Below are 56,189 nucleotides of genomic sequence, written 5' to 3' on the forward strand. Positions count from 1 at the left end.
GAAACTCGACCCGATCGAGGTCAGCAGCCCGATCGGCAGAATCTCGGTGGTGACGATCGAGAAGATCCCCAGCATCACCGACATCACGGCCGTCCAGGAAGCTGCGGACGAACGCTCGGGCGGTGCAGGGGATCGGACAGAAGCGGTGGTCGACGTGGACATCGAATCCCCTCGTGAGGTGAACGTCGCATGCGGAGCGTGACCACCAGTCCAGCAGGAACGGGCACCGAGCTCTGGCGGATTCCCGACGTCGACGATCAGCGGCCGGCCCCGCGCACCTCCGGCGGGTACGGACGCCGCCGACGGACGAAGAGGGCCCGGAAACGGTCAGTCCGAGACGCGGACGGCGCGTGCCGGGCGGATGGCGGCGGCTCGGCGGGCCGGGCCCACGGTGGCCAGGAGCGAGGCGATGAAGGTGGCCGCCGCGAGGCCGCAGATGCTGGTCCACTCGATGGGGAAGCCGCCTTCGAGGCCCGTGAACGCCGCGCTGTTGCGGTACATGAGCCAGGTCGTGAGCACACCGAGGAGGGAGCCGAGCACGATGCCCTCCAGGGCGACGAACGCGCTCTCCCACAGGAAGGACCTCCGGACGGTGCGCGCGCGGAAGCCGAGGGCCCGCAGGATGCCGATCGTGCGCCGGCGTTCGCGCACGGCGCGGACCATGACGACTCCGAGGCCGGTGACGCCCACGCCGAGACCCAGGGCGAGGAAGCCCTGCATGAGGTGGAAGAACGCGGTGCTGGAGTCGAACTGGTGGCGGATCTCGGAGGCGATGGGCGTGGCCACCAGGCTGGCCGGCAACCGCTCGCCCTGCAGCCGGGTCGCCAGCGCGTCGGGAGAGGTGCCGGGGCGCGTGCTGACCAGGGCCGAGGCGTTCTGGGCCTGGTCGCCGAAGAGCTGGCGCATGGTCCGGTCGCCCATGACGACGGGGTACGTCGTGGAGGACGCGCCGGTGCCCGGGTAGAAGACCATCCCGTTGCTGAGCACGCCCGCGATGACCTTCTGCTGGCTGAGGCCCGTCCGCGGGTCGGTGAGCGTGAGGGTGTCGCCGGGGTCGTAGAAATCGCCGGCCGGGCCGCCGGTGCTCCCGAAGAAGCCGTCGATGACGACGAGACGGGAGTCGGTCGCCAGCGCGTGCCACACCGCGGGGTCGTCCGGCAGCCCGGGCAGCCGTTCGCGGAAGGTGATGCCGCTGATCGCGCCGTTCGGCACTCCCACGGCCGCCACGTCCAGCGGCCGGGTGCTGCGGTGGCCCGGATCGCTGGCCCGGCCGGTGGCGTTGAGCAGCGGAGTGACGGCGGAGATCCCGTCGGCGGGCGGGCCGCCCCGCAGGTCGGAGACCAGCCGGTCGCCCGCGACCTGGGGGTTGTAGTCGAGCCGCAGGGAATAGCCGGCCGTGGCGTCGGCGACCACGCCGTCGACGCCGGCGCGCAGGATGCCGGAGATCTCGGTCAGCAGGACGAGCACCAGCACGATCAGCGTGTACATCACGAGCGTGGCGCCCGTACGGAACCGCTTCGCCAGCGGGTAGGCGACCGCGAGCCGCGCCGCCAGGCCCGACTCCGACGGCCGTTCGAGGAGCCGCCGTACCGGACGGAGCAGCGTCTTCTGGTTGTCGCTGACGAGGACCACCGCGGAGAAGGCGGCGAGGGCTCCCTGGACGACGTACGCGGACATGGAGGGCGCGTCGAAGATCCGGGGACGCAGGACCGGCGCGAGCAGGGTCCAGGCGAGCACGGTGCCCGCGACGAGCGTCGTCGCGGCGTGCCGGGACATCGCGCGCATCAGGGCGGGGGTGGCGAAGGCGATGGCGAGCGCCGGCAGCAGGTAGGTCGCGTCGGCCTGGCTGCGGGCCACGGCAGGGACGGCGGCGAGCGCGAAGAGCACGGACAGGGCGCCGCACACGACGAGCAGCCGGCGCCGCGGGCGGCTCCCGGACGCCGAGGGGATGTCCCGGATGGCGGCGATGATGTTGAACCTGCTGATGCGGACGCTGGTCGCGAGGATCGCGGCGAACGCGATGAGCAGGCCCATGGCCGCGCCGTTGAGGATGCTGGTGGGGGTGACGGCGAAGGTGATCCGCAGGCTGCTTCCGCCGACCGACCAGCCCTGGAAGATCTCCGCGGCGACCACGGCGACCCCCCAGCCGACGGCGACGCCGATGGCCACGGCCGGCAGGGCGGACAGCAGCGCGTACGCCGCGCCTTCGAGGGTGAAGGAGCCGACCAGGCGCGAGCGCTTCATCCCGATCGCCCGCACCATGCCCATCTGGGACTTCCGTTCCTCGCCCAGCATGACGAAGATGTTCACGAGCAGCAGGGCGCCGGCGATGATGCTGAAGCTGCCGATCATCAGGAACAGCGCGCCGAGCGAGTCCCCGGCCTGCCGGGCGTCCCGCAGCACGGTGTGCTTCGGGGTGTCGACCGTCGCCTGGGCGGACAGGGGGCCCACGGCCTCGTGGATGTCCGCGGTCACCTTCGCGGTCAGGGCGTCACCGCTCTCGACGCCGCCGCGATTGGAGACGAAGGTGACCGAACGCGGCTCCGTCCCGGCGGCCCGGGCGGCCGCGTCCAGGGTGCCCGGCGCCAGGAAGGCATCGCGGTTCAGCCTGCCGCCCAGGCCGACTCCGGCCAGGCCCCGCTCCGGTACCACGCGGTCCACCCGGAAGGTGTGCGGGACGCCGAACAGGTAGAGGGTGACCGGCTCGCCCGCACCTGCCCGCAGGGAACGCGCCAGCGGCGCGTTGAGCACGACCCGGCCGGGCTTCGGGGCCGGTCCCGCGAGACCGGAGCCGCCGTTCCGGGCACCGAATCGGGACGCGTCGTCGAAGTTCATCTGCCAGGCCAGGACGCGTGGTTCGGCGACCGGCCGGCCGCCGCTGCGACCGACGGCCGACGCCTGGCTGACCCGGGCGGTCAGCACACCGTCGACATCGGGGTCGCGCGTCAGGGCGGCGAGCCGCCCGGTGATCGCGTGTCCGGCCGGACCGGACGGGGCGACGACGCGCTCGTCCACCGGGCCCAGCGTCCGGTACGCCTCCTGGCGCACCGAGAAGTTCAGGGTGTCACCGACGACCAGGGCCCCGATGACGATGGCCGTTCCGAGGACCGATCCGCCGATCACCAGCGCGGCCTCGGTGGGCCTTCGGGCGAGCTGGCGGAAGGCGAGACGGCGTGAGACGGGTTGCCGTACGGCGACCACCACGAGCAGCGCCAGCGCCAGCGCGAGTGCGATGAGCAGCGGGGCCAGGAGGTTCGGATACATCATCGGCCCCGGGGCGTTCCGGTGACCGGGGCCGGGGCCGGGGGCGCGGCCGGGGCCGGGGCCGGGGGCGCGGCCGGGAGGTGCTGCGGGACGTCGTCGACCAGCCGCCCGTCGCGCATCCGGATCAGCCGGGGGACGCGGGCGCCGATGGCACCGTCATGGGTGACCAGGACGATCGTCTGGCCCTCGTCCCGGTTGAGGTCGTACAACAGGTCCATGACCTGGCCGGCCATCGCGCTGTCGAGGTTTCCCGTCGGTTCGTCCGCCCACACGACCGCCGGCCGCCCGGCGAGGGCGCGGGCGATGGTGACCCGCTGCTGCTCGCCGCCGGACAGTTCGTTCGGCCGGTGCTCCACGCGGTGCGCGAGGCCCACCCGGTCGAGCATCGCCAGCGCCGTGCGCCGCGCCTCGCGCGGCCGGGTGCCCACGAGCAGCAGGGGGAGTTCGACGTTCTCCACCGCGGAGAAGACCGGGATGAGGTTGAACGACTGGAAGACGAAGCCCATCGCGCGGGCCCGGTGCTCGGTGCGCGCGGCGTCCGACATGGCGAAGAGATCGTGACCGTCGATCTCCACCCGGCCGTCGTCGATGTCGTCGAGACCCGACAGACAGTTCAGCAGGGTCGTCTTCCCGGACCCGGACGGGCCCATGACCCCGACGAGCTCGCCGTGACGCACGACGAGATCCAGGCCGTCCAGAGCGGTGACCGCGACGGAGCCCGCCCGGTAGATCTTGCGGACCCCCGTGGCGATCAGGAGGGGCCGGTCGCTGCTCATGTCTTCCATACGAACCCCGCAGGGCGCGTACGGCTACGGCCGTTCGGGCTCGTGCCGGGGGACAACCGGCCCCATCCGGAGCCGGCCGGCCGGGCCGGGCACGACGCGGCGCCCCCTTCAGCAGGTCCGGCCCCGCTCGCTGCCGACGAGCCCGGCCACGAGTTCCGCCACGTGCCGGTGCCAGTCGCCGGCTCCGCGCAGCATCGCGTGACCGCCGGCGGGCATCCGGATCCCCGTGGCATCGGCCCCGACGGCGCGGGCGCGGTCGACGAAGTCCCAGGACTCCCGGGCAGAGGTGACACGGTCGGCCTCGTCGTGGAGGAGGAAGACCCGTCGGCCGGCGAGGTGATCGACCGGATCACCGGGCGGGCACCACGGGGCGAGGGCGACCACGCCCCGCACCGCCGGATCTCCCGCGGCCCACAGGGCGGCCCGACCACCCATGGAGTGACCGATCAGAACGACCGGGACGCCGCCCGTACGTTCCCGGAGCTCCGCCAGGGCGGTCCGGGCATCCCTGGCCGCGTCGGCCTGTTCTCCGTTCCAGCCCCTGCGCCGGTACCTCACGCGGCCGACACTCACGGGTGCCGGCACCGCGCGACGCACGGCGGAACCGAAGGGCCTCATGCGGAGGGCGGCGAGGTCGAGGCGTGAGGGTGAGCGAAGTCCTTCGGCACGTCCTCCCGGAAGCAGGAGCACCGCGGCGACCGGCGCGGAAGGCGCCCGGTCCAGGATCAGGCACGCTCCCGCCCGCCCGCTGTTCCGGTCGGACGCGGACACGGTCACCACGCGCGGGGCCGCGTCGGGCGGACCGGCCGCCGCGGCGGGCGGGGGAGGAAGCCGCTCGTCCTCGCACGGTAGTCCGCGTATCCGGGGCGTCGGGCCATGTGGTTCTCCAGGAGTCTCTTGCCGCTTCCGAAGACGAGCAGGCCGCTCATCACCAGAGGCGAGACCAGGGTGAGCGCGGCAGTCTGCCACGACGCGCATGCCGTGAGGTAGAGGCCCCACCAGACGAGGAAGTCGCCGAAGTAGTTGGGGTGCCGGGTCCAGCTCCACAGGCCCTGGTCCATGATGCGGCCCCTGTTCGCCGGGTCGGCCTTGAACCGGGCCAGCTGGTGGTCCCCCGCCGCCTCGAAGAACAGCCCTGTCCCCCACAGTACGAGTCCGGCGACCGCCACGTCGTCGAGCGGCTCGGGCACGAGCACGGCGACCTGCACCGGCAGGGACACCAGCCAGACCAGGGCGCCCTGGAGGAGGTAGACGGTGCGCAGGGCGTAGAGGCTCGGATTGCCCCGGGCACGGGCCAGCATCCGCGCGTACCTCGGGTCCTCGCCCGCTCCGCGGCCGCGCCGGTGGATGTGGACGGCGAGCCGGAGGCCCCACACGACGGTGGCGAGCGTGACGGCGGCCCTGCGGCCGCCGTCACCGTACCCGTCGGAGAGGAACCAGGAGACCACGGCCACGGCGGCGAAGGCGACGCCCCAGGCGACGTCGACGACGCGGTGGATTCCCCGGGCGCTGCCGATCGCGAACGTGATCAGCATGACCGTCAGCGCCGCGCCGGCCGAGGCCGCGAGGACGAGCACGAGGGCGCCCGTGTCGACGGCTGTCATCTCCGGCGCCCCCGCTCCTGTCCTGTGGCCTCGGTGAGGACGAGCTGGCGGACGTCGAGGTAGCCGGCGCGGAACCCGGCCTCCGCATAGCCGAGGTAGAACTCCCACATGCGGCGGAAGACACGGTCGAAGCCGAGGTCTTCGACGGCCTCCCTCTCGCCTAGGAACTTCTCGCGCCACAGCCGGAGCGTCTCGGCGTAGTGCTCGCCGTAACCGGCGTCGTGGACGACGCCGAGTCCGGCGGCGCAGCCGTGCCGGGCGATCGCCTCCCGCGACGGGATGAGTCCCCCGGGGAAGACGTACTTGCTGATCCAGGTGTGGGTGCGGGCGGTGTCGAGCATCCTGTCGTGCGGCATGGTGATCGCCTGGAGTACGGCGCGTCCGCCGGGCGCCAGGAGTCCGCGCAGGGCCCCGAAGTAGTCGGGCCAGTACTCGGGGCCGACGGCCTCGATCATCTCCACGCTGACCACGGCGTCGTAACGGCCGCTCGCTTGGCGGTAGTCGAGGAGTTCGACGTCGACCCGGTCGGCGTATCCGGCCGCCCGGATCCGCTCCTGCGCCAGGGCCCGCTGCTCGTCGGAGAGCGTGATCGTGCGGACACGGGCCCCGCGGGCGGCGGCGCGCAGGGCGAGTTCGCCCCAGCCCGTTCCGATCTCCAGAAGCCTCGTGCCGGGGCCGACGCGCGCCAGGTCGAGGAGCCGGTCGATCTTCCGGTGCTGGGCGGCGGTGAGATCGGCGAAGGAGGCCGGCAAGGAGTCGAAGACGGCGGACGAATAGGTCAGGCCGGGGTCGAGGAACAGGGCGAAGAGCTCGTTGGAGAGGTCGTAGTGGCGGTGGATGTTGCGCCGGGCCCCTTCGAGCGAGTTGCGGTCGTCCCGGGGCCTGCCGTGCACCCAGGCGCCGCGCAGCCGGCGCAGCGGTGCCGGGGCGAGGTCGTCGACGTGACGGGCGAGGACCGTGAGCAGTCCGACGAGGTCGTCGCTGTCCCATTCGCCGGCCATGTAGGACTCGCCGAAGCCGATGAGGCCGTCCGCGCCGATCCTCCGGTAGAAGGCCTGGGGCTCGTGGAGTGTCAGCGTCGGCAGGCCGACGGGGGTGTCCGCCGGGGCCGCCGGGGAACGGTCGCCTCGCGGCACGGCGCTGCGGATCGGCAGACGGGCGAGGGCGCGGTCCACGAGGGTGCGCGCGACGGCCGTGCGCACGGCGGAGGCGCGGGGGAGCCGGGCGACGTCCGGCCATCGTTCGGCGTCGACGGGGGAGAGGTCGTTGCCGGTCTCGTGTGCGTGGACCCGGGGCGGCAGGAGAGTCATCGCATTCCTTCTTGCGTCGGAGGGGCGGGCCGGGTTCGGACGGGCAGCCCCTTGAGGTAGAGGCGGATCCCGTGGAGGCGGATGCCGAGCGACACCGCCACGGTCGACCACGGGTGACGCAGTGCCGCGGCGAGGAGCGTCCGTGTCCCCGCGGGACGGTGGGTTCCGCGGACGGTGGCGGTCAGAGGGCGGGAGCCGTCCGCGTGGCAGAGCCGGACGGTGACGTCGAGCCGGTCGCCGGGCAGGGGCACCCGCATCCGATAGGAGCCCTCGACATCGAAGAACGGTGAGACGAAGAAGTCCTTGGGGACCTCGTCGCGGCCCTGCGGGTCGGGCCGCAGCAGGTAGCAGTGGCGCTGCCCGTACGTGTTGTGCACCTCCGCGATCACGCAGACGAGACGTCCGCCGGCGCTCTGGCACCAGTACAGGGTGAGCGGGTTGAAGACGTATCCGAGGACCCGCGCGTGACCGAGCATCAGGACCCTGCGGACGGGTTCGGTCACGCCGTTGGCCGCGAGGAAGGCCTCGACGCCGGCGCGGAGGGTGGGGGCGGCGCCGCCGAAGTGGTCACGGGGGTCGAAGCGGGCGAGGGGACGCAGGACGCGGGGAAGCCGGGGCAGGTCGTCGATGTCCACCAGCCAGAAGTACGTGCGCCAAAGGAACCGGTACCGCACGGGCGTCACCCGGGTGTGCACGACCTCGCTCAGGTAGAGAGCGGGCAGACGGGCACACGAAGGCCCCGCGGCGCCGTCGAGGGGTGCGCCGGCTTCCGCCCGGGCCGCGCGGGAGGTCCTCGCCCTGTTCACCAGTTCACCCCGAGGGCCCGGGCCGCCTCGACGCCCGAGCGGCAGCCGTCCTCGTGGAACCCCCAGCCGTGATAGGCGCCGGCGTAGGCCGTGACGGAGGTGTTCAGGTCCGGGAGCATGCCCTGCGCGGCGACGGACTCGGGGGTGTACACGGGGTGCTCGTACGTCATCCGCGCAAGCACGGCCGACTCGTCGACCCGCCCCCCGGGATTCAGCGTGACGATGTGCGGCTCGTCGCAGCCCAGGCGCTGCAGGCGGTTCATGTCGTAGCTGACGTGGACGGATCCGGGACGGGCGGTGCAGGACGGCAGCCAGTAGTTCCAGGAGGCCCTGGCGTGCGGGCTCCGCGGCAGGAGGCGGGTGTCCCGGTGCAGCACCGTCGGGTTCCGGGAGTACGTGAACGCCCCGAGGACGCGCCGTTCCCGCGCGGTCGGATCGGCGAGCAGCCGCAGCGCCTGGTCGGGATGGAGCGCCAGGACGACCGCGGAGTGCGTGGTCGACTCGCCCGCCTCGGTGATGACGCGGGCGTGATCGGCGCCGCGTACGACCGTGCGGACGGGCGTGGAGGTGCGGACCGCGTGGACTTCCTTGGCGACGCGTGCCACGTAGGAGGCGGAGCCGCCGGTGACCGTCTTCCACTGCGGGGAGCCGGTCATCGACAGCAGACCGTGATGGTCGAGGAAGCGGAAGAGGTACGCGGCGGGATAGCGGAGTGCGGTGTCCGGGGCGCAGGACCACACGGCGGAGACGAGCGGGATCGCGAAGTGGCCGACGAAGTACGGCGTGAAGCGGTGGTCGCGGAGGAAATCGCCGAACGTCCGCGTCCCGTCGCCGGCCGCCAGGAGACGACGCGCCGCCCGGTGGAAACGCGGCACGGCGGCGAGCATGCGCAGGTGGGACGCGCGCGCCAGGTTGCCGCCGCCCAGCAGGCCCCGCGGCCCGCGGGCACCGGCGTACTCCAGGCCGCAGCCGTCGCAGCGGACGGACATGCTCATCTCCGCGTCCTGAGTCGCCACGCCCAGCTCGCGGAAGAGGCGCAGGAGCAGGGGATAGGTCTTCTCGTTGTGGACGATGAAGCCCGTGTCGACACGGACGACCCCGCCTTTGCGCAGGGGCAGTTCGTGGGTGTGCGCGTGACCGCCGAGGCGTTCGTCGGCCTCGTACAGGGTGACGTCGTGGACGCGGGACAGCAGATGGGCGGCTGTCAGGCCGGCCACTCCTGCCCCCACCACCGCGATGTTCTGGCGATTCATCCTTCCACCCCTCAGGAGTCGGTTCCGCCGTGTCGCGTCTCCGCCCTTGCCCCGTCAGCGTGTTCCGGGTGTGCGAGGCGGAACAACTCGCATCGTTTGCGCATCGAATGCCTGCAGCGATTGGCAGGAGGGATCGGACGATCGGGTATGCGGAACCGCCCGGGGTCTTCACCTCGGGCGGTTCGGCGTGGCAGCTGCTACGGCGCGGCTTTGCTTACTCCCAGTACGGCGAGGACAGGGCGTCGGTCAGCGGTCCTGGGAAAGAGCGAGGAGTTCGGCGAAGGTGCCGCCGGCGTGGACGAGGTCGTCGTAGCGGCCCTGTTCGGTGATGCGGCCCTGTTCCATGACCACGACGTGGTCGGCGATCTTGGTGTTCTCCAGGCGGTGGGTGATGACGATGGTGATGCGGTCGGCGGCGATGGCCTTGATCTGCTCGAACATCTGGTGCTCGCCCCGCGGGTCCATCTGGGAGGTCGGCTCGTCCAGGATCAGCAGTCCGGGCCGGCGGTAGAGGGCGCGGGAGCAGGCCAGGCGCTGCCACTGGCCGCCGGAGAGTTCCGCGCCGCCGAAGATCTCGCGCGCGAGGAGTGTGTCGAGGCCGGCGGGCAGGTCCTCGACGGCCTCGCGCATGCCGACGGCGTCGACGGCGTCCCACACGGGTCCGTCGTCGTGGGTGCGGGGCTGGCCGAGGGTCACGTTCTCACGGACGCGCAGGGGCCATTGGGCGAAGATCTGGGGGACGAGGCCGGTGTGCTGCCAGATGGTGGCCGGGTCGGTGTCGGCGAGGTCGGTGCCGTTCCAGGTGACGCGGCCCTTGTCGGCGAGGTAGATGCCGGTGATGAGGCGGGTGAGGGTCGACTTGCCGGAGCCGTTGACGCCGACGATCGCCAGGATCTCGCCGCGACGCAGGCGCAGGGACACGCCGTTGACGGCCGGCGTGTCCTTGCCGGGGTACTGGTAGGAGACCTCCTCCAGGCGGATCTCCTCCGTGACAGGGCCGACCGCGCTGGTCCCGCGTCGGGGTGCGCGGGCCTCGGCGTCGTCGAGGAAGGCCTCCATGTCGGTCAGGTACAGGCTGGTGTGGAAGAGGGCGGCGCCGTTGAGGATCACCTGGGAGAGCGCGGCGAGCGTGGCCTGAACGGCGACGACGGCCGTCGCGGCGAGCGCGACGGCGATCCGTCCGGTGGCGGCGAGCCACGCCAGTGCACCCCACGTCGCCAGCAGGAACGCACCGGCGGCCAGGGAGGAGACGAGAGAGATCCACAGCGTGCGCGGGGCCGCGGCCAGGTTCCGCCGGTCACAGCGCTCGGACAGGGAGCCGTACCAGAACAGCAGGTAGTCGGTCATCGAGTTGGCGCGGACCTCGTCGCCGTACTTCGGGTTCGTCGACCACCAGCGCATCATGCCGCGCACGTTGCGGTCGGCGATGTTCGCGTAGTGGATCTCGTAGTCCACTCGGGCGGTGAGCACCGCGCCGACGCCCGCCGGCAGCACCGCGAGCAGCAACAGCGGCAGCAGCAGCGGGTTGAGCACGCTGAGCGCCCCCGCGGCCGTGACCATCCTGACCAGAGCCGACAGGAACCGCTGGGCGTCGCTGACCATCACGTGGGTGCGGACCACGCCCATCTCCGCGGCCTCCTGGCGGTCCGAGAAGCCGTCCACGGCGTACGCCGACGCCTCGACGCGGCAGACCGCCGCGACCAGGGCGGTGTCCGCCTCGGTGGTGAGCCGCGGAGTGATGCGACGCTCGGCGTACGTGGCCACGGCGCCCGCCACCCGGGTCAGCGCGGCGGCGACGCCGACCACGACCAGCGCCGGCACCGCGCCGTACAACCGGTCGGCCACGCTCCCCGCGCCGAGCAGCGGACGCATCGCGCCGGCCGTCGCCGCCAGCAGCACCGCGGCGGCGGCACCGGTGACCAGCGGACAGGCCAGGAGAAGCACGACGGCCCGGCGGTCGATGCGCCACGACATGCCGATGATGCGGGCGAGGACCTTCGGGACCTGGCCGCCGAGCCTGCGGAAGGAGGCCTCGCCGAGGGGGTTCACGGAGTACTCCCCGGTGTACCGGATCTCCGCCGGCGGAGGGGGAGGAACCGCCCCGTCCTTCGGGAACTCGCGTGTCCCTGATCGTGTGTCTGATCGTGTCTCTGATGCGCTCAACTGCGGACCTCCATCACCGGTGTGCTCGGCTTCCGTGACGACACCGAGCTCAACGACGTGGCCGCGATATCGAACACGCGTGTTTGAGCCGAGCCGGGAAGCCCGAGACGGAGGGCTCGGCGTCGCATGGAGGATGCACGGACCCTTGTTCGGCCTGGGGTGGGAAGGATCCGCCGATGGCCGACATGCCGAGCGTCGATGCGCAGGTGACGGGTGGGTTTCCGGACCCGGTCACGGGCTGCGGCGGGCGGTCGATAATTCAGGTGAGCGCGAAGGAACGAGCCGGCCTTCAGGAGGTCTTGGCGACGTACCGAGGGAAGGACGGTCCTCGTGTCGGGCCATGTGATGAGCGAGATGGAGAATGCGGCCGACCGCCTCGTCGTCATCGGACACGGCCGACTCCTCGCCGACACGGGTGTCGAGGACCTCATTCCGAAGCACCGGCCGCCGGCACGTGCTCGTCCGCAGCCCGCGCCAGGACGTGGACGGCCTGCTGGTTCTCCGGGCCGGCATCCCTCAGGGCGGAGGGGCGTGTGGCGGGAGCCGTGATCCCATCCCCATGTCGAAGGGCCCGCCTCCGTAGGGAAGGCGGGCCCGAACTAGACCTGGAATCAGATCACTTGAGGAAGTAGCCGGTGATGTCGCCGAGCAGGTCGACGGTGCCGGCGTGGTTGTAGAAGCTGATCTTCCCGTCGGCGCTGACAGGGACGACCACGAGGTTCGGGATCGTCAGCCCGGCGGTGAAGTTCAGGTTCGACACGGGCGGACGGACCTGGTCGCTCGGGTAGACCGAGACCCAGCCGGAGTTGGTCGGGTTCGTCGCCGTCACGTTGATCACGACCGCCTTGACCCCGCTCGCAGGGATGCCGTTGACCCCGGCGACCTTGAGCGTGACCGACTGCTGGGCGCCGACCGGTGCCTTCGGCGCACCGAGGCCCGCCATCGTGTTCATCACCCGCATCGGGCCGATGTTGATGTGCTTGGCCTCGGTGCTGTCGGTGGTGAAGTAGCCGGTGATGTCGCCGAGCAGGTCGACGGTGCCGGCGTGGTTGTAGAAGCTGATCTTCCCGTCGGCGCCGACGGGGACGATCACCAGGTTGGGGATCGACTGGCCCGCCCTGAAGTTCAGGTTCGACGTGGTCGGGCGGACCGTGCCGCTCGGGAAGACGGAGACGTAACCGGACGTGGTCGGGTTGGTCGCCGTCACGTTCATGACCACGGCCGTGACACCGCTGGACGGGATGCCCGCGGTGCCCGTGACCTGGAGCGAGACGGTCGCGGCCGGGCCGATCTTGGCCTTCGGCACGCCGACGCCCGCGAGGGTGTTCATGATGCGCGCGGGGCCGGTGGGGGCGAACGTCGACCCCGTGTCGTCCTTGAGGTAGTAACCCGTGAGGTCGGCGAGCAGGTCGACCGCGCCCGCGTGGTTGTAGAACCGCACCTTGCCGTCGACGACCGGGACCACCACCAGGTTCGGGATGGACACCCCCGCCTTGAAGTTGAGGTTCGACGTGGTCGGGCGCGCCGTCCCGTTCGGGTACACCGAGACGTAGCCGGACGTGGTCGGATTCGTGGCGGTCACGTTGAGCACGACGGCGCCGATGCGGGAGGCCGGGATGCCGTCCACACCCGCGATGTCGAGCACGACCTCCTGGCCCGCACCGACCTTGGCCTTCGGCACGCCGACGCCCGCGATGGTGTTCATCAGCCGCTTCGGGGCGACCGGGTGGAGCGTCTTCGGGCCGGGCACGGTCACGGTGACCGCCGGCGAGGTCGTGACCTTGCCGGAGGTGTGCGTGGCGCGGACGGCGACACGATGGTCCCCGTAGCCGCTGACGGTGACGGACGCACCGCGCGCGCCGCCGGCGGTGGTCGCGGCCACCTGGTCGTCGACGAGCACCTCGAACCGGTGGATGAGGTCGCTCGACGTGCTGGTGGACCAGTTCACCGTGACGGGGCCGGTCGTCTCGTAGCCGCTTCCGGCCTTGGTGGCGCCGCCCGCGAGGCCGCTGATCGCGAGCCCGGTGACGGAGCCGGTGGCGTAGGAGCGGATGGTGGACAGCTGCGGGTAGAGCTGGTCACCAGGGCAGGCGGTGGCGTAGCCGTCGCGGTGACCGGAGATCGCGTTGAACTCGTACGTCTGACCGAGCGTGAACTGCTTGCCGCCCACGGTCTGTGTGGCGCCGGCGGTCAGTGTCGCCTTGCCGGCCGGGTCGACCCCGTATTGGCCGAGCTTGTACGCGATGATCTTCGAGACGGCGGCGAGGGCGGCATTCGACGCGCCCTCCTGCATGTAGTTGCCGATGACGGCGACGCCGGTGGACTGGGCATTCCAGCCGTAGGTGTGCGCGCCGTAGACGGGCTGGTCGATGCCGCCCTTGCGGCCCTCGAAGATCGTGCCGCACTTGTCGACGAGGAAGTTGTAGCCGATGTCGCGCCACCCCTCGACCTTCATGTGGTAGTCGAGGATGCTCTTGACGACGCTCGCCGACTGGCTGCACTCGTACGGCGCGCTGTCGGTGTGGTGGACGAACGCCGCCTTGATGCTGCCATCGGGGAGGTAGATCGCCGGTTCGGTGACCGTGCTCTCGTCCACGCCCCACTCGGCGCGCGTGACGACCCTCGGCTGTGGCGCCGTCGACGCCGGACCGGGCGTCGTGGGCGGGGTGGTCGGCGGGTCGTCGGCCGCGAAGGCGACGGGCTCGGTGTCGAGGCCGCCGTTCTTCTTCGCCTCGGCGCCGGCGCCGCTCGGGTCGACCAGGTTCAGCGTGAGACCGCGGGGAAGCGTGCCCGCGGCCGCGCCGTCGCTGATACGAACCTCGGCGCCGTCGGAGGGGCCGACCCACTTGGGCTCGGTCGAGCCCGGCGCCCCGGTCCGCACACCGTCCATGCCGGCCGGCTGCGGCTCCAGCTCGATCCAGTCGGACCACTTGCCGGTCTCGATGCTGCGGGTACGGGCCTCGATCGTGCCCTTGATGTGCGCGTGCGGGTTCGCCCAGGTCACACCGAGCAGACCGAAGGGTTCTGTGCCGCGACGCGAGAGGATCGCCTCGCCATTGCCCTTGTCGGTCAGCCCGAGCCGGTGGATCTGGCTCGGGCGGGAAGATGCCCTGCCGGCCTGCGCGCTGTAGAGGCTCGGCGTGTCCGCGCTCCCCTTGTCGTCCTCGTTCCCGAAGACCGCGCCGTTCGCCGCCGCCTGAAAGGCGAGGACCGTGACACCCGCGAGTGCGGCACCTACCGCCGTGCGGCGTACCCGCGTACCCGTTTTACGACGTGCTCGACGTCCCGATCTCACGTTGTCTCCACCTCTGGTTAACGGCCATGACACTCCTGACTCGCCGCATGCTAGAGGCCGTCAGATTTGCGCCTGCCATCGGGGTGGGGCGGACCTCGTGCCCCGCGCCGCGAAGCTGCCACAGGGTGATGGTGAAGCCGCCTTCGACCGGCATCAGAAACCGCTTGCCATCGTCACGCTCGGGCTGTAGTACGTGAGGCCTGAGAGCCCGCACCGGCATCGGAACGGGCCCTGATGCCGGCGTCGCCACGGTGACCGGTGCCTTCGACGGTGAGGTCGTGAACCGGACTGATCACTGCCGCGAACAAGTGCTGGATCTCGTCGCCGGTCAGGGGGTCAGGTCTTGGGGCAGGTCGGGTGATCAGGTCGTCAGGGACGGTTCGAACGCGGGGACCGGCGGCGCCGGCGGTACGTCGTTGTCACCGCGCGGGCGTGATCGCCCTGCCCCGGGGGACCGCGGCGCGGCCATCGGGGGGCGCGGTTCGGTAGGAGACGTGGATGTCGTTGGCAGCGCCTCGACCGTGAATTCCGGCGGTTGTGCCAGGTCCACGCGGCATCGACCTTGCACCAGCGGCTGGTCCACGAGACCGAGCCGTTTGCCCACCATGGACCATGCCCGACAACGCGGCGACGCGATGAACCCTCGCGTCCGGTCGGCGAACACCGGGCACGGGCACGTCGCGACGTCGGCTCGGCCGCCGACAGAGGGGGGTGAGGATGCCAACCGCGGTGGTGTGATCGTTACGCCTGACGGGCCTGGTAGACGGGATCGCCGAGCATGGCGGCGCCCATGTCGTGGTCCGGCGAAGGCAAGGTCGAGCGCCACTTTGCCTTCATCGTACAGCCGCAAAGGTCATCAACTACCGTTGATCTACTGCGTAGAAAGGACTATGGTCTACGGCAACATCGCGTGTCGGTCACCGGCTGGGTGAGACATGGAGGTGTCGGGACATGCCTTCGGAGGCATTCCTTGTCAGTCGAGTTGAATCACACGATCGTCCACGCCCGGGACAACCGGGAGTCCGCGGAATTCTTCGCGAATCTGCTCAACCTTGAGATCACCACCGAGTGGGGTCCGTTCATCGCGGTCGCCCTGGGCAACGGCGTCACGCTGGACTTCGCCACCATCCCCAGCGACAGCATCGCCCCACAGCACTACGCCTTCCTGATCTCCGAGGAGGAGTTCGACGCGGCGTACGCGCAGATCAGAGAGCGCGGCATCGAGCACTACGCCGACCCCCACCGGAAGCAGCCCGGCGCGATCAACCACAACGACGGTGGCCGCGGCGTGTACTTCATGGACCCGGCGGGTCACGCCATGGAACTCATCACCGTGCCGTACGGCGGATGGACCTCGTAACCACATGAACTGAGGGCCGCACCCAGGCGTGGAGTGCGGCCCTCAACCGCTGCCTGTGGCCCCTGTGATCGCAGCCGGCGGCCCTGCGGGACCAGCCTCGCCACCCGGCGGGCACCATCAGCACAAGGGAAGCGGCGTCTTGAAGAGCCCTTCGTCCCGCGGTCACCGCTGAACCTGCTCCGTCTCGACGCCTGGTGGAAGGCTCACACCCTCGACCGCACCTGGCGCCTCGCGTGTCCGGCGGGCGGCGGTTTTCTCCAATACGGGCTGGGTGGATGTGGCGCAGTCTGCTGTCGGAGAGAGCTTTGCCGGACGGGAGGTTCGGCGGGCCTGTTGAGAGGGAGCATTGTTGAAGACCACGAAGAGAATCGTCGCTGTGGGTGCCGCTGCCCTGCTGGCTGTTGGCGTTGCGGCGGGCAGTGCGAGCGCGGACCAGTACGCTCCCTACATCGGCTATGGGTACGCCAACACCCACGACGGTGTGCAGTGTGTCCAGCACGCCATCAACAACTCCCCGACGCCGTACCACATCCTCGCCGAGGACGGGATCTTCGGCCCGGACACCTACAACGGCATCGTCGCCTTCCAGAAGTGGTGGAACGGGTACATCCCCAACCAGAACCAGCCGCTTCAGCCGGACGGCATCGTAGGAAAGGCCACCGGCACCATCATGCAGGACCAGGCTGCCGACTGGTGGTACAAGTGCGACAAGGCCCTCCCGAGCTACCCCGCTCCCTGAGCCTGAGCCTGATCCTGATCCTGATCCTGATCCGGAACCGGACGCAGCGGGCCCAGGGTCCGGGTCGCCTTCAGGCGACCACGGCCCTGGGCTTTGGCGTGGGCCCCCGGTCCTTGACGGACCTGCCCTCGCCTGACTCCGCGCGGTGATGACCGCGCTCGGAACGTGCCGGACTCACGTGTGACCTCACCTGCCCGGCGCGGTACCCGACCCGCCTGACCCTGATCTCCCCCTCCGCTGCTCGCGGCAGTGTTTCTGCTTGTCCTTGGTGTGGGTGACGGGGTGCGGCGGTTTTCTCCAATACGGGCTGGGTGGATGTGGCGCAGTCTGCTGTCGGAGAGAGCTTTGCCGGACCTGGGAGGTTCGGCGGGCCTGTTGAGAGGGAGCATCGTTGAAGACCACCAAGAGAATCGTCGCTGTGGGTGCCGCTGCCCTGCTGGCCGTTGGCGTGGCCGCGGGCAGTGCGAGCGCGGACCAGTACGCTCCCTACATCGGCTATGGGTACGCCAACACCCACGACGGTGTGCAGTGTGTCCAGCACGCCATCAACAACTCCCCGACGCCGTACCACATCCTCGCCGAGGACGGGGTCTTCGGCCCGGACACCTACAACGGCATCGTCGCCTTCCAGAAGTGGTGGAACGGGTATCTCGCCGCCCCCTGGCTCCAGCCGGACGGCATCGTCGGAAAGTCCACCGGAGGCGTGATGCAGGACTGGGCCGCCGACTGGGGGTACAAGTGCAACAAGGCCCTCCCGAGCTACCCGGCTCCCTGAGCCTGATTCCGAACCGGAACCGGAACCGGACACAGCGGGCCCAGGGTCCGGGTCGCCTTCAGGCGCCCGTGGCCCTGGGCCGTTTCTGATCCCGCCGACACCGGGTCGGAGTACTTCGCGTGTCGGCCGTCCGAGACACCCTGGCCCCGAGCCCGAGATCACGGGCCGTGCGACCGCCGAGGCCGAGCGGCCTGCGCCGCGCTCGCGTCGAGGTCGTGGGCGAGGGCGAGGGCGACGACCGTCAGCGGGCTGACGGGGGCGGTCGTCACGCGTTTGCCTCGCGGCGGGCGACGGTGTGCACGAGACGGCCGAGTTCGCGGTAGGGGCTGCGAGTGGAGGCGGCCCACTCCACCGTCAGTGCCTTCGCGAACACCTCCTGCTCGGGCCGCCAGTTCTTCGGGAGGTGGTCGTGGAAGATCCTCACGCCCTGCCAGGGCAGCGGGGTCAGGCCGTTGTCATGGGCAAGCCGGTCCAGGTGCTCAGGAGTGTCACCCCGGGTGACGTAGCCGAGATTGCCCATGCTCGCCGTCCGGCCGCTCTCGATCTGGGCCACGGCCGAGTCGTACTCGCCTTGCAGCGCCTCGCGTACCCCGACCGCGAGGGCGTTCTTCGTCAGGATGCTGAGGATTCCGCCGGGGGCCACGAGCCGGGCGAGACGGGCAACGGGCTCGGCGGAGTCGGGGAGGTACATCACGACGCCGTGGCAGCACACCGCGTCGAAGACCTCGCCCACGAACGGCAGGTCGTAGATGTCGGCCTCGACGAGCCGCACACGGTCCGCCAGGGCGGCCGCGGCCAGTTTCGCCTCGGCACGCTCCAGCATGTCGGAGGAGACCTCGGCCCCGGTGACGTGGTGGCCGGCGGCTGCCAGGCGCAACACCATCTCGCCGTCGCCGCACCCGACGTCCAGGACGCGGGCGGGCCCGTCGCCGAGCTCGGCCACCAGGCGGCGCGCGACGATCTCGTGCCTGAGCAGGCCGCGCCCGCCCTCGGAGTAGGCGGCGTAGTCGGTGCCCACGGTTGCGAAGTCGGTGGATGGGGTGGTCATGCGGAGAGCTCCTTCTTGATCTGCGGCTGTTCTGCGGCGGCAAGGTCGACGAGCACACCGACGAGGCCGGAGCCGGCTACCTCGTCGTCGACACCGGCGTCTGGATCTTCGGCAAGCACGTGCTGCTCCCCGCCAGCGCCATCCAGCGCATCGACCGCGCCGCCGAGACTGTTCACGTCAACCGCACGAGGGACCAGATCAAGGACGCACCCGAGTTCGAACGGGAGAACCAGCCCCGCGACGCCAGCTACCTCGAGCAGTTCGCCAAGTACTACGGCATGCCGCACATGTGATTCTCCCGAGGGGGCCGGACCGGGTGAAACCGCGCTCGACGGGCTACGCCACCTTCCACGCCCTCAGCGGTCCCTGCCGGACGGAGAGGAGGCACGGCATTCCCCGACGTCCGGGTGGCCCTCGCTCCTTCGGCTTCGCGTCGGCGCCGGCGGGGAGGGTGGGTACGACGAAGGCCGACCGGGCGATGCGCCGGAACCCGCGACCCGCCTTGGCCGGGTCAGGTGACCGGCTCCGGCGCGGGCACCGGTCCGGGGAGCGGGCCCGGTTGGGGTCGCGGTTCCGGTCGCGGGCCACCCGGCTGAGGATCAGGTCCGGGCCGCGGAGGCTTCGGTGGCACCGGGTCAGGGCCACCGGGCGCGGGCACCGGTCCGGGAACCGGCCCAGGTTGCGGACCCGGTCCCGGTCCTGGTGCGGGCGTAGGGCTCGGCGGAACGGGATCAGTCGGCGGAGTGCCCATCACAGCTCGCGCTACCCGCGCCACCACCGCTGCTCGCGCTACCCGCGCCACTCGCTCTGCTCGCGCCACCCACGCTGCTCGCGTCCGACGCTCCCGCGCCGGCTCCGGGCGCGGTGCCGGTGCCGGGCCCGGTGCCGGCGGGCCGGCAGGGAAGGGGTTCGTCGGAGGCACCGGCCGCGGCGCCGACGGATCCGTGGGACGCGGCGGGATCGGACGGGTCGGGGGAGGGGGACGGTCCTGCGCGTCGGTCACCATGATCACACCCCTTCGCGAGGTCTCGGGCGGAAGCTCTCTTCCCTTTCGACTGCCCGGGGAGGGCCCGCCCATTCCCCGCGCCGCGCCGGTCAGGCACCAAGGCTCACGACCGCCTGCCCGAGGCGCTCGCTCACGTCTGCCCCGACTCAGCCTCGCTTCTTCGAGGCGTTGCCCTCGATGGCCTCGACGACCTTCTTCGCCGTGGCCTTGGCCGAGCCCGGGTTCTGGCCGGTGACGAGGTTGCCGTCGGTCACGACGTACGAGACGAACGGCAGTGCCGCCTTTTCGTAGAGCGCGCCGCGCTGCTTGGCCGTCTCCTCGGCGTTGTAGGGGACCAGCTTGTCGACGCGGGCGAGGACCTCCTCGGTCCAGGCGAATCCCGTCATCCTGCGGCCGGCGATGAGGTATGAGCCGTCGGAGCGCCGGGTGTTGAGCAGGCCGCAGTAGCCGTGGCAGACCGAGGAGACGATGCCGCCGCGCTCGTAGATCTCGCGGGTGACGTGCTGCAGGCCCTCGCTGTCGGGGAAGTCGTACATCACCGCGTGACCGCCGGTGAAGTAGATCGCGTCGTACTCCGACGGGTCGATCCGGTCCGGGCTCGCCGTGTTCGCGAGCATCGCCATCTTCCCGGGATCGGCGCGCCAGGCCTTGGCGGTCTTGTCGTAGTTCGGGAACTTCAGCGCACGCGGTTCGAGAGGCACCGCTCCGCCGGCCGGGCTGACGAGCGTCTGCTCGTAGCCGTGCTCCTCGAAGACGTGCCAGGCGTGCGTGAGCTCGGAGAGCCACAGGCCGGTGGCGTGGGACGGGTCGTCGTAGTGGCCGACGTTGGTGACGACGTTGAGGACGCGCTTGGTCATGGCTGATCTTCTTTCATGCGGACCGGAATGGTGGGGCGGCGGGCCGCGTCGTGGCGGGTGATCCGTCAGCGGACGCCCAGGGCACGCAGCGTCTTGAATGCCCGGGTCAGCATCCGCGCCCACTGCTCGTGCCCCACCGCGCGGGGCGGGGTGAAGCCCTGGAGGCGCTGGTGGGCGACGGTCTGGGCTTCGGTGTACTTGAGCAGCCCGTCGGCGCCGTGACGACGGCCGAGGCCCGAGTCGCCCATGCCGTCCATGGGGGCGTCGATGCTGCCCCAGGCGGCGGCGAACGCCTCGTTGACGTTGACGGTGCCGGCGTGCAGCCGTCCCGCGACCTCGCGGGCCTCGGCGCCGACGCGGCCCCAGACGCTCGCGTTGAGGCCGTACGGCGTGGCGTTGGCCATCGCCACCGCCTCGTCGACCGACCGGTAGCGGTAGACCGACACCACCGGACCGAACGTCTCGTGGTCGAACAGCGTCATCCGCGGGGTCACGCCGGCCAGGATCGTCGGCTCGTAGAACAGTGGCCCGAGGTCGGGCCGGGCCTTGCCTCCGGCCAGCACCCTCGCGCCTTTCGACACCGCGTCGGCGACGTGCGCGCTGACGGTCTCGAGCTGCGAGGGGGCGGTCAGCGAGCCCATGTCCACCGAGAAGTCGTAGGCCGCGCCCAGGCGCATGGCCCGGGCGCGTTCGACGAACGCGGTGACGAAGGCGTCGTGGATCCCATCGGCGACGTAGAGCCGCTCGATGGACACGCACAACTGCCCGGCCGAGGGGAAACAGGCGGCGACCGCGCCGGCGGCGGCCTTGTCGATGTCGGCGTCGGCGAGGACGATCATGGCGTTCTTGCCGCCGAGCTCCAGGGACGCGCCGATCAGCCGCTCGCCCGCGTCGCGTGCGATCCGGCGCCCGCTGGCGGTGGAGCCGGTGAACATCATGTAGTCGCCGCCGGCCATGAGCGCGTCTCCGATGGAGCTGCCACGGCCGACCACCATCTGCCAGACGTCCACCGGCAGGCCGCGGGGGTGGAGACCGGCAGGTCCGCGAGCGGTGCGCCGGTGTACGGCGAGGTCGTGGCGACCCGCTGGGCGCGAGCACCGGCGGCCACCAGGGTGGCCAGTTGGGCGAGCCGGGCCGGTGTCAGCCAGGTCGGGAGGGCGGCCTCGACGTGGCCGGTGTGCGTGGTGGTCATCGGGGTCTCAGCTCCGGTCCTGGACGGAGGTGGGCACGGGCAGGTGCAGCGCCAGCTGGCCCTCGGTGGTGACGTCGAGCTGGATCGTCCGGATCGGCTTCAGCGAGCGCAGGTCGTCGCTCATCCGGCCCTCGCCGAGCCGCAGGTCGAGGCCGCGGGGAAACCGCGTGGTTCCCGAGGAGAGCATGTTGATCTGGCTGGTCGTGGAGTGCCAGGCGCCGTCGATCGTGGTGTAGGAGGTCAGGGTCGAAACGTGTTCGCCGGTGGGCCGGGCGGTCTGCTTCGGGGTGGGCGCCGACAGGGCGAGGTCGAGACCCCCGTGGTCGTTGGCGACTCTGGTGGAGGTACGCGCGGTGTCGATGTCGACGTCGAGCTCGGTGACCCATTTGGGGAAGCCGTAGCCGTCGTGGCCGCGCACCTGCGCGATCTCGGTGTTGACCGGGAGCGAGAGCACGTAGGAGTGCACGGAGTCGTTCTTGAGCCCCGTGATCAGGTCGAGCAGGCCCAGGCCGCCGTGCCGCGCCGGCTTCACGGCGATGCCGACCGCGGCCTCGGTGTAGAAGTCGATGTCGCACACGTCGTACCGGAAGGACATCAAGGAGACGATCCCGAGCCCCGGGGCGATTTCGAGCGGGGCGAGCTCCTGTGGCAGGCGGCCCCGGATCGCCTTCGTCGGCGCGAGCATCGTGAGCCGGGTCGTGGAGATGCGGTAGTAGAAGTTCGGCGTCAGCGTGGGCCCGATGCGGGAGTCCACGCGGCTCTTGGGTATCCGGCGGAAGAAGTCGACGCTGCTGACGCGCGGGTCCCGCTCCACCTCGTCGAGGTCGGTGTCCATGCGGAACCGGTCGTAGAGGCCGCCTTCGGGGACGGTGACGAGACGCCCTCCGAGTGCGACCTCCACGGTCCGGGCGGCCGGTTCGCCGGTCGCTGCCATGAGCTCTCTCCTTCGATGTGAGCATTGCTAACACCGAGGATGGCACGCCATGTGAGCACCGTCAACAATCGGGGGGCCTGGCGCGCTCCGGGTGAGCCCGCGCGTGTCAGGCGCCGACCGACGTGATGGCGAGGAAGGCGCCGCGCACCCGATCGGCGACCTCCTCGTCCGACGCGGCCTGCAGCTTGCCGTCGAGGTGCAGGAAGGCCAGCCCGTGGGCGAGTCCCCAGCCGGCCGACGCCAGCGCCGAGGCGTCCGCGTCGGGGAAGACGCGATCGAGAGCGTCGGCCAGCAGCTCGTGCAGGGCGTCGGCGGCCTTGACCCGCTCGTCGTCGGCGTCGTCGCACGGCTTGCCGAACATCACGCGGAACAGGGCCGGGCGCCGCAGTGCGAAGGCGACGTAGGCGACGGCGAACTCGGCCAGGTCCGGGAGCGAGGCGGGCAGGCCGCGCCCGCCGCCCAGGTCGGCCAGCAGGTCCCGGAAGCCCTCGACCGCCAGCGCGGACTCCAGGGCGTCGCGGTCCTTGAAGTGGCGGTACGGCGCGGTCGGTGACACGCCGGCCTGGCGTGCGACGGCGCGCAGCGAGAAGGGCTCGCCGTCCTCCAGCATCTCCATCGCGGTCGACAGCAGCGCCGCCCGCAGGTCGCCGTGATGGTAGCCACTCTTCTCTGAAGTTGACATTGCTTACTTTGCCCTCCTAAGCTTTGTTAGCACTGTAAACATATCGCACATTCGCTTGCATCGTTCCCGCCAGCGGCTCCGACTCGATCCCGCACGGCTCGGGGGCACCTGATCGCCGGTGTGGTGCCGGCGTGCCACCGACCTGGGCGAGAAGAGGCCATGAGCGAGGTCGTCGAGACGATCGGCGCTCGACCAACGGCCACATCGGTGCGTCCGCACCCCGGCCCCGGTGGTCGACCGCACCCGGCCACGGTGGTCCACCACATCGTCATGGGGTGGCACGACGCTCCTCACAGTTGAGCTGTCGCCGCCACCCGCACCATCCACCTCAAGGAGACCAGACCCATGCAGACCGTTCTCGGCGCCGGCGGACCGATCGCCGACGAGCTCGTGAAGGAGCTCCACCGCAACCACACCAAGGACGTTCGCCTCGTCAGCCGCAAGCCGTCCAGGGTGAACGACACCGATGACCTCGTGGCCGCGGACCTCACCGACGCCGACGCCACCAGCCGTGCCGTCGCGGGCAGCGACATCGCCTACCTCACCGTCGGCCTGCCCCTGGACTCGGAACTGTGGGAGCGACAGTTCCCCGTCATCATGCGCAACGTCATCGACGCCTGCGCCGAACACGGCACGAAGCTCGTCTTCTTCGACAACACCTACATGTATCCCGGAACGCCGACGCCCCAGACCGAGTCGACGGCGTTCGCGCCGGCCGGACGCAAGGGACGGGTCCGCGGAGAAATCGCCACCATGCTGCTGGAGGCCATGCGGGCCGGCCGGGTCGACGCCCTGATCGGCCGGGCGCCCGAGTTCTACGGTCCCGGCCGGACGAAGAGCTACACGAACTCGCTGGTGTTCGACCGGATCAAGGCGGGCAAGCGGCCGTTCGTCCCGGTCGACGCCCATGCCGAGCGTTCCCTGATCTGGACCCCGGACGCGAGCCGCGCTCTCGCTCTGCTCGGCAACACGCCGGATGCCTACGGCCAGACGTGGCACCTCCCGGTCGACCCGGAGCGGCCGTCCTACGCCCGGCTCATCGAGATCGCCGGCGAGGTCACCGGCCGCAAGACCGGCTACACGGTGCTGCCGATGCTCGCCTTCCGCCTCGGGCGCCGCTTCGTCAAGCCGCTCGACGAGATGTACGAGCTGCTCGCCCGCTACCGTGACGACAACGTCTTCGACAGCTCGAAGTTCGCGGCCCGCTTTCCCGACTTCCCGGTCACGAGCTATCGGGAGGGAGTGGAGCGGATCCTCGCCGGCTGACCCGCCGGCAGGTCCTCCTGTCGGCTGCGAGTTCAGGATGAGCGTCCGAGGTGCACACCATGACCGGCCCGTCGTCGGTGGCGGACACCGCCCAGGTACGGACCCGGATGACCCTCGGGCTCATCGTGTCCCCTCGAAGTCCGTGGTCGGCGCAGCGACGGGCGGCAGACCCCGTCGGATCTGCCGCCCGTGTACCCGGGCCGCGGTCACTCCTGGTGGAGAGCCTCCCGCAGCGCGTCGACGGACAGCTTCCGTGCGACGTTGGTGGCCGGGGTGTCCCGCAGGCTGTCCAACAGCATGAAGTCGTGGACGGTCCCGCTGACGCGGACGGCCGTCACCTCGACGCCGGCCTCACGGAGCTTGTTGGCGTAGAGCTCGCCCCCGTCCCTCAGGACGTCCGCCTCCGCCGTGATGACGAGGGCGGGCGGCAGCCCCCTGAGGTCATCGCGGGTCGCCCGCAGCGGCGAGGCGTACTTCTCCTCGCGCTTGGTCTCGTCGGTCGTGTACGCGTCCCAGAACCACTTCATCCCGTCGCGGGTGAGGTAGTAGTGCTCCGCGAACTGGTGGTAGGACTGCGTGTCGAAGTCCGGCCCGGTCACGGGGTAGAGCAGGATCTGCGCCTTGAGCGCGAGCCCGCCCCGGTCCTTGTTCATCTGCGCGAAGACCGTGGACATGCATCCGCCGACCGACTCGCCGGCGACGGCGACCCGGGAGGTGTCGAGGCCGTGGCCGGCGCCGTTCTTCTGCAGCCACTGGCCGACGGCGTAATTCTGCTCGACCTGCGTGGGGTACCCCTTCTCGGGCGCCCAGTCGTAGACCGGGAAGACGCCGGCGGCACCGGCCCCGATGGTGAGCTCACGGAAGAGGCGGTCGTGGGTCTTGTCGTCGCCGAAGACCCACCCCGCGCCGTGGATGTAGAAGACCACGGGCAGCGGGCCCGTGGCGCCCTTGGGCTTGATGATGCGGGTGCGGACGGTGCCCCACTCGCCGGCGTCGACGTCGACCCACTCCTCGTCGACGTCCGGGCGCTCGACGCCCTCGCCGCTCTGCAGGTCGCTGAGGATCTTGCGCCCCTCGTCGGGCGGCAGCTCGTAGATCCGCGGGTGCGGGTCGGTGTCGTCGGCGAGCTTCTTGGCCTCGGGCTCCAAGTACGGAGTGGTGGGGGCCGGAAGATCGGTCATCGCTGGTCCTTTCCTCGAAAGCCGGTCGCTTGCCTCATCGACGCCACGGACGGTCCGCATTCAGGCCGAGTGCCCCGAACGACTCTCTTCGAGGTGATCGCGACACTCGTTCCGAGGTGCGGCCTGGAGCGGAAAAACGGGCGAGCCGAGAACGGCAGGCCCCGGAGTGCGGCCCGACGCGGGCTCTGACCTCAGCAAGCCCCAGTCGCGGCGCAAAGCGGATCCGCCCATGGATGCCGCTCGTGAACGGACGTGGCGCACCTGAGGCGGAAGGCTTCTCTCCCCGACAGGGTCCGCCCCGCCGCCGTTGATCGCATTCGGTGAGGAGAGTGGGAGACGCGGGTGGGAGTGGTGTGCCGCATGCGTACCGAGCGGGACCGGCAAGGCCGGCGCTGGGTCTTCCTCGACCGCGCCGCCGTCCACGATGACCGCACGGCCTGACCCGGCCTGATCGCTCCACCCCCGGTGCAGCCAGCGGTGCGCGTGTTCACCCCCACAGCGTGAAGACGGCGGTCAGCGCCGCGAGTCCCGCCATCAGCCAGGCCACGTAGTCGCCGATGTGGCCGGAATGCTGGCGGCGCACCGCCAGGACCAGTGTGCGGTCGACGGCTTCGAGGCCGCCGCGTACGGCTCGCGCCGGCCGCCCCGGGACCGCGGGGCCCCACAGGGCGCCGGCGGCGAGGGCGACCGCGAGCGCCGCCGACAGCAGGCCGAGGCCGATCCCGGCCGCGGTCCACGACACCTCCGGCACCGGCGCTGCGGCCCCCGGCCCGGCCCTCGTTCCGGTCACGGCGGATACGTACGCCGTGTGGTCGACGAACGCGGCCGCGGCCGCCGCCGCGCGGTCGGCGAGCGGCCTGACCAGGCCCACGGCCAGGCATGCGGCGAGCAGGAGGACGGTGACGACCGGCATGGGCCAGGGCACCGGCCGGCGCGGGTCGCGGACCTCGGGCTCCTCTCCCGAGCCGGTGGTCTCCGCGCCCGAGTGACGCTCCTTCGGCGGCGTGCCCGCACCGGCGAACACCCGGGCGCCCGCCCGCAGCACCGCGCCCGCCGTGACCGCGGGTACCAGCGTGAAGAGCACCAGCAGCCACGGTTCCTCGTGCGCGGCGTGCTCCACCACGGACTTGCCGAGGCCCGTGCCGAACGGCGGCATCCCGGCCAGCGCCAGAGCGCCGGCCGCGAACAGCAGGCCCGCCAGCGGCATGTCCCGCGCACGGCCGTACAACCCGTGCTCGTCGACCGAGGCATGCCTGTCGAGCAGTACGCCCACCAGGGAGAAGAGCGCGCCCTTGGCACCCGCGTGACCCGCCACGTACAGCGCCGTCCCCGCGGTGCCCTCCGCGGTCAGCAGCCCGGCGCCGCACAGGAACAGCCCCATGTGTCCCACCGTGGAGTAGGCGAGCAGCCGCTTGAGGTGGCGCTGCTGCCAGCACAGCAGCGCGCCCGCGAGGGCCGTGACCGCGCCCGCCGCGAGCAGCGTGCCGCGCAGCACGTGCGGCGGGATGCCGCCCGGGCCCGCGAACACGGCCCCGTACACGCGCAGCAGCCCGTACAGACCGAGTTCGACCATCACCCCCGACAGCAGCAGGCACACCGGCGTGGGGGCCTCCGCGTGCGCGTCCGGCAGCCAGAAGTGGAACGGCACCGCCGCCGCCTTCACGAGCATCGCGCAGGCGATGAGCGCGCCCGCCACGGCCACCAGCGCGCCCGCGGGACGGTGGGCCAGTTCCTGACCGATACGGGCGAAGGCGAGCTCCCCGGTCCGCGCGTACAGCAGGCCGATGCCCAGCAGCGCCAGATAGCCCGCGAGCGAACCGGTCACCGCGAAGGCCAGCGCTCCCTGCAACGGGCGCGGCTCCTCGACGCGGTAGCCGGTCAGCGCGTACGCCGCCACCCCCATGAGCTCGAAGAAGACGAACGCGTTGAACAGGTCCCCGGTGAGCGCGAACCCCGTCGCCCCGGCCTCGAAGAGCAGCACCAGCGCCGGGAACGCGCCGCCGTGCCCGCCCGCGTGCTCCGGTTCCTCGAAGTAACGCCACGCGTAGCCGAGCGCCGCCAGGACGAGCACCGCCACCAGCACCGCCATCCCGAGACCGAGACCGTCGGCGGCCAGCACGATGCCCACGCTCCGGCCTCGCACCGGTGTCCAGCCACCGACCCAGGAGACGGTCCGGCCGGCGCCGCCGGTCACCCACGTCAGCCACCCCAGCAGAGCCAGCTGGCCGGCCGCGCAGACCAGCGCGAACGCGTCCGCGCCGGCGCGCGGCAGCCACCGGCCGACCACGGTGAGCAGGGCCGCGCCGAGCAGCGGACAGGCGACGGCGAGCGGCAGCAGACGGGCGGCGTTCACCACGGACCGGCCGTCAGCCGCGCAGCCCGGCCAGGGCGTCGGGGTCGGCGGTGCCGTGCCGTTTCGCCGTCTGGAGGACGAGCGCCAGCAGCAGCGCGGTCACCGCGGCTCCGACCACGACATCGGTCAGCGCCAGTGCCTGCGCCACGGGGTCCACGACCGGGGTGCCGGGCGGGATGTCGGTGAAGTACGGGGCGGTTCCGCCGCGCCGGAAGCCGATCGCGATCAGCAGCACGTAGGTACCGGACTGGACCACCGTGAGACAGCCCACGGCGTGCACGGCGTTGCGGCTGGTCACCAGGCCGTGCGCGCCGGCCAGCAGCATCCAGCCCGCGGCCAGGTAAGGCAGCACGGCGAGAGGCGTTCCGGGTGCCGAGGGCGTCGGAAGGGCGGCAAGCGCCGGCAGGGCGTGCGTCATGTGGATTCGATCTCCAGAGCCTGGTCGATGAAGCCGGCGAGCAGGACGACGAGGGCCGAGCCGACCTCCACGCCCACGGCAGCGTTCAGTACGGGCACGAGGCCGCCCGAGAGGAGGGAGCCGAAGGTGCCCAGGGGCAGGACGTTCTCCAGGAACGCGGCCGCCCGCGCGAGTCCGACCAGGCCGAGTGCCACGAACGCCCCGGCCGCGACGGCCTCGGTGACCTCCAGGACGGCGCGCGGCCGCACCCGTCGCAGGACCCGGTAGTCGGCCGCCAGATACGCGAGGTGGAGCCCGGTCGCCAGGATCACCCCGCCCTGGAAGCCGCCACCTGGGGTCAACTGGCCGTGCGCCACGATGTAGACGCCGGTGACGAGCACCACCGGGAGCAGGGCGGTACCGGTGAGCCGGACCGTCGGCAGGACCTGCCCGGGCCGGGGCCGGGTGGCGTGCTCGTCGCGGGTCCGGCGCAGCAGCAGGACCGCCCCGAGCACGGCCGTGAACAGGATGAACTCCTCACCCATGGTGTCGAATCCGCGCAGGTCGAAGTTGACCGAGGAGACCGCGTTCGCGGTCCGCCGGGCCAGCGCGGCCGGGACCACCCGTCGCGCGTAGGGATGGAACGCGCTGCCGAGCGGCGGCAGTTCGAGACAGGCGAGGACGAAACACGCAGCGAAGGCCAGCGCCGCCACCCCGTACAGCCGGGACCGGACGACTGGGCTCACCGTGTGTCTCCCGAGGTCTCCCCGGCCTGCTGCCGGGCGGCCCGGCGGCGGATGGTGCGCACGGTGAGCAGGATCAGCAGGGGCGTCACGGCGGCCCCGACGGCCAGTTGGCTCAGCGCCACGTCGGGCGCCTGGAAGAGCAGGAACACCACGCTGAGCACCAGGCCGAGCGCGCTCAGCACCACGGCCTGCAGCACCGGTTCACGGGTCCGGGCGGCCACGGTCGCGACCACTGCCGCCAGGACCACGGCGGCGCAGCCGAGGAGCTCGGCGGGGCTCGGACCGGTCGGCGTCACGGGGGATCCTCCCGGGGCACCCGCCCCTCGTACTGAGCGGTGGCCCGGCCGAGCGCCATCGTGGTCAGTGCGCCTCCCGCCGCGATCAGCACGGCGACGACGAGCAGCGCCGCGGATCGCCGCCCGGGTCCCGCGTCGACGACGAGCGCCAACACCACCAGCGGAGCCCCGAGCGACGTGGCCGGGGAGAGCGCGTGCAGCCGCGCGTACGGACCGGGCAGCACGAGCAGTCCGAGCACGGCCAGCAACAGCACACACGCTCCCGCGACGAGCAGGACGGCGGAACAGACCGTACGGGCGTCCATGTCAGCGCCCCTCGGGCGCGGGCGTGCCGGCGCCACCACCGGGTGTCCGCCCGTCGGCCGTCCCGTCGCGCGGAAGGCCGCCGAGGAAACGCGTGAAGACCAGCACGCCGACCGGACCGAGGATCGCGAGGACGACGCCGAGGTCCGCGTACCCGTCCCGTGCGAAGCCCCGGGAGGCCAGCAGCAGCGTCACGGTGACCAGCGTGCCGGTCATGCTCAGACCGGCGAGCCGCGCGGTCGGCGTGCCCCGGCAGACGGCGAACAGCGCGGGCGGCAGGCCCAGCACGAGCAGCGCCCCCAGCGCCAGCAGCCAGCCGTTCCAGTCCCCGCTCGGCACACCCCTCATCGCCGGCCGCCCGTGGTCAGCGCCTTCTCCAGGACTCCCGCGCCGCCGAGGAGCGTGTGCACGAGCGCGGTGCGGTCCGGACCGTGCGCGACGACGTACAGCCCGGGCGTCGCCGACAACAGCCCGCTCGTCCAGGCGGGCCCCGTGCCCTCGTGCCACCGGATGGTGTGGAACCGGCCGCTCGGCGGGCGCCCGCGCAGCCCTCGGACGACCGCGACCGCCAGCCGCCCGGTGTCGGCGAGCAGCGCACCCGGCCACAGCAGCAGGGCCCGCCCCATCAGAGCGGTCCCGCCCAGCCGGGCACCGGCGGCGAGGCGGGTGGCACGAGCCGCGACCGCGGCGAGCAGGGCCCCGGCCGCCGCGACGGCGACCTCCGGCCAGGTGACCTGGCCGATCAACAGCAGCTGGAGGACGAGCAGCGCCGCCCACCAGACCGACCATTCCAGCGCCGCCCGTGCCATCCCGCCTCCCCTGCCGCCGCGGACCCGCCTGCCTCGCGCGTCAGGTCTACCGCCCGGGTGCCCGGTACCCGTCGTTCCGCGCCGCGCCGGGCTCCGGTGTCACCGGTCCGGAGCAGCGCGGGAGGCGAAAGGGTTCGGCGGGAGCCGGCGCGGACGCGGGGCGGGCATCCTCGACGTCCGCCCGGCGGAGCCGACGATGCCGGCATCAACGAGAACCGCGCCACGGAGACGCGGCGGGCATTCATCCCGCCTGGGCCGGACGGCCGTGCCGCCCAGAGGACCCGGTGGGAGACGCGGCTGGCGTCCCGGCCGGTGCCCCGGTTGCCGTCCGGCCGGTGCTCCGGTTGGCGTCCCGGCCGGTGCCCCGCCCGGTGCCCCGGCGGGTGACCCAGCAGGCGGGTGCCAGGACCCCGCTGCCGCCGGACGGGCGCCGACGGCGTGACGGGCGGCCCGCGGCCTGGCTGCGGCCGACTGGTGAGTGAGCCGCATCCAGTGGTGCTCCACGGCCAGCCGGCGTCCCTCACCGTCGGTGAAGTGGCCGGTCATCTCGTACACCCCGCAGTGCGCCCGGCCCACCGGCAGCCGCTCCGGAGGCAGCCGCACCTCGTACGGGCCGCCGGCACGGAAGCCGCCGAGCACGGTCCGCGTGGTCCCGAGCAGCTCGCCTCCCCGCTCCCGGACGTCCTCGAAGATCACGGTGTCGATGTCCCTGCCGAGCCGGAAGGTGATCCCGACACTGATCACCGTGCCTTCCGGCACCTCCAGCGGCTCGGTCTCGGCGGTGCCGCGCAGCGGTACCCCGAGGCGGCCCAGCCCCTCCGCGTACAGCGAGACGTCAAGCAGTTCGAAGTCCTCCACGACCTTCACCGTCCTTGGATACGGGGCCGATACGCGACGACGGCCGCCGCCGCGAGCACCGCCGCCGCGGTGGAGGCGCCGACCCGGTACGCGCGGGGCCCACCGCGCGACTGCCCGCTCGCGAGCGGCGCACGCCCGCGCGGCCCCGCACTCGTCGACATGCGCGGTCCGGAGGCGGGCACTGACTCAAGGAGGCCTGGTTTGTCCGGGCCGCAGCAGGGAAGCCGCATATCGTGTCAAAACCGATCAAATGATCTATCAGTCGAGGAGGGATCATGATCATCCTTGGTGTGATCCTGCTCATCGTTGGCCTGCTCACCGGCGTGGGCATCCTGTGGACGATCGGAATCGTCCTCGTCGCGCTCGGCGTCGTGCTGTGGATTCTCGGCGCGGCCGGCCACGCCGTCGGCGGTCGTGCCCACTACTGGTAGGGCGGCCCCGTGCGCAGCCCGGCACTCCGTCGCACATCGGCTTCGGTGACACGTCCTGCCGCCCACGGGAAACGGCCGCCACTGGTGACCGTTCCCGGGGTCTACGCACCGCAGAACGACACCCTGCTGCTGACCGACGCGTTGGCCCGCGAGAACATCCGGCCCGGCGCCAAGGTTCTGGACCTCTGCACCGGCTGCGGCGCGCTGGCTCTGGCGGTGGCTCGCCGCGGGGCACGGGTGACCGCGGTCGACGTGTCCCGCAGGGCGGTGTGGAACGCCCGGCTCAACGCGCTGCTGGCACGCCAGCACATTCGGGTGCGGCGCGGTGATCTGACGGAGCCGCTGCCACCGGAGGAACGTTTCGACCTCGTCGTGAGCAATCCGCCCTACGTCCCCGCGTCGAAACGCGCCGATCCGGTGCGCGGCCCCGGGCGTGCCTGGGACGCCGGCCCCGACGGGCGGGAGCTCCTGGACCGGATCTGCGATGAAGTCCCGGCCGTCCTCAAGCGCGGCGGCCTGCTCCTGTTGGTGCATTCAACCCTCAGCGGGCCGGACGAGACCTTGTCCCGGTTGACCGAAGCCGGCCTGCGTGCGAACGTCAGCGAACGCGCTCGGATCCCCTTCGGTCCCGTTCTGCGCAGCCGCCGCAGCGAGTTGTGCGCACGCGGACTGCTCAGGCCGTGGGACGAGAGCGAGGAATTGGTGATCATCCGTGCCTGGCACTCCTGACCCCGACCGTACCGCCGGCCGCGCGCCGCGCCGGATCCGCGTCACGACGCGCGGGCCTCTGCTGGTCGACGGCCCCGTGGAGCTGGTGCTCGACGACGGCAGCACGGCCCTCTCCCGTCGCCCGGTCGTCGCGGTGTGCACATGCCGCCGCAGCCGCATCTACCCCTGGTGCGACACCAGTCATCGCCGCCGTCCCCGCGGGGCCCACCACGGCGGACGGACACCGTGACCACCGCCCCCGTGACCACCGTCCCCGCCCCGCCGAAGCCGCGCGGGGACGTCTCGGCGGCGGTCCTCGACCGGCTCGCCGGCCGCGACCGCCGGCTGCCCACGAGGACCGCCCTGGCGAGGTCCGACCCCTACGGCGACGACCTCCAACTCGCCCTCTACGCCCTGTACGAACTCCACTACCGGGGATTCGAGGGCGTCGCCGAGGACCTGGAGTGGGACCCGGACCTGCTCCGCCTGCGTGCCGCCCTGGAGGAGACCTTCCTGACCGCCCTGCGTGACGACGCCCCGAGCGGCGGGAGCGCGGACGAGGCGCTCGCGGAGCTGCTCGACGAGCGCCCCGGGGACAGGAGCGGCTCAAGCCACTTCCTCCTGCGCCACGGCGAGTTGTGGCAGCTGCGGGAGTACGCCGCCCTGCGCTCCCTGTACCACCTCAAAGAGGCCGACCCCCAGCTGTGGGTCGTTCCGCGCCTGTACGGGCGGGCGAAGGCCGGCATGGTGGCGGTCGAGTACGACGAGTTCGGCGCCGGCCATGCCGACCGCGTCCACGCCCGCCTCTACGCCGACCTCCTGGACGACCTCCAGCTGTCCAGCCACTACGGGGCGTACCTGGACGCGGCACCGCCCGAAATGCTCGCGGTGGTCACCATGATGTCCCTCTTCGGCCTGCACCGTGCCCACCGAGGAGCCCTCGTCGGACACTTCGCCGCCGTCGAGGTCACCTCCTCCCCGGCCTCGGCCCGACTGGCCGACGCACTGCGCCGCTGCGGGGCGGGACCGGCGGCGCAGCACTTCTACGACGAGCACGTCGAGGCCGACGCCGTCCACGAACAACTCGTCCGCCACGAAGTGGTCGCCGGACTCCTCGCCGAGGAGCCCGCCCTGGAGGACGACGTGGTCCTCGGGATCCGGGCCACCAGCCTCCTGGAGGACAGACTCACCACCCACCTGCTCGACTCCTGGAACAACGGGCACAGCGCTCTACGCCCCGTGCGAGCCGGCGACCGACTCCCGCGCGGGCTCCCCGCGCGGGAGGACGAGACCAAGACCGAGTGACCCGGGGCCCTGGCGCCAGCGGGTTCCGACATCACCTGCCTGCCTGTCCGCGCCCTGCCTCTGACGCGCGAGAAGCAGCCGTAGGGTGACGGGCGTGAGCATGGGGACGGTCATCGAGGACCTGGCAGAGGAAGCCGAACGGCAGATCCGCGAGAGGTCATGGGTACCGGCCCCCACCGAGCGTGCCGTGACCGCGAAGGCAGCCGCCGGACTGCGCGCCGCCATCGGCGCGTCACAGTCCCAGGAGACGCTCTCCGCGATCGACCGTCTGGCACATGTGCGGGAAGCCCTCGCCGTCCTGGCCGTCGCTCTCGCCAACGTCCACGGACGCCTCGCCTGGTTCCTCGGCGCAGCCGTCACCGCACTCGCACCCGTCCTGCAGTGGCGCGCCCTCCCCGCCGACGACGGCCCCACATTCGGCGCCATCTCGCCGACCCCGCATCAGTACTCGGAAGCCGAAGACGCGATCCGCCGACTCCAGACCACCCTGGCCGCCATCGCGGCCGCCTGACACGGCTTGGCTCGGCGGGGACGCATTGCGGCGTCCATCCGTAAGGGGGGGGGCAGCGATTCCGTCACCGGCCCGCGCCGGAGGCATCCGGCTTGCTGTCGACGCGGGCGTGGTGGCCGGCCCGCACTCGCACCCGGCGAACTAGGGTGTCCCACGCCGTACGCGCCTGACCTGCGCCTTCCTGTGGTGTGGCGACACGAACACAGTCCCCGTCCCCCGCTCGGAAGTGGTGCACATTGGCCGGCGCGACACACGCCCCCGCGAATCCGACACCTCCCGGATCCCTCAAGTGCATCGTCGCCGCCTGGTACGACAAGTCATCAGGTCCGAACTAGGACCTGCGGTTTTTCCGCGGCCAGGGGTTCGTATCGCACCAGCAGACCGGGCTGCGGTTCACGGGCGCACTAACTTGGCGCGTCCCCGTGCAACTGGGAGCAGGAGCCGGACGCAGCGCCGCGCTCGGCTGCGCCCGGATCATCCCCGATGGTGCGGGGAGCAGCGGGCCGGACACGGCGGGACCGGCTGTGCGAAGGGACCATCCCCGCGGGTGCGGGCGGGGAGCAGGCGTCATCCCCCGTACGCCGGCTCTGGCCGAAGGGTCCATCCCCGCGGGTCCGGGGCGCAGGCCGACCCCCGGGACGTCGAGCTGTGGCGCGAGGGTCCATCCCCGCGGGTGCGGGGAGCAGGACTCATGAACACGGCGCCGCATGCAAAGGCCGGGTCCATCCCCGCGGGTGCGGGGAGCAGTTGCCGCACCTGCACGAGAGGGCGCGCGATCCGGGTCCATCCCCGCGGGTGCGGGGAGCAGCGCTCCCCGGTGCGGTAGATGCGGGCGAGCGCGGGTCCATCCCCGCGGGTGCGGGGAGCAGACGTCTCCGGCGGGGGCTCAGGGAATCGCGCAGGGTCCATCCCCGCGGGTGCGGGGAGCAGTCGGGCATCGGCCCGTAAGCGCCGCCGACGGTGGGTCCATCCCCGCGGGTGCGGGGAGCAGGGAACGGCGCGACGATGCCCTGCTCGATCGCGGGGTCCATCCCCGCGGGTGCGGGGAGCAGCCCCCAGGCCATCCAGCGGATCGCGGCTGACATGGGTCCATCCCCGCGGGTGCGGGGAGCAGTCTGCGGTGCCGAGGGGGCCAGGAATGCAGCAGGGTCCATCCCCGCGGGTGCGGGGAGCAGGGCCAGCCGCAGTCGAAACAGGTGGCCTGGGTGGGTCCATCCCCGCGGGTGCGGGGAGCAGCACGGGACCTGTCACAGATTTCCCTTGCAGACGGGACCATCCCCGCGGGTGCGGGGAGCAGCGGTACGGCGAGATTGGCGGCGTCGACCCGCAGGGACCATCCCCGCGGGTGCGGGGAGCAGGGCGCGGAGATCGCTGCCAACGCCATGGTGGTGGGACCATCCCCGCGGGTGCGGGGAGCAGCCGCATTTCTTCTGCGCCGAGTACGACCTGGAGGGACCATCCCCGCGGGTGCGGGGAGCAGACTGCTTGGGTCGACTATCCCCAGCCGGAGTCGGGACCATCCCCGCGGGTGCGGGGAGCAGTTGCCGGCGGAGTCCTTCCAGATGGAAGGCTCGGGACCATCCCCGCGGGTGCGGGGAGCAGCCGGCCCGGGGAGCCGGGCCGGAACGGCGGGGGGGACCATCCCCGCGGGTGCGGGGAGCAGTACCTGCCCGTCTCGGCCGGTACGTCGATCCGGGGACCATCCCCGCGGGTGCGGGGAGCAGGAGCACCTCGACGGCCGCACCACCGGCTGGCTGGGACCATCCCCGCGGGTGCGGGGAGCAGACTGCTTGACCTGCAGCGTTATCCGAGCCGTGCCTCCTTCTTAACCACTTTCACTGAATGCGACATTGCGGTCATTCCAGGCGCCGGTGAGCTTTGAAGTGCAGCCCTCGCGTAGGAGCGCCCGCACGTAAGTGTGCGGACGCTGACGAGCGTCGTGCAATCGGGCCTGGGGAAGGGCAATCCCCGCAGCGGGCGGGGAGCAAGGTGGGTTCGTCCAGGCCAGTGGGGCCATCCCCGCGGGTGCGGGGAGCAGTGTGGATATCTGAGCGTAGCCCAACCGCAGTCTCTGCGGACCAGGTTGTCAGCGCGGCTTATGTTGTCGAGGTTCCTCTAGCCCAGTGTTGAGGAAAGCGTGACCTTGGGCGTCCGGCACCGTTAACCGGGGGACAGAGTCACGAACAGGGCAGCTGAGGAGCGAACGTGAAGTGGTGCAGGAATCCCGATTGGTGTCACGTGGTCGTGGCTGTCCTGGGGCTTGTGGTGTCTACGGCGCTGGAAGTTCTTCGCGCTGCTGGGTAGAGAGCCGGGGCTTCCCTGTGTACGTGCGTCCCGTGCGGCAGCCGACTTTGGCGGCCAACTTGCCTCACATCGAGACGCGTCGATGGCCTACTGCGGGGTCAAACCTTGACACTGTACGCGTCGAAAGCACCTCGTAGAGCTCAAATGCGCAAAGCAGTAGAGCTCTTGTCCTATTTCCGCATATGCCAGCCCGTCCCGGGCAAGCAACCTGTATTCATCTGGCATGCGTGACGTAGAAGAAGGCCGCTCTGGTTTGGGCGGTCGGCTCGACGGGCCGGTGCTGTCCGTCTGGGCGAAGTACGACAGGGACTCCGATGGGTGGTTGCCACTGTGGCAGCACTTGGAGGACAGCGCTGCCGTGGCGGGACTGCTGTGGGACCGCTGGTTGCCGGCCAGTGTGAGGCGGCTGATCGGAGAGGCCCTGCCCGGAGGCGAGACCGACGGTCGGCGCCTGGCCGTTTGGCTTGCGGGCGTGCACGACATCGGGAAGGCGACTCCGGCGTTCGCCTGTCAGGTGGAGCAGCTTGCCGATCGGATGCGGCTGCAGGGGCTGGAAATGAAGTCGCAGTCGGCGCTGGGTGCCGACCGGCGGCTGGCACCGCATGGACTGGCCGGGCAGGCCTTGTTGGGGGAGTGGCTGGAAGAGACCCAGGACTGGGGGCCCCGCCAGAGTGGGCAGTTCACCGTAGTGGTGGGTGGCCATCACGGAGTGCCGCCTCAGCACGGCCAGATCATGGATCTGGACAGGCGTGGGCATCTGTTGCGTACGCCTGGTGGGAGCCGGGGGTTGTGGCGGCGGGTCCAGCGCGAGCTGCTGGAGGCCTGTGCCGAAGAGTTCGAGGTGCGCGATCGGCTGGAGGCGTGGCGTTCGGTCCGGCTGTCTCAGCCGGTGCAGGTGTTGCTGACGGCGCTGGTGATCGTCGCCGATTGGATCGCGAGCAACCCCGAGCTCTTTCCGTACTACCCGCAGGACGTGCCCCGTACCGGTGCTGAGCGGGCGGTCGCGGCCTGGCAAGGACTGGATCTTCCCGAGGCGTGGGCTCCGGTGGAGCCGGAGGAGGACGCAGAGGGGCTCTTCATGGCGCGGTTCGGGTTGCCGGTGGGCGCGAAGGTCCGGCCGGTGCAGGAGGCGGCGTTCGAGCTGGCGCGGTCCATGCCGGAGCCGGGTCTGATGATCGTCGAAGCGCCGATGGGGGAGGGAAAGACCGAGGCGGCGCTGGCGGTGGCGGAGGTCTTCGCGGCGCGCTCGGGGGCGGGCGGGGTGTTTTTCGCGCTGCCGACGATGGCAACGGGCAACGCCATGTTTCCGCGACTGTTGGAGTGGCTGACGCGTCTTCCGAGCCTGGAGGCCGGCAGGGCTTCGGTGATGCTGGCGCACTCCAAGGCTTCATTGAACGAGGAGTTCGCCGGCCTGATGCGGGGGCAGCGTCCGGTTGCGGCAGTGGACATGGATGCCGCCGCGCCCTCGGCTTGGCGTCCGTCGGACGGTGGGCGGGCGGCTCAGGCCGAGCTGGTCGCTCATACGTGGCTGCGGGGCCGGAAGAAGGCCCTGCTGTCGTCGTTCGTGGCCGGCACGATCGACCAGTTGCTGTTCACGGGGCTCAAGAGCAAGCACCTGGCGCTGCGGCATCTGGCGGCTGCCGGGAAGGTCGTGGTCATCGACGAGGCGCATGCGTACGACACGTACATGAGCGTCTATCTCGACCGGGTGCTGCAGTGGCTGGGCGAGTACCGGGTGCCGGTCGTGGTGCTGTCGGCGACATTGCCGGCGACCCGGCGCGAGGAGCTCGTGGCGGCCTATGCCGATGCCGACGTTCAGGGCCCGGGAGTGGCTGAGGGCCTCGCGGCGGTGGGGGCTGCAGAGGGCTACTCGCTGCTGACCGCGGTGGCACCGGGCGGCACACCGGTGATGAGGCGTCCGCCCTCGTCTGGTCGGGGAGCCCCGGTCCGGCTGGAGCACCTGGGAGACAGGCTCGATGCGCTTGCCGACCGCCTGGAGACGGAGCTGCAGGAAGGGGGCTGCGCCCTGGTCGTACGGAACACGGTCAATCGAGTGCTGGAGACCGCTCGGACCCTGCGGGAGCGGTTCGGCGACGCGAACGTGACCGTGGCGCACTCGTGCTTCATCGATGTGGACCGCGCGACGAAGGATGCGGAGCTGCTCCGGCGCTTCGGCCCGCCGGCGAAGGCGGTGGGCCGGCCCGGTGGCCCGCACGTCGTAGTCGCGAGCCAGGTCGCCGAACAGTCGCTGGACGTCGACTTCGATCTGCTCGTGACGGACCTGTGCCCCGTGGACCTGCTGCTGCAGCGCATGGGACGTCTGCACCGGCATCAGCGGGGCGCCGGCCAGGGCGAGCGGCCTGCGAGGTTGCGGCAGGCCAGGTGTCTGGTGACCGGTGTCGACTGGGATGCGCGGGTGCCGGTGTCGGTGCCGGTACCGGTGCGCGGCTCGGTCGCTGTCTATGGGGAGCACGCGCTGTTGCGGTCGGCTGCCGCCTTGTTGCCGCACCTGGTCGAGGGGCGACCGGTTCGACTGCCGCAGGACATCAGTCCGTTGGTTCAGCGCGCTTACGCGGACGAGCTCGATGGGCCGGCGGAATGGGCCGAGGTCCTGGCGGAGGCGCGGCAGCGGCACGAGCGTGGGCGCGCTGACCAGGTGGAGCGGGCGACCGTTTTCCGGCTCGACGAGGTGGGGCAGGCCGGACGCCCGCTTTTCGGGTGGGTTGCGGCCGGTGCAGGGGACGCTGACGATACTCGAACTGGGCGGGCTCAGGTCCGTGACGGCCGGGACAGCCTCGAAGTCGTCGTCGTGTGGCGCCGCACGGACGGGGTGTTGACGACGGTGCCTTGGCTCAGTGACGACAGACAGGGCCGGAAGCTCGGCGGCCTCGAGCTGCCGCGGGACCAGGTGCCGGGTGTCCTGGCGGCCCGCACGGCGGCGAGCTGCGGTCTGAGGCTACCCATCCAGTTCTCGTACCCCGAGGTCATGGACCGGGCGATCGCGGAGCTTGAAGAGCTGTACGTGCCCGCGTGGCAGGCGAACGACAGCCACTGGCTCGCCGGCCAGCTGATTCTTCCGCTCGACGAGGATTGTCAGACCTCCCTGGCAGGCTTCGTGCTCCGCTACTCCAGCAGCGACGGACTTGAGGTGAGGCGTGCCTGAAACCACTGCCAACGACAATGCCGGAGGCATGTCGTTCGATCTCACGAACGAGCCCTGGATCGAGGTCTTGCGGGACGACGGCCGACAGGACGAGCTGTCGCTGCGCGAGGTATTCGCGCAGGCCGGCGAACTGCGCAGGATCGTCGGTGATCTGCCGACCACGGAGTTCGCGCTGCTGCGCGTACTGCTGGCGATCACCCACGACGCAGTCGACGGGCCCAGGGACATCGAGCACTGGTCACGGCTCTGGAACGACCCCGGCTGCTTTGCGCCATTAGGCACCTATTTCGACGAACACCGTTCGCGGTTCGACCTGTTGCACGCCGAAGTCCCGTTCTTCCAGACGGCGGGACTACACACACCCAAGGGCGAGGTGTTCTCCCTCAACCGGATCGTCGCGGACGTCCCCAACGGAGAGCCGTTCTTCTCAGCCCGCCAGCCAACCGTCGAACGGCTCAGCTTCGCCGAGGCCGCCCGGTGGGTGGTTCACACCCACGCGTACGACACCTCCGGCATCAAGAGCGGTGCGGTCGGCGACGACCGTGCCAAGAGCGGGAAGGTCTACCCGCTCGGCGTGGGGTGGGCCGGCAACCTCGGCGGGGTTTTCGTCGAGGGACGGAATGTGCGGGAGACGCTGCTGCTCAACCTCGTGGCGGCCGACACCACGGGCTTGCGTTTCGGGGATGGCGACCGCCCGGCCTGGCGACGCGAGCCCACCGGCCCGGGAGGAAGCGAGCGCGCCCCGAGCGGTGTGCGCGACCTGTACACGTGGCAGAGCAGGCGCATCAGGCTGCATGCGGATGGCGGTGGAGTGCACGGCGTCGTTCTCGGCTACGGCGACCCACTGCACGCCCGCAACCGGCACGTATACGAGCCGATGACCGCATGGCGGCGCAGCCAGGCGCAGGAGAAGAAGCACGGCGAGGCGCTGGTCTATCTTCCACGGGACCACGACCCGGAACGTGCCGCCTGGCGCGGGCTCGCCTCGCTGGTAGCCGACCGGCATCAGACGAAGAAGGACGACGCCGGGGTCCCGGAATCGCTGCGCCCCGGTGTTCTCGAGTGGGTCGCGAGGCTGGTGACCGAGGGCGAGCTGCCCCGAGGCTTCCTCATCCGGGCCAGGACCGTGGGAGCCAAGTACGGCACTCAGCAGTCGGTCGTCGACGAGGTCGTTGAGGACCACCTGTCGATGGACGTAGCCCTGCTGCACCTGCGGGACCGCGAATATGCCCAGCAGGCGATCGACGCGGTCGGCGACGCCGACGAGGCGGTCAAAGCGCTCGGAGATCTCGCAACCGACCTGCAGCGTGCGGCCGGACTGGAGAACGACAGCCCTCGCGTCATGGCACGCGAGCGCGGCTTCGCCACCCTCGAAGGCCCCTACCGGGTCTGGCTGGCGCGCCTGGGCGAAGCCGCCGATCCGTACGAACGGCGAACGGCGTGGCAGCGGCAGGTTCACCAGACGGTCTCCCTGCTCGGACAGCAGCTCGTCGCTGACGCTGGTGACGCGGCGTGGCAGGGCCGCACGGTCACCACGAAGCGGGGCCGCGTCTGGCTGAACTCGGGCCTCGCACACTCCTGGTTCAAAGCCCGAGTGGGCAAGAGCCTCGGCCACCCGAGCCCGTCAGCCGCCCTTTCCCGCGACTCCGCGTCCCTGACCACGGGCCCCTCTTCGAAGGTGCACGCATGACGATCACGACAACCGCGTCGACCACGGTTCAGGCATTGGTCTCCAAGCTCGCACACGAGCGCATCGGCAGCTGGCAGAGCGGCTACCTCGCTGACCGACCGAAGGCCGTCGCCGCCGTGGCCAGGCTCCGCCGAGGCGCCGGCCGTCCGGCCGGGCAGGTCCCCGACCTCTGGGACCTCATCGACATCTCCCCGCTGCACGAGGCCCGTCCCGACGGGAGGCGGTTGGGCGAGATCGAGCTCGGCCGCGCCGAGGAAGCCGTGCACGTCGCCTGCACCCTGTGGGCCGTCCACCAACAGGCGCGCAGCACCGGCATGCACCAACGGCACAACCGTGAGCGCTCCCGAGGACTGGGCGCCGCGGTCCGCCGGCTGATGCCCCCCGACGACATCGACGAGCCCCTCCGCAAGCGCCTCGTCCGGGCCGGGACCGCGCCCGACCTGATCGTCCTGGCCCAGCGGCTGCGAGACATCGTCACGCTGCTCCGCGGCCAGGAGGCCCGCCTCGACTACGCCCTGCTCGCCGCCCAGCTGTACCAGTGGCAGTGGCCAGGCGGCCCCGACGCCGTCCGCACCGCATGGGGACGCTCCTTCCACGCCTGGCGCGACGAACAGGAGCTCAACGCCGCCATCCCGGCCCCCACGGCCGCACCCGACATCCTCGACACGACCACCAAGGACGCCTCGTGAACCGCCTCTTCATCGACGTACACGCCCTGCAGACCGTCCCTCCAAGCAACCTCAACCGAGACGACACCGGAGCCCCCAAAACCGCCATCTACGGGGGAGTGCCGCGAGCCCGCGTCTCGAGTCAGGCCTGGAAGCGCGCCACCCGCGAGTACTTCAACGACAAGCAGCTGCTCGACCCCAGCGAACTCGGCGTGCGCACCAAGAAAGTCGTGGAACTCCTCGCCAAGAGGATCAGCAGCCTGGACGAGGGGGTGGGCGATGTGGCCGCCCAGCAGCTGGCGGCGGAGGTCATCCAGGCCACTGGTCTGAAGATCGAGGTACCCAAGCGCAAGGCCACTGCCGCCAAGGACGGCGAACCCGAGCCGCCGGCCGAGGCGAAGTACCTGGTGTTCCTCAGCGCCCGCCAGATCGACGGCCTGGCCCGTCTCGCCCTCAACGGCGCCGACGACATCAAGGCCTACCTGAAGGACAAGGACAACAAAGCCCGCGCCAAGCAGATCGCCGACACCCTGCACTCCGTCGACATCGCCCTGTTCGGCCGCATGGTCGCCGATGTCACCGACATCAGCGTCGATGCCGCCGTGCAAGTCGCCCACGCCATCAGCGTCCACCGCGCCGACACCGAATCCGACTACTACACGGCCGTCGACGACCAGAACACCGACGCCGAACCCGGCGCAGGCATGATCGGCACCGTCGACTTCAACTCCGCCACGCTCTACCGTTACGCCGCGCTCAGCGTGCACCAGCTGCTCGACAACCTCGGCCAGGGCCTCCGCGACGACGAGCCTGCTACCGTCCCCGTACGGCGTGCCGTCGAAGCCTTCGTCAACGGCTTCCTTTCCTCTCTGCCCCAGGGCAAGATCAACACCTTTGGCCACCACACCCTGCCCGACGCCGTCGTCGTCAAGCTCCGCACCACCCGCCCCATCAGCTTCGTGGCCGCCTTCGAAGACCCGGTGCGCGGCGACCAGGGCGGCTACGTCCGTGAAGCCAGCGAACGCCTCGCCGAGTTCATCCCGGACATCGAGCGCGCCTACGGCGACGACGCGACGACCATGACCTGGGTGCTGCGTGTCGGGCCCAGCACGCAGAAGCTCGCCGGCATCGGCACCGAGACGGAAAGCCTTGGCACGCTCGTCCAAGCCGTCGGCCAGGCCGTGACCGAGCGCCTGGAGAAGCCGGAATGAGCGTCCTCACCGTCCGACTCGCGGGCCCCCTGCAGTCCTGGGGGGCCTCCGCCCGCTTCGCCCGCCGCAGCACCGAGGCCGCCCCGACCAAGAGCGGCGTCATCGGCCTGCTCGCCGCCGCGAAGGGCGTCGCCCGCGGCGACGACGAGCGGCTCGCCCCGTTGGCCGCGCTGCGGTTCGGCGTCCGGATCGACCAGGCCGGCACCCGTCTGCGGGACTTCCACACCGCGCACCATCCGGTCACAGGCCAGCCCATGCCGCTGTCCGAGCGGTTCTACCTCGCCGACGCCGTATTCGTCGCCGCCGTCGAAGGGGACGCCGCCCTCCTCGCCGGCCTGCACGCCGCACTCCGGAACCCCGTCTACGCTCCGTTCCTGGGCCGCCGGTCCTGCCCGCCGGCTCAGCCCGTCGAGCTCGGCCTCCACCACGACATCGACCTGCTGCAGGCTCTGAGGGCCGAACCATGGCAGGCCTCCGCCTGGCACCAGCGTCTGCGCCGCCAGGACAAAGTCGTCGACCTGCCCGTCCTGTTGGAAACCTCTGCAGGCACAGCAGACACCGAGCTCCTCCGTGACCAGCCCATCAGCTTCGCCGCCGAACAGCGCCGCCACGTCTTGCGCACCGTCGTGCGCAAGACGGTCACCGTGTCCAACCCGCTTGCCGCTGCAGTGCCCCAGCACGACCCGCTCGCTGCGCTGGAAGAAGAGAGCGCCTGATGTTCCTGACCCGCTTCCGCATGAACACCGCCCGTCCAGGCACTCGGCGGCTCCTTTCCTCTCCCCAGGCCCTGCACGCAGCCGTCATGTCCTCCTTCCCCAACCTGCTGCCTTCCGACCAGGCCTCCGGTGACGGACCACGCGTGCTGTGGCGCCTCGACCACAACGCCAAGGCCGAAGTCCTCCTCTACCTCGTCAGCCCGGAACAGCCCGACCTCACACACCTCGTGGAACAATCAGGCTGGCCGACGACTGCCTCCCCGGGCGCTCCGGGATGGCAGACCCGGCCCTACGCTCCTCTCCTCGACCGTCTGGCCAAAGGCGACCGATGGGCCTTCCGCCTGACCGCCAACCCCGTCCACCACATCCGTCGCACCGGCGACGAACCACGCAAGCGCACCGCCCACCTCACCCCGACCCACCAACTGCAGTGGCTCCTCGACTTCGGCCGCCAAGAGCGCGCCGGCTTCCGTGTTCTCGAAAAGCGGGAGGACAAGCGGCTCCTCCCCGGCGGCACCACTCACAACAAACACCCTCATCACGGCGACCGCTACGAAGTGCACGTACGAGACCAGCGAGCGCTGGCCTTCGGGAAACGTGCCGATGGCGGAGGGCGTGGCGGCCAGGTCAGCCTCGTGACGGTCACGTTCGACGGCCGACTGGAGATCACGGACCCCGAGCGCATGCGGCTCACCCTCACCGCAGGCCTTGGGAAGGCCAAAGCGTACGGATGCGGCCTCATGACACTGGCCCCTCTGACCTCGCGGCCTGTTCGTTGACGACGGTCTCAGCGCGGACGGCGCTGACCCCACGAGATCTCACACGCACCAGCGACCGCCTGTCCTTTGTCTACTTGGAGCGCTGCACCATCCACCGTGAGGCGAACGCCATCACCGCTACCGACGCCGAGGGCACCATCCACATCCCGTCGGCGACCATCGGTACCCTTCTCCTCGGCCCCGGGACCCGCGTCACCCATCAGGCGATGTCCGTCCTCGGAGACACGGGGGCGGCAGTCGTATGGGTGGGCGAGCACGGTGTGCGCTACTACGCGTCCGGGCGCGCACTGACCCGCTCCTCCGGCCTCGCGGAGGCCCAGGCCGAACGGTGGGCCAATGCCCGCTCGCGCCTCTCCGTCGCACGTGCCATGTACCGCCTGCGGTTCCCTGACGAGGACCCCGGAGGCCTGACCCGTCGCGAACTCCTCGGCCGTGAAGGCAGCCGCGTCAAGGACTGCTACCGCGCGCAGGCCGCCCGCACGGGAATCACCTGGCGCGGTCGCAGGTACGTGCCCGGCGACCTGACCGCGTCCGACGCCGTCAACCAGGCGCTCACCGCCGCAGCCCAGTGCATGTACGGCGTCGCCCACGCGGTCGTCACCTCTCTCGGCTGCAGCCCCGCGCTCGGATTCGTCCACTCCGGCCACGAACTCTCCTTCGTCCTCGACATAGCCGACCTGTACAAGACTGAGATCGGCATCCCGCTCGCCTTCGACATCGCGGCACAGGGCGAGGAAGACGTGGCATCCCGCACGCGCCGAGCGCTGCGCGACCGCATCCACGAGACGGCCCTGCTCGATCGCTGCGTCGACGACATCAAACGCCTGCTCGCGTCCGCCGGTTCCGAAGCGACCGGCACCGACCATGACGTCGTCACCCTCCAAACAGAAGGCGGACACCAGGTCGCGGCCGGCCGGAACTACGGGGAGGCCGGCGACGACGAGTGCGAGGCGATGACCTGGTGACCGTCATCGTCCTGACCAACTGCCCACCAGGTCTGAGGGGCTTCCTGACCCGATGGCTTCTCGAGATCTCTGCAGGCGTCTTCATCGGCAACCCCTCGGCCCGCATCCGCGACGTGCTGTGGGATGAGGTCCAGAAATACGCGGACCAGGGCCGAGCACTCCTCGCACACACAACGAACAACGAACAGGGCTATACCTTCCGCACCTTCGACCATACGTGGCACCCGGTCGACCACGAGGGCCTGGCCTTGATCCGGCGGCCTAACCCGAATGCCCCGCCGGCGGCTCCCACAGCGAGTGGGACACCAGCAACAGGTTGGAGCAAGGCATCCAAGCGCCGCCGCTTCGGTCGACGCTGAAGCGGTAAGGGTGATATGGCTTATTTGCCGCTTTCTGTGAAACTGGTGGAAACGATGCACCGTCGGACACGTTCCCGCAGGTCGGCGAGACTGCTCCCCGCACCCGCGGGGATGGTCCCAGTCCGCCGGGTTCGCCGCCGAACGCGGCCACCTGCTCCCCGCACCCGCGGGGATGGTCCCCTCGAAACCCGGCTCTCGACGTCGCTCACCACCTGCTCCCCGCACCCGCGGGGATGGTCCCCTCAACACCGGACCCCAGGTCGATCACGGGAACTGCTCCCCGCACCCGCGGGGATGGTCCCAGGCCGGTGCCCGGGTCGATTTCCAGGGCGACCTGCTCCCCGCACCCGCAGGGATGGTCCCTCCTCACACGTCGCGATGATGTCCCACCCCGACTGCTCCCCGCACCCGCGGGGATGGTCCCCCGCGATGCCGCTGCCACACCCTCTGGACGAACTGCTCCCCGCACCCGCGGGGATGGTCCCTGATGACGTCCACGGATTCGAGCTGGAGGCTTCTGCTCCCCGCACCCGCGGGGATGGTCCCTGATGACGTCCACGGATTCGAGCTGGAGGCTTCTGCTCCCCGCACCCGCGGGGATGGTCCCCGGTCAGTCAGCTCCTCCCGGAAGGTGTCATCCTGCTCCCCGCACCCGCGGGGATGGTCCCGGCGGTACTCCCGAGCGGACTTGACAACGCGTCTGCTCCCCGCACCCGCGGGGATGGTCCCACGCGATCATCCTCAGCACTCCGGCGACGACCCTGCTCCCCGCACCCGCGGGGATGGTCCCGTGGCGACGATCATGCGGGGTCTCCGTCCTGGCTGCTCCCCGCACCCGCGGGGATGGTCCCACCCAGATGCCCGTACCGGTCCACCGTCGTCTGCTGCTCCCCGCATCCGCGGGGATGGTTCCACCAGGAGGGGATCATGCGACGCGACATCGGCCTGCTCCCCGCACCCGCGGGGATGGTCCCGCGCAGGACCACGGCATCCCCGCCACCGATGTCTGCTCCTCGCACCCGCGGGGATGGTCCCGCTGGTTGACGAGGCTCGCGCCGGTGACGGTGCTGCTCCCCGCACCCACGGGGATGGTCCCAGCTCGTCGCCGGCGGCGGCCATCGTCGGCTCCTGCTCCCCGCACCCGCGGGCCTTCGTTCACAAGGCTGGGTCGGGTGGCATAGGGGCAGGCGCCAGGCGGCGGATTGCGACGACGGCCGCGTCGTCGTCGAGGTGTCCGTTGACGTGGGCCAGCAGGTCGTCCTGGAGACGGCGTAGCAGCTCGTCGGGGTCGTTCCTGGTCCACTGCGGCGCCCGCTCGGTGAAGGGGTAGAAGTCTCCGTCGGCGTTGCGTGCCTCGATGACGCCGTCGGTGTAGAGGAGCAGCAGGTCGCCGGCCTCGAAGGGGAAGGTCTGGACGGTGTAGTCGGCGATGCCGAATGCTCCGCCGAGTCCGATGGGGAGGTGGCTCGCCTCGGCCGTGAGAGGGATGAGCCGGTGTCCGCGGAGGATGAGCGGCGGTGGGTGACCGCAGCTGATGAGGTGGACGACCGGGTCGTTGTCGGGGATGTCGAGCAGAACGGCGGTGGCGAAGTCCTCGGTGGTTTCCTGCTCGGTCGGTGACCGCCACTGGCTGGCGTCCCAGCGGAACGCGGCGTCCAGGTGGATGGCGAGGCGGGGAAGGGTGGCCTGGCGATGAGCGGCTGCCCGGAAGGCGCCGAGCAGCAGGGCGGTGTTGCTGATGGCGCCCAGGCCGCTGCCGCGCACATCGCCGATGAGGATCCGGGTGCTGTGGTGGGCGGTGCGCGCGGCCGCGTACAGGTCTCCACCCAGATCGGCTTCCTCATCGGCGGGGATGTAGAGGCCGGCGATCCGCAGCGGGCCGGAGCGCGCGGGCAGCGGCCGCAGCAGCACGCTTTGTGCCGCCGCGGCCACTGAGCGCACCTGGTACAGCTGCCGCTCGTGCCGGTCCCGCACCACGCAGACGATGACACAGACGGCCGAGACGACGATCAGCGCAGCGATCTGGACCTGGAGGTTGGCGGTGTCCGAGACCCCTCGGAGCACGCCGATCAGCACCTGGGCCGCCACCGCAAGAGCCCCGATGAGCGCCGTCATGCGGGCGCCGGCGAACGCCACCGTGATCGCGGGCGCCGCCACGAGCAGCGGACCGAGGTGGATGTGCGGCGGAGCCAGCACGTCCACCACACAGACCGTGACGATCAGCCCGAGCGGGACCACGAGCAACGCGGGTGCGTGACCCGGCTCCCAGGAACGCCGGGCGTCCAACCATGCTCGAAAAGCCATGCCTCAAGCCTTCCACCTGCCTCCACAAGGCGGGACGCGCCGCTCCGGGGACCGAGACCTGCCGCTGTGCACGACCGGAGAGAACCTGAAGAGGGCCCGATCACCCAGCCCCGTGGCTGCAGCCGCGTCTGCTGACAGGTGTGCCGGTCGGATCGGGTACGCCGACCGGACTTCTTCCTGGATGACGGCTGGAGGGTTTTTCACGACGCCGACATCCGTGGTCACCTCGATGAAGGGCGTCGAGGTGACAGGGCAGCGGCCGCTGGAGTTCGTTGTCGCTACGGCCGGCGGTTGCCTGGCCTCCCAGTCCTTGCCGCGTGGCTGATCACTCGAACGCTCGGGCAAGACGCCGCGCGTCACGTTCTCGACTACGTGGCTCCTGTCGGCGAAAAGCGGCAGACCGTCGAGCGCGTCACGCGTGCCGTCCATGCGGGCGAGACCATACTGCGCTGAGGCCCGGCCATGACGACCCCGACGCCGCCCGTCCCGTTCATCTCCGACGCGGTCACCGACACCACCGACTTCCCCGACCGGGGTCACTCACCCACGATCGACAGCGGCTGGCGCGAGGCTGCCGACACCGCCCTGACCTGGTTGCGCAGGCAAGGCCTGTAGCAGCAGGCGTACTCGAAAGGACCCGTATGGAACTCGGACTCGCCGGCAAGGCCGCTGTCGTCACCGGTGCCGGCCGGGGCATCGGTCTGGCGGTCACCCGCGCGCTGGCCGACGCCGGTACGCGCGTGGTGGCCGGATCCCGGTCGGTCTCCGCAGAACTCGGGGAGCTTGCCGCTGACGGCCAAGTCATCGCCGTGGAGGTCGACCTGGCTGAGCCGTCAGGCCCTGCGAAGCTGATCAACGCCGCCACGGCCGCGTTCGGCGGCGTGGACGTACTGGTCAACAACGTCGGGGGAGTCCGACCGCGGACCGGAGGATTCCTGGAGGTGACCGACGAGGACTGGACCTCGGCGTTCACTCTCAACTTCCTGGCTGCCGTGCGCGCCACACGAGCGGCTCTGCCGTTGTTCCTGGAAAACGGCGGCGGGAGCATCGTCACGGTCTGTTCCGTCAACGCCGTTCTGCCCGACCCACTGGTGATCGACTACGGCGCGGCCAAGGCGGCGCTCGCGAACTTCTGCAAGGCCCTGTCCAAGGAGGTCGGGCCGCGCGGTGTCCGCGTCAACACCGTCAGCCCAGGTCCGGTCTCCACCCCGTTGTGGCTGGGCACGACGGGCGTCGCGGCCACGGTTGCCAAGGCGTCGGGCCTGGCTGCCGACGAAGTGGCCAAGCGGGCCACTGCCGAGTCCGTCACCGGCCGCTTCAGCCGCCCAGAAGAAGTGGCCGACCTCATCCTTTACCTGGCCGGCGACCGCGCCGGGAACATCACCGGTGCCGACTTCGTCATCGACGGCGGTCTCATCAGCACCTTGTGATGCCAGCCGCACCATGGGAGCAGCCCCATTCATGGGACTGCCTTCCCCTCGCATCAGCGAGATCGCTACCAGACGACCGGATTCTTCTTGTCGAAGAAGCCGCCGGTGTGAGGGCCACTCGTGAGCGCCGTCGACGCCGTAGTCGATTCCCTGACCATCGCGGGACAGCACACTCCGGTCACGTCTGATCGGAGCCCCGTCGCTTCCGGGCTGGCCAGGCTGGTCCCGAACAGCTCACGGGTGCTTGCAGCGGCTGCTGCAGGGCAGGCGCTCGGATACCGGACCGCCGGGCCCCGACCGCGCGGCCGATGGACTCTCGGGAGCCATCGTGACCACTGCACGCGAGATCATGACGCAGGACACCACCTGCATCGGTGCCGACGACAGCATCCTCGATGCCGCGAAGAAGATGACCGGCCTCGGAGTGGGCGCGCAGCCGATCTGCGGCAGCGATCAGCTCCTGGAGGGCATGCTCACCGACCGCGACATCATCGTGAAGGTGCTCGGTGCGGGCAAGGACGCCGCCACCTGCACGGCCGGCGAGTTCGCCCAGGGCGAGGCCGTCACCATCGGCGCTGATGACGACGCCTCGGAGATCCTGCGGACCATGGCCGAGCACAAGGTCCCCCGGCTTCCCGTGATCGACGGCCATACGCCTCGTCGGCGTCGTCGCCCAGGCCGATGTCGCCCGCGCCCTGCCCGACCCGCAGGTCGCCGAACTCCTGGAAGCCCTTTCCAGCTGATACTCACCCGCTTGGCGTCGCCTCGCGACGACGCGTGACCGTAGGAGGCGCGATGAAAGCCGTGACATGGCAGGGCCGCCGGAAGATCGAGGTGACGACTGTTCCGGATCCGCAGGTCATCGATCCGACGGACGCCGTCATCGAGGTGACGACGACGGGTCTGTGCGGATCGGACCTGCACCTGTACGAGGTGCTCGGGCCCTTCCTGGAGGCGGGGGACATCCTGGGACACGAGCCGATGGGAGTGGTCGCCGAGGTGGGCCCCGGGGCGCGGGATCTGAAGGTCGGCGACCGCGTCGTCGTGCCGTTCAACGTGTCCTGCGGGACCTGCTTCATGTGCGAGCGCGGTCTGCACTCGCAGTGCGAGACGACCCAGGTCCGCGAGCACGGCAGCGGCGCGAGCCTCTTCGGATACACCAAGCTCTATGGCCAGGTCCCCGGCGGACAGGCCGAGTACCTGCGGGTCCCCTTCGCCGACACCCTCCCGATCCGTGTCCCCGAAGGGCCGCCCGACGAACGGTTCGTGTACCTGTCGGACGTCCTGCCGACCGCCTGGCAGGCCGTCGTCTACGCCGACGTACCGCCCGGAGGCAGCATCGCCGTCCTCGGCCTCGGTCCCATCGGCGACATGTGCACCCGCATCGCCGCCCGCCGCGGGGCCGGCCAGGTGATCGGCGTCGACCTGGTGCCTGAGCGCCTCGCCCGCGCCGCCGGCCACGGCGTACAGGTCTTCGACCTGTCCGAGTACGGGGATCAGCTCGTGGACGCGGTCCGCGGCGTGACCGGGGGCCGCGGACCGGACGCCGTGATCGACGCCGTCGGCATGGAGGCGCACGGCAGTGTCGGCGTCCGGGCCGCGCAGACTGCGACCGGCCTGCTTCCGGACGCCCTGGCTGCCGCTCTGATGAAGAAGGCCGGCGTGGACTGCCTGGGGGCCCTGTACCTCGCCATCGACCTGGTGCGCCGCGGCGGTACCGTCTCCATCTCCGGCGTCTACGGCGGTGCCGCCGACCCGCTGCCACTGCTGACGATGTTCGACAAGCAGATCCAGCTGCGCATGGGACAGGCGAACGTCCGTCGGTGGGTCGACGACCTGCTGCCCTTGCTGACCGACGGCGACCCTCTCGGGGTCGAGGGCTTCGCCACCCACCACCTGCCCCTGGAGGACGCCCCGCGGGCTTACGCGGACTTCCAGAAGAAGCGCGACAGCATGGTGAAGGTCCTTTTCCACCCCGGCGACCGGCCCGCGGCGGCCTGAGCATCTGCCTGGCGTACCCGCCGCCGTACGTCCTGCACGAGAAGGCCGGACGTGAGCTGTACATCCTGCACGAGAAGGCCTGACGTGAGGAGACGGTGACGGTCGCGCTTCCGGAGAAGGCCAGCGAGCGCCGACTCGTGCCGGCGGGGCACGCGAAGGCCGTCTGGAAGGACCGACCGGTCGACGACTCCGACCGTCCGCTGAGCAAGCGCGGCCGGGCCGGGGTTCGCGACCGCGGGTGTCGTGGTGATCGATCTGCCCGGCGGCTGGGCCGGACCGCCCCGGGCACTGGGGCCCTGACGGCTCTCTGGGCACCCGGCCAGACCCGCGGGCACATTCATCCGACCCGACGTCTGATGGGTCACGCCCTGCCGCTCTTGCCCCTCAGCAGCCGTTCGAGCGGCCAGGTCGTGATCAGCCGGTCGGCTCCCAGGCCGATCCGTGCCGCGCGCGCGTAGCCCGTGCTCTGCCAGTGCAGTTGTTCGGGGGCGTGGGCGTCGGTGTCCACGGCGAAGAGGCAGCCCGCGGCCGCGGCCTGCGCGAGCAGGTCGTCCGGCGGGTCGCGCCGTTCCGGCCGGCAGTTGATCTCCACCGCGGTTCCGGCTGCCGCGCACGCGGCGAACACGGCCTCGGCGTCGAAGCGGGACTGCGGCCGCCCCCGGCCGGTGATGATCCGTCCGGTGCAGTGCCCCAGGACGTCGACCCGCGGGTCGCGCACCGCGGCCAGCAGGCGGGCGGTCATGGGTCCGGGCTCCGAGCGGAGCTTGGAATGGACGGACGCCACGACGATGTCGAGTGGCCGAGCAGGTCCTCGTCCTGGTCGAGCGAGCCGTCGTCGAGGATGTCGCACTCGATGCCGGTCAGCAGCCGGAAGTCCCCGCCGAGCCTGGAATTCACGGCGGCCACGGCCTCCAGTTGGTTCTCGAGCCGCTGCGCGCTCAGCCCGTGGGCGATCGTCAGGCGCGGCGAGTGATCGGTCAGGACGGCCCACTGGTGGCCCAGGGCGCGTGCCGCCTCGGCCATGGCCTCGATCGGGCTGCCGCCGTCCGACCAGTCGGAGTGCAGATGGCAGTCCCCGGTGCTCGCCGCCGCCAGGGCCCACCCGGCCCGGGCTGCGGGGTCGGCTTCGTCCTGGAGACGGGCGAGGTAGCGCGGCACGGCGCCGGTCGATGCCTGGGTGATGACCTCGGCGGTGACCGGCCCCACTCCGCGCAGCTGTTCGGCCCGCTCGGCGTCCACGGGGCCCGGTGGCAGGTCGCGGACGGCGTCGGCGGCCGTGTGGAAGGCCCGCACCCGGTACGGGGAGGCCCCGCGCCATTCGAGGAGGAACGCGATCCGGCGCAGGGCATCGTCAGGGGTCACGGCAGGGGGGTTCCGCCGGTGGCGTTGACGATCTCGCCGGTGATGTACGAGGCCTGCTCGGAGGCGAGGAACACGTAGGCGGGCGCCATCTCCGCCGGCTGCGCGGGTCGGCCCAGGGGCGACTGCTCGCCGAACTCCGTCGGGTCGGGCATCGTCGCCGGGATCAGCGGGGTCCAGACCGGCCCGGGCGCGACGGCGTTGGCCCGGATGCCGCGCTCGGCGAGCATCTGGGCGAGGCCGTGGGTGAAGGAGATGATCGCGGACTTGGTCATGGCGTAGTCGAGGAGGTGGGGGCTGGGTTGGTAGCCCTGCACCGAGGCTGTGTTGATCACCGAGCTGCCGCGCGGCATGTGGGCGAGCGCGGCTTTGGTGAGCCAGAACATCCCGTACAGGTTGGTCTTCATCACCCGGTCGAACTGCTCTGTGGTGATCGCCTCGATGCCGTCCGGCTGGGCCATCTGGTAGGCCGCGTTGTTGACGAGCAGGTCGATGCCGCCCAGCTCGCCCACCGTCTTGTCCACGAGGGCGGTGCACTCCTCCTCGTGCCGGATGTCGCACACGACGGCCACCGCTGTACGGCCGGCCTGGCGGATCAGGCGGGCGGTCTCATCGGCCTCCTCGGACTCTTCGGGCAGGTGGGTGAAGGCGACATCGGCGCCTTCCCGCGCGAAGGCGACGCAGACGGCGCGCCCGATCCCGGAGTCCCCTCCGGTGACCAGCGCCCTGCGGCCGAGCAGCAGGCCGTACCCCCGGTAGGTGTCTTCGCCGTGGTCGGGGCGAGGGTCCATGGCCTCGGTCGAGCCGGGGTGGTCCTGGTCCTGCTCGGGGAACGGGGGCCGGGGGTGCAGTGCCACCGGATCGGCGAGGTGGGCCTGCTCGTGGGACGGCATCGAAATCTCCTTCCGGCATGGCCGACGGCGGGTGTCAGGTGGAGGGCGGGTACGGCGTGGCCTTGAGGCGGCGCGCGAGGTGGGCGGTGTTGGCGGCGAGCGTGGCCGTGGTGGCGGCGGTTTTCTCGGGGGTCTTGTCGAGGTCCTGGTAGTCGGTGCCCTGCATGGCCTCGCCGACCCAGTAGGTGACGGCGTTCGGGGCGAGGGAGAACCCCACGTCGTTGAGGCCCTGGAAGAGGTCGGCGCTGACCTTGTGCGCGCCGTCCTCGTTGCCGACGACGCAGACCGCGGCAGCCTTCCCGTACGTGAGCATGCGCCCCTCGTCGTCGCTCTCGCCGAGCTCGGCGTCGAGACGTTCGAGGACGCGCTGGGCGACGCTGGACGGGTGGCCGAGCCAGATGGGCGTGGACAGGACCAGGACGTCGCAGTCCATGATCGTGTCGCGGATCTCTGGCCAGGCGTCCCCGTCACCCATGTCGACCTCGACGCCCGGTTTGACGTCGTGGTCGGCGACCCGCACCACCTTTCCGGTGACACCGTGCTCGGCCAGGGCCGCCATGGTCTGCTCGGCCAGCAACTGGGAGCTGGACCGCTTCGGCGACGGGGAGAGCGTGCAGACCAGCGCGACAGCGCGCAGCGGCGTGGTTTCCGTGGTGGTGTCCATGTGACCCGGCTACCCCGATCGTCATGCCGTATCCCATGCTCCGATCTGGTACCCCTGGTCGATGGCCGGTCTGTGTCCGGGGCTCCTGGCCGGCGGATCCGGGCTCGGCCATCCGGCGATGTCGTTCTGCTGACCTGCGGCGACGATCCACGGAACGAATCGTCCGGGGCGCTGCGGCGTGGCCCAAGCACGGGGCCTCAGTCGAGGCAGGAGACTGCCTCCACGGCCACCTCGTCTTCCCCGGATGAAGGACCCCCCGATGCCGCTGCCACACCCTCTGGACGAAGGCGTTCTCCTCGTCCCTGTCGCCATTGCGCCGCCCGTGCGCCGCGCTGCGGCCGTGACCCCCACGGTCGTGGAACGTCTGAAAGCCCGGCGTCAGGCACACCACGCTGTGGCCGTAACCGCAGTGCGAACCCCGGTTGTCGCGCCGACGCGGCCGGGGCCGGGCCGGTGAGCGGCGGTCGCGTTCCCGGGAGCGGGCCGCTCGGCCGCTCGGCGGAAGGCAGGGGCGCGGGCGGGGGCGCCACAGCGCTGATCGTGATCGACATGCTCAATGCCTATGAGCACGAGGATGCCGAGGTGCTCGTACGCTCCGTCCGCGAAGCCCTTCCGGGTGTCGCGGCGCTGCTCGAGCGGGCGCGGGAGGCCGGCGCACCGGTCGTCTACGTGAACGACAACTTCGGCCGGTGGCGTTCCCACCACGGGGAGATCCTGGAAGCCGCTCTGGCCGGCCGGTACTCCGACCTGGTGGAGCCGATCGCCCCCGACGAGGAGTCCCTGTTCGTCATCAAGGCACGGCACTCGGTCTTCTACGAAACGCCTCTGGCTTACCTGCTGAGCCAGCTGGGCGTCCAGCGGGTGGTGCTGTGCGGCCAGGTGACCGAGCAGTGCGTGCTGTACTCGGCCCTGGACGCCCACATCCGGCACCTCGACGTCGTCGTCGCCCTCGACGCTGTCGCCCACATCGACGCCGGTCTCGCCGACGCGGCCCTGCGCATGATGGAACGCAACATGTCGGCCGAACTCCGCGCGAGCGACGAGATCACCTTCCCGGAAGTGTCTTCAGACTGACGGCGCTGCCTACGGCACCGGCCCGGTGAAGTTGGGGGGCGGTCGTCCTGCACGGGCGGTCGTCCCGCCGGTCAGGCGGTACCGGAGCGCAGAAGCTCCAGTACGGCGCATGCGACGCGGCCGTGGGTTCTCGCCCAGCTCGCCGAGGGCGGCCACGATGGTCTCGCCTTCCTCCAAGAGCCGATGATGCGGGGATGGACGCAGGACGCCCGGCCCTCCGTCTGCGCCCCGCATGGTGCCCGCCCGCACCCCGAACTATGGTGTCCCACCACATACGCGCCTGACCGGCGCCTTCCTACGGTGTAGCGACACGGAATCGTCCCCTTCACCCGCTCGGACGTGGTGCACATGGCCGCCGCAACACACGCTCCC

Annotated in this window: 50 protein-coding genes, 7 pseudogenes and 2 CRISPR repeat arrays (3 of these 59 running past the window's edge); of the genes and pseudogenes, 27 read left to right on the forward strand and 30 right to left on the reverse strand. The window is 71.1% G+C overall.

The window, feature by feature from the left end:
* Window positions 1–33: pseudogene (locus tag ACFYU9_RS16520) on the reverse strand (MFS transporter); its annotated part reaches 1,053 nt to the left of the window's first position; the annotation flags it as partial.
* Between ACFYU9_RS16520 and ACFYU9_RS16525 the strand changes: the two are divergent.
* A protein-coding gene (locus tag ACFYU9_RS16525; RefSeq protein ID WP_389214012.1) for a hypothetical protein crosses the window boundary here: on the forward strand, window positions 1–202 show its 3' portion. 86 nt of this gene lie to the left of the window's left edge; 202 of the gene's 288 nt are visible here — the last part of the coding sequence; the start codon falls outside the window, past its left edge; it ends in the stop codon at window positions 200–202. The pseudogene ACFYU9_RS16520 and the gene ACFYU9_RS16525 sit on opposite strands and share 119 nt — an antisense overlap.
* Window positions 203–327: 125 nt before the next feature.
* On the opposite strand, the gene ACFYU9_RS16530 is transcribed toward ACFYU9_RS16525, so the two are convergent.
* The 10 genes and pseudogenes from ACFYU9_RS16530 to ACFYU9_RS16575 form a co-directional block, all read right to left on the reverse strand.
* Complete coding sequence (locus ACFYU9_RS16530) at window positions 328–3,267, reverse strand: ABC transporter permease (protein ID WP_389345164.1); 2,940 nt, start codon at window positions 3,265–3,267, stop codon at window positions 328–330.
* Entirely contained in the window at window positions 3,264–4,040 is a 777-nt protein-coding gene (locus tag ACFYU9_RS16535) for an ABC transporter ATP-binding protein (RefSeq protein WP_389345165.1), read from the reverse strand. Before ACFYU9_RS16535 ends, ACFYU9_RS16530 begins: the two co-directional genes overlap by 4 nt.
* A gap of 117 nt (window positions 4,041–4,157) precedes the next feature.
* Window positions 4,158–4,667: an alpha/beta hydrolase gene (locus ACFYU9_RS16540; protein ID WP_389345166.1), complete on the reverse strand. Its 510-nt coding sequence runs from the start codon at window positions 4,665–4,667 to the stop codon at window positions 4,158–4,160.
* Window positions 4,668–4,822: 155 nt separating this feature from the next.
* Entirely contained in the window at window positions 4,823–5,653 is an 831-nt protein-coding gene (locus ACFYU9_RS16545) for a DUF1295 domain-containing protein (RefSeq protein ID WP_389345167.1), read from the reverse strand.
* Complete coding sequence (locus ACFYU9_RS16550) at window positions 5,650–6,963, reverse strand: class I SAM-dependent methyltransferase (RefSeq protein WP_389213488.1); 1,314 nt, start codon at window positions 6,961–6,963, stop codon at window positions 5,650–5,652. Before ACFYU9_RS16550 ends, ACFYU9_RS16545 begins: the two co-directional genes overlap by 4 nt.
* On the reverse strand, window positions 6,960–7,685 hold the full coding sequence (locus ACFYU9_RS16555; RefSeq protein WP_389213979.1) for a DUF1365 domain-containing protein: 726 nt from the start codon (window positions 7,683–7,685) through the stop codon (window positions 6,960–6,962). The genes ACFYU9_RS16550 and ACFYU9_RS16555 overlap by 4 nt, the downstream gene beginning before the upstream one ends.
* Before the next feature lie 80 nt (window positions 7,686–7,765).
* The gene (locus ACFYU9_RS16560; protein ID WP_389213489.1) at window positions 7,766–9,022 is read right to left on the reverse strand and encodes an NAD(P)/FAD-dependent oxidoreductase; all 1,257 of its coding nucleotides are present in this window, start codon (window positions 9,020–9,022) and stop codon (window positions 7,766–7,768) included.
* 246 nt (window positions 9,023–9,268) lie between these two features.
* Window positions 9,269–10,996 (reverse strand): ATP-binding cassette domain-containing protein, encoded by a 1,728-nt coding sequence (locus tag ACFYU9_RS16565; RefSeq protein ID WP_389345311.1) that lies wholly within the window; start codon window positions 10,994–10,996, stop codon window positions 9,269–9,271.
* 805 nt (window positions 10,997–11,801) lie between these two features.
* The gene (locus ACFYU9_RS16570; protein WP_389345168.1) at window positions 11,802–14,480 is read right to left on the reverse strand and encodes a peptidoglycan recognition protein; all 2,679 of its coding nucleotides are present in this window, start codon (window positions 14,478–14,480) and stop codon (window positions 11,802–11,804) included.
* A gap of 565 nt (window positions 14,481–15,045) precedes the next feature.
* A pseudogene (locus ACFYU9_RS16575) lies at window positions 15,046–15,174 on the reverse strand (DNA cytosine methyltransferase); the annotation flags it as partial.
* A gap of 276 nt (window positions 15,175–15,450) precedes the next feature.
* On the opposite strand from ACFYU9_RS16575, the gene ACFYU9_RS16580 reads away from it, so the two are divergent.
* The 3 genes from ACFYU9_RS16580 (at window position 15,451) to ACFYU9_RS16590 (ending at window position 17,354) form a co-directional block, all read left to right on the forward strand.
* Window positions 15,451–15,840, forward strand: coding sequence for a VOC family protein (locus ACFYU9_RS16580; RefSeq protein WP_389213493.1), 390 nt, complete (start codon window positions 15,451–15,453; stop codon window positions 15,838–15,840).
* 349 nt (window positions 15,841–16,189) lie between these two features.
* Window positions 16,190–16,579, forward strand: a complete 390-nt coding sequence (locus tag ACFYU9_RS16585) for a peptidoglycan-binding protein (protein WP_389345169.1) — start codon at window positions 16,190–16,192, stop codon at window positions 16,577–16,579.
* Between the two features lie 418 nt (window positions 16,580–16,997).
* Window positions 16,998–17,354 carry a peptidoglycan-binding protein gene (locus ACFYU9_RS16590; protein WP_389345170.1) on the forward strand — a complete coding sequence of 119 codons (357 nt, stop codon included), beginning with the start codon at window positions 16,998–17,000 and terminating at the stop codon, window positions 17,352–17,354.
* A gap of 265 nt (window positions 17,355–17,619) precedes the next feature.
* Here the strand turns inward: ACFYU9_RS16590 and ACFYU9_RS16595 are convergent, their stop codons facing one another.
* Window positions 17,620–18,402, reverse strand: a complete 783-nt coding sequence (locus ACFYU9_RS16595) for a class I SAM-dependent methyltransferase (RefSeq protein ID WP_389345171.1) — start codon at window positions 18,400–18,402, stop codon at window positions 17,620–17,622.
* On the opposite strand from ACFYU9_RS16595, the gene ACFYU9_RS16600 reads away from it, so the two are divergent.
* Window positions 18,390–18,695: a PRC-barrel domain containing protein gene (locus ACFYU9_RS16600; protein WP_389345172.1), complete on the forward strand. Its 306-nt coding sequence runs from the start codon at window positions 18,390–18,392 to the stop codon at window positions 18,693–18,695. The two genes, ACFYU9_RS16595 and ACFYU9_RS16600, sit on opposite strands and share 13 nt — an antisense overlap.
* An 859-nt stretch (window positions 18,696–19,554) precedes the next feature.
* On the opposite strand, the gene ACFYU9_RS16605 is transcribed toward ACFYU9_RS16600, so the two are convergent.
* The 5 genes and pseudogenes from ACFYU9_RS16605 to ACFYU9_RS16625 all read right to left on the reverse strand — a co-directional run bounded on the left by ACFYU9_RS16605 (window position 19,555) and on the right by ACFYU9_RS16625 (window position 23,073).
* On the reverse strand, window positions 19,555–20,265 hold the full coding sequence (locus ACFYU9_RS16605; RefSeq protein WP_389345173.1) for a type 1 glutamine amidotransferase domain-containing protein: 711 nt from the start codon (window positions 20,263–20,265) through the stop codon (window positions 19,555–19,557).
* Between the two features lie 65 nt (window positions 20,266–20,330).
* Window positions 20,331–21,287 (reverse strand): annotated as a pseudogene (locus ACFYU9_RS16610) (aldehyde dehydrogenase family protein); the annotation flags it as partial.
* On the reverse strand, window positions 21,200–21,457 hold the full coding sequence (locus tag ACFYU9_RS16615) for a hypothetical protein (RefSeq protein ID WP_389345174.1): 258 nt from the start codon (window positions 21,455–21,457) through the stop codon (window positions 21,200–21,202). The gene ACFYU9_RS16615 and the pseudogene ACFYU9_RS16610, both read right to left, overlap by 88 nt.
* Window positions 21,458–21,464: 7 nt before the next feature.
* Window positions 21,465–22,391, reverse strand: coding sequence for an acetoacetate decarboxylase family protein (locus ACFYU9_RS16620; RefSeq protein ID WP_389345175.1), 927 nt, complete (start codon window positions 22,389–22,391; stop codon window positions 21,465–21,467).
* A 106-nt stretch (window positions 22,392–22,497) separates the two neighbouring features.
* Window positions 22,498–23,073, reverse strand: coding sequence for a TetR/AcrR family transcriptional regulator (locus ACFYU9_RS16625; RefSeq protein ID WP_389345176.1), 576 nt, complete (start codon window positions 23,071–23,073; stop codon window positions 22,498–22,500).
* 345 nt (window positions 23,074–23,418) lie between these two features.
* Here ACFYU9_RS16625 and ACFYU9_RS16630 point away from each other — a divergent pair, with 345 nt between their 5' ends.
* Complete coding sequence (locus tag ACFYU9_RS16630) at window positions 23,419–24,339, forward strand: NAD-dependent epimerase/dehydratase family protein (RefSeq protein WP_389345177.1); 921 nt, start codon at window positions 23,419–23,421, stop codon at window positions 24,337–24,339.
* A 206-nt stretch (window positions 24,340–24,545) separates the two neighbouring features.
* On the opposite strand, the gene ACFYU9_RS16635 is transcribed toward ACFYU9_RS16630, so the two are convergent.
* The 9 genes from ACFYU9_RS16635 to ACFYU9_RS16675 form a co-directional block, all read right to left on the reverse strand.
* Window positions 24,546–25,520 (reverse strand): alpha/beta hydrolase, encoded by a 975-nt coding sequence (locus ACFYU9_RS16635; RefSeq protein WP_389345178.1) that lies wholly within the window; start codon window positions 25,518–25,520, stop codon window positions 24,546–24,548.
* Window positions 25,521–26,007: 487 nt separating this feature from the next.
* Window positions 26,008–27,873, reverse strand: a complete 1,866-nt coding sequence (locus tag ACFYU9_RS16640) for a complex I subunit 5 family protein (RefSeq protein ID WP_389345312.1) — start codon at window positions 27,871–27,873, stop codon at window positions 26,008–26,010.
* Between the two features lie 13 nt (window positions 27,874–27,886).
* Window positions 27,887–28,291, reverse strand: coding sequence for an NADH-quinone oxidoreductase subunit K (locus ACFYU9_RS16645; RefSeq protein WP_389345179.1), 405 nt, complete (start codon window positions 28,289–28,291; stop codon window positions 27,887–27,889).
* Entirely contained in the window at window positions 28,288–29,016 is a 729-nt protein-coding gene (locus ACFYU9_RS16650) for an MnhB domain-containing protein (RefSeq protein WP_389213516.1), read from the reverse strand. Before ACFYU9_RS16650 ends, ACFYU9_RS16645 begins: the two co-directional genes overlap by 4 nt.
* Window positions 29,013–29,312 carry a Na(+)/H(+) antiporter subunit B gene (locus ACFYU9_RS16655; RefSeq protein WP_389213518.1) on the reverse strand — a complete coding sequence of 100 codons (300 nt, stop codon included), beginning with the start codon at window positions 29,310–29,312 and terminating at the stop codon, window positions 29,013–29,015. The genes ACFYU9_RS16650 and ACFYU9_RS16655 overlap by 4 nt, the downstream gene beginning before the upstream one ends.
* Window positions 29,309–29,617: a cation:proton antiporter gene (locus ACFYU9_RS16660; protein ID WP_389213520.1), complete on the reverse strand. Its 309-nt coding sequence runs from the start codon at window positions 29,615–29,617 to the stop codon at window positions 29,309–29,311. Before ACFYU9_RS16660 ends, ACFYU9_RS16655 begins: the two co-directional genes overlap by 4 nt.
* Window position 29,618: 1 nt before the next feature.
* Window positions 29,619–29,954 (reverse strand): MrpF/PhaF family protein, encoded by a 336-nt coding sequence (locus tag ACFYU9_RS16665; protein ID WP_389345180.1) that lies wholly within the window; start codon window positions 29,952–29,954, stop codon window positions 29,619–29,621.
* 5 nt (window positions 29,955–29,959) lie between these two features.
* A complete protein-coding gene (locus ACFYU9_RS16670; RefSeq protein WP_389345181.1) occupies window positions 29,960–30,424 on the reverse strand; it encodes a hypothetical protein in 465 nt (154 codons plus the stop codon).
* A 99-nt stretch (window positions 30,425–30,523) separates the two neighbouring features.
* Window positions 30,524–31,291, reverse strand: a complete 768-nt coding sequence (locus ACFYU9_RS16675) for a hypothetical protein (RefSeq protein WP_389345182.1) — start codon at window positions 31,289–31,291, stop codon at window positions 30,524–30,526.
* 266 nt (window positions 31,292–31,557) lie between these two features.
* Between ACFYU9_RS16675 and ACFYU9_RS16680 the strand changes: the two genes are divergently transcribed.
* The 13 genes from ACFYU9_RS16680 to cas2e all read left to right on the forward strand — a co-directional run bounded on the left by ACFYU9_RS16680 (window position 31,558) and on the right by cas2e (window position 46,092).
* The gene (locus ACFYU9_RS16680) at window positions 31,558–31,713 is read left to right on the forward strand and encodes a hypothetical protein (RefSeq protein WP_389213527.1); all 156 of its coding nucleotides are present in this window, start codon (window positions 31,558–31,560) and stop codon (window positions 31,711–31,713) included.
* Between the two features lie 84 nt (window positions 31,714–31,797).
* The gene (locus ACFYU9_RS16685) at window positions 31,798–32,442 is read left to right on the forward strand and encodes a HemK2/MTQ2 family protein methyltransferase (RefSeq protein WP_389345183.1); all 645 of its coding nucleotides are present in this window, start codon (window positions 31,798–31,800) and stop codon (window positions 32,440–32,442) included.
* The gene (locus ACFYU9_RS16690; protein WP_389213529.1) at window positions 32,426–32,671 is read left to right on the forward strand and encodes a CDGSH iron-sulfur domain-containing protein; all 246 of its coding nucleotides are present in this window, start codon (window positions 32,426–32,428) and stop codon (window positions 32,669–32,671) included. The genes ACFYU9_RS16685 and ACFYU9_RS16690 overlap by 17 nt, the downstream gene beginning before the upstream one ends.
* Entirely contained in the window at window positions 32,668–33,726 is a 1,059-nt protein-coding gene (locus tag ACFYU9_RS16695; protein WP_389345184.1) for an iron-containing redox enzyme family protein, read from the forward strand. Before ACFYU9_RS16690 ends, ACFYU9_RS16695 begins: the two co-directional genes overlap by 4 nt.
* A 100-nt stretch (window positions 33,727–33,826) precedes the next feature.
* Window positions 33,827–34,237, forward strand: coding sequence for a hypothetical protein (locus tag ACFYU9_RS16700; RefSeq protein WP_389345313.1), 411 nt, complete (start codon window positions 33,827–33,829; stop codon window positions 34,235–34,237).
* A gap of 470 nt (window positions 34,238–34,707) precedes the next feature.
* Window positions 34,708–36,022: a CRISPR direct-repeat array (repeat unit 29 nt; unit sequence GGGTCCATCCCCGCGGGTGCGGGGAGCAG).
* A gap of 742 nt (window positions 36,023–36,764) precedes the next feature.
* Window positions 36,765–39,704 (forward strand): CRISPR-associated helicase Cas3', encoded by a 2,940-nt coding sequence (cas3, locus tag ACFYU9_RS16705; protein ID WP_389345185.1) that lies wholly within the window; start codon window positions 36,765–36,767, stop codon window positions 39,702–39,704.
* 28 nt (window positions 39,705–39,732) lie between these two features.
* A complete protein-coding gene (gene casA, locus ACFYU9_RS16710) occupies window positions 39,733–41,394 on the forward strand; it encodes a type I-E CRISPR-associated protein Cse1/CasA (protein WP_389345314.1) in 1,662 nt (553 codons plus the stop codon).
* Window positions 41,391–42,083 (forward strand): type I-E CRISPR-associated protein Cse2/CasB, encoded by a 693-nt coding sequence (casB, locus tag ACFYU9_RS16715; RefSeq protein ID WP_389345186.1) that lies wholly within the window; start codon window positions 41,391–41,393, stop codon window positions 42,081–42,083. The genes casA and casB overlap by 4 nt, the downstream gene beginning before the upstream one ends.
* A complete protein-coding gene (cas7e, locus tag ACFYU9_RS16720) occupies window positions 42,080–43,273 on the forward strand; it encodes a type I-E CRISPR-associated protein Cas7/Cse4/CasC (protein WP_389345187.1) in 1,194 nt (397 codons plus the stop codon). The genes casB and cas7e overlap by 4 nt, the downstream gene beginning before the upstream one ends.
* The gene (gene cas5e, locus ACFYU9_RS16725) at window positions 43,270–43,989 is read left to right on the forward strand and encodes a type I-E CRISPR-associated protein Cas5/CasD (RefSeq protein WP_389213539.1); all 720 of its coding nucleotides are present in this window, start codon (window positions 43,270–43,272) and stop codon (window positions 43,987–43,989) included. Before cas7e ends, cas5e begins: the two co-directional genes overlap by 4 nt.
* Complete coding sequence (cas6e, locus tag ACFYU9_RS16730; RefSeq protein WP_389345188.1) at window positions 43,989–44,768, forward strand: type I-E CRISPR-associated protein Cas6/Cse3/CasE; 780 nt, start codon at window positions 43,989–43,991, stop codon at window positions 44,766–44,768. Before cas5e ends, cas6e begins: the two co-directional genes overlap by 1 nt.
* Window positions 44,765–45,733, forward strand: coding sequence for a type I-E CRISPR-associated endonuclease Cas1e (gene cas1e / locus ACFYU9_RS16735; protein ID WP_389345189.1), 969 nt, complete (start codon window positions 44,765–44,767; stop codon window positions 45,731–45,733). The genes cas6e and cas1e overlap by 4 nt, the downstream gene beginning before the upstream one ends.
* On the forward strand, window positions 45,730–46,092 hold the full coding sequence (gene cas2e, locus ACFYU9_RS16740) for a type I-E CRISPR-associated endoribonuclease Cas2e (protein WP_389213993.1): 363 nt from the start codon (window positions 45,730–45,732) through the stop codon (window positions 46,090–46,092). Before cas1e ends, cas2e begins: the two co-directional genes overlap by 4 nt.
* A gap of 90 nt (window positions 46,093–46,182) precedes the next feature.
* Window positions 46,183–47,249: direct repeats of the CRISPR family, unit length 29 nt; unit sequence CTGCTCCCCGCACCCGCGGGGATGGTCCC.
* A gap of 97 nt (window positions 47,250–47,346) precedes the next feature.
* Here the strand turns inward: cas2e and ACFYU9_RS16745 are convergent.
* Window positions 47,347–47,856, reverse strand: a pseudogene (locus ACFYU9_RS16745) (PP2C family protein-serine/threonine phosphatase); the annotation flags it as partial.
* Here ACFYU9_RS16745 and ACFYU9_RS16750 point away from each other — a divergent pair.
* The 6 genes and pseudogenes from ACFYU9_RS16750 to ACFYU9_RS16775 all read left to right on the forward strand — a co-directional run bounded on the left by ACFYU9_RS16750 (window position 47,785) and on the right by ACFYU9_RS16775 (window position 51,827).
* Complete coding sequence (locus ACFYU9_RS16750) at window positions 47,785–48,027, forward strand: hypothetical protein (RefSeq protein WP_389345190.1); 243 nt, start codon at window positions 47,785–47,787, stop codon at window positions 48,025–48,027. The pseudogene ACFYU9_RS16745 and the gene ACFYU9_RS16750 overlap by 72 nt on opposite strands.
* Before the next feature lie 565 nt (window positions 48,028–48,592).
* Window positions 48,593–48,849 (forward strand): annotated as a pseudogene (locus ACFYU9_RS16755) (hypothetical protein); the annotation flags it as partial.
* Between the two features lie 9 nt (window positions 48,850–48,858).
* The gene (locus tag ACFYU9_RS16760; RefSeq protein ID WP_389345191.1) at window positions 48,859–49,011 is read left to right on the forward strand and encodes a hypothetical protein; all 153 of its coding nucleotides are present in this window, start codon (window positions 48,859–48,861) and stop codon (window positions 49,009–49,011) included.
* A gap of 26 nt (window positions 49,012–49,037) precedes the next feature.
* On the forward strand, window positions 49,038–49,826 hold the full coding sequence (locus tag ACFYU9_RS16765; RefSeq protein ID WP_389345192.1) for an oxidoreductase: 789 nt from the start codon (window positions 49,038–49,040) through the stop codon (window positions 49,824–49,826).
* A gap of 328 nt (window positions 49,827–50,154) precedes the next feature.
* Window positions 50,155–50,569 (forward strand): annotated as a pseudogene (locus ACFYU9_RS16770) (CBS domain-containing protein).
* 52 nt (window positions 50,570–50,621) lie between these two features.
* Window positions 50,622–51,827 (forward strand): alcohol dehydrogenase catalytic domain-containing protein, encoded by a 1,206-nt coding sequence (locus ACFYU9_RS16775; RefSeq protein ID WP_389345193.1) that lies wholly within the window; start codon window positions 50,622–50,624, stop codon window positions 51,825–51,827.
* Between the two features lie 361 nt (window positions 51,828–52,188).
* On the opposite strand, the pseudogene ACFYU9_RS16780 reads toward ACFYU9_RS16775, so the two are convergent.
* From ACFYU9_RS16780 to ACFYU9_RS16790, 3 genes and pseudogenes are all read right to left on the reverse strand, one after another.
* Window positions 52,189–53,189 (reverse strand): annotated as a pseudogene (locus tag ACFYU9_RS16780) (PHP domain-containing protein).
* The gene (locus tag ACFYU9_RS16785; RefSeq protein ID WP_389345194.1) at window positions 53,186–54,079 is read right to left on the reverse strand and encodes an SDR family oxidoreductase; all 894 of its coding nucleotides are present in this window, start codon (window positions 54,077–54,079) and stop codon (window positions 53,186–53,188) included. Before ACFYU9_RS16785 ends, ACFYU9_RS16780 begins: the two are co-directional and overlap by 4 nt.
* A 34-nt stretch (window positions 54,080–54,113) precedes the next feature.
* Complete coding sequence (locus ACFYU9_RS16790) at window positions 54,114–54,743, reverse strand: flavodoxin family protein (RefSeq protein WP_389345195.1); 630 nt, start codon at window positions 54,741–54,743, stop codon at window positions 54,114–54,116.
* Between the two features lie 549 nt (window positions 54,744–55,292).
* Here ACFYU9_RS16790 and ACFYU9_RS16795 point away from each other — a divergent pair.
* Both ACFYU9_RS16795 and ACFYU9_RS16800 read left to right on the forward strand, forming a co-directional pair.
* Window positions 55,293–55,817, forward strand: a complete 525-nt coding sequence (locus ACFYU9_RS16795; protein ID WP_389345315.1) for a cysteine hydrolase family protein — start codon at window positions 55,293–55,295, stop codon at window positions 55,815–55,817.
* 348 nt (window positions 55,818–56,165) lie between these two features.
* A protein-coding gene (locus ACFYU9_RS16800) for a hypothetical protein (RefSeq protein ID WP_389345320.1) crosses the window boundary here: on the forward strand, window positions 56,166–56,189 show its 5' end (the start). 99 nt of this gene lie beyond the right edge of the window; only the first 24 of its 123 coding nucleotides appear in the window; it begins with the start codon at window positions 56,166–56,168; its stop codon lies off the right edge, out of view.

Origin of the sequence: Streptomyces sp. NPDC004327 (genome assembly GCF_042873935.1) — a bacterium.
In the GTDB taxonomy this organism is placed as follows: Bacteria; Actinomycetota; Actinomycetes; order Streptomycetales; family Streptomycetaceae; genus Streptomyces.

Coding starts and splice junctions, on each gene's coding strand:
- casA (WP_389345314.1), top strand. CDS start 39,733: ATGTCGTTCGATCTCACGAACGAGCCCTGGATCGAGGTCTTGCGGGAC.
- ACFYU9_RS16775 (WP_389345193.1), top strand. CDS start 50,622: ATGAAAGCCGTGACATGGCAGGGCCGCCGGAAGATCGAGGTGACGACT.
- ACFYU9_RS16595 (WP_389345171.1), bottom strand. CDS start 18,402: ATGACCACCCCATCCACCGACTTCGCAACCGTGGGCACCGACTACGCC.
- ACFYU9_RS16600 (WP_389345172.1), top strand. CDS start 18,390: ATGGGGTGGTCATGCGGAGAGCTCCTTCTTGATCTGCGGCTGTTCTGC.
- ACFYU9_RS16790 (WP_389345195.1), bottom strand. CDS start 54,743: ATGGACACCACCACGGAAACCACGCCGCTGCGCGCTGTCGCGCTGGTC.
- ACFYU9_RS16700 (WP_389345313.1), top strand. CDS start 33,827: ATGGGGACGGTCATCGAGGACCTGGCAGAGGAAGCCGAACGGCAGATC.
- cas5e (WP_389213539.1), top strand. CDS start 43,270: ATGAGCGTCCTCACCGTCCGACTCGCGGGCCCCCTGCAGTCCTGGGGG.
- ACFYU9_RS16795 (WP_389345315.1), top strand. CDS start 55,293: ATGCTCAATGCCTATGAGCACGAGGATGCCGAGGTGCTCGTACGCTCC.
- ACFYU9_RS16560 (WP_389213489.1), bottom strand. CDS start 9,022: ATGAATCGCCAGAACATCGCGGTGGTGGGGGCAGGAGTGGCCGGCCTG.
- ACFYU9_RS16765 (WP_389345192.1), top strand. CDS start 49,038: ATGGAACTCGGACTCGCCGGCAAGGCCGCTGTCGTCACCGGTGCCGGC.
- ACFYU9_RS16530 (WP_389345164.1), bottom strand. CDS start 3,267: ATGATGTATCCGAACCTCCTGGCCCCGCTGCTCATCGCACTCGCGCTG.
- ACFYU9_RS16630 (WP_389345177.1), top strand. CDS start 23,419: ATGCAGACCGTTCTCGGCGCCGGCGGACCGATCGCCGACGAGCTCGTG.
- ACFYU9_RS16605 (WP_389345173.1), bottom strand. CDS start 20,265: ATGACCAAGCGCGTCCTCAACGTCGTCACCAACGTCGGCCACTACGAC.
- ACFYU9_RS16660 (WP_389213520.1), bottom strand. CDS start 29,617: ATGGACGCCCGTACGGTCTGTTCCGCCGTCCTGCTCGTCGCGGGAGCG.
- ACFYU9_RS16750 (WP_389345190.1), top strand. CDS start 47,785: ATGAGCGGCTGCCCGGAAGGCGCCGAGCAGCAGGGCGGTGTTGCTGAT.
- ACFYU9_RS16550 (WP_389213488.1), bottom strand. CDS start 6,963: ATGACTCTCCTGCCGCCCCGGGTCCACGCACACGAGACCGGCAACGAC.
- ACFYU9_RS16615 (WP_389345174.1), bottom strand. CDS start 21,457: ATGACCACCACGCACACCGGCCACGTCGAGGCCGCCCTCCCGACCTGG.
- cas3 (WP_389345185.1), top strand. CDS start 36,765: ATGCGTGACGTAGAAGAAGGCCGCTCTGGTTTGGGCGGTCGGCTCGAC.
- ACFYU9_RS16565 (WP_389345311.1), bottom strand. CDS start 10,996: ATGTCGTGGCGCATCGACCGCCGGGCCGTCGTGCTTCTCCTGGCCTGT.
- cas6e (WP_389345188.1), top strand. CDS start 43,989: ATGTTCCTGACCCGCTTCCGCATGAACACCGCCCGTCCAGGCACTCGG.
- casB (WP_389345186.1), top strand. CDS start 41,391: ATGACGATCACGACAACCGCGTCGACCACGGTTCAGGCATTGGTCTCC.
- ACFYU9_RS16785 (WP_389345194.1), bottom strand. CDS start 54,079: ATGCCGTCCCACGAGCAGGCCCACCTCGCCGATCCGGTGGCACTGCAC.
- ACFYU9_RS16680 (WP_389213527.1), top strand. CDS start 31,558: ATGATCATCCTTGGTGTGATCCTGCTCATCGTTGGCCTGCTCACCGGC.
- ACFYU9_RS16645 (WP_389345179.1), bottom strand. CDS start 28,291: ATGACGCACGCCCTGCCGGCGCTTGCCGCCCTTCCGACGCCCTCGGCA.
- ACFYU9_RS16670 (WP_389345181.1), bottom strand. CDS start 30,424: ATGGCACGGGCGGCGCTGGAATGGTCGGTCTGGTGGGCGGCGCTGCTC.
- ACFYU9_RS16535 (WP_389345165.1), bottom strand. CDS start 4,040: ATGAGCAGCGACCGGCCCCTCCTGATCGCCACGGGGGTCCGCAAGATC.
- ACFYU9_RS16545 (WP_389345167.1), bottom strand. CDS start 5,653: ATGACAGCCGTCGACACGGGCGCCCTCGTGCTCGTCCTCGCGGCCTCG.
- ACFYU9_RS16635 (WP_389345178.1), bottom strand. CDS start 25,520: ATGACCGATCTTCCGGCCCCCACCACTCCGTACTTGGAGCCCGAGGCC.
- ACFYU9_RS16540 (WP_389345166.1), bottom strand. CDS start 4,667: ATGAGGCCCTTCGGTTCCGCCGTGCGTCGCGCGGTGCCGGCACCCGTG.
- ACFYU9_RS16760 (WP_389345191.1), top strand. CDS start 48,859: ATGACGACCCCGACGCCGCCCGTCCCGTTCATCTCCGACGCGGTCACC.
- ACFYU9_RS16625 (WP_389345176.1), bottom strand. CDS start 23,073: ATGTCAACTTCAGAGAAGAGTGGCTACCATCACGGCGACCTGCGGGCG.
- ACFYU9_RS16620 (WP_389345175.1), bottom strand. CDS start 22,391: ATGGCAGCGACCGGCGAACCGGCCGCCCGGACCGTGGAGGTCGCACTC.